46 protein-coding genes and 1 pseudogene are annotated in these 57,167 nt (G+C 64.9%); 24 read left to right on the top strand and 23 right to left on the bottom strand.

Annotated elements, in window-relative coordinates; all coding sequences use genetic code 11:
• Positions 1-171: 171 nt before the first annotated feature.
• A complete protein-coding gene (locus AC1Y2B_RS14325; protein WP_482253786.1) occupies positions 172-2,067 on the top strand; it encodes a potassium transporter Kup in 1,896 nt (631 codons plus the stop codon).
• A gap of 130 nt (positions 2,068-2,197) precedes the next feature.
• Here the strand turns inward: AC1Y2B_RS14325 and AC1Y2B_RS14320 are convergent, their stop codons facing one another.
• On the bottom strand, positions 2,198-3,925 hold the full coding sequence (locus AC1Y2B_RS14320) for a cobalamin-dependent protein (protein WP_482253785.1): 1,728 nt from the start codon (positions 3,923-3,925) through the stop codon (positions 2,198-2,200).
• A 74-nt stretch (positions 3,926-3,999) separates the two neighbouring features.
• On the opposite strand from AC1Y2B_RS14320, the gene AC1Y2B_RS14315 reads away from it, so the two are divergent.
• On the top strand, positions 4,000-4,752 hold the full coding sequence (locus AC1Y2B_RS14315) for an NAD(P)-binding domain-containing protein (RefSeq protein WP_482253784.1): 753 nt from the start codon (positions 4,000-4,002) through the stop codon (positions 4,750-4,752).
• Between the two features lie 19 nt (positions 4,753-4,771).
• Here the strand turns inward: AC1Y2B_RS14315 and AC1Y2B_RS14310 are convergent, their stop codons facing one another.
• Positions 4,772-6,307: a cryptochrome/photolyase family protein gene (locus tag AC1Y2B_RS14310; RefSeq protein WP_482253783.1), complete on the bottom strand. Its 1,536-nt coding sequence runs from the start codon at positions 6,305-6,307 to the stop codon at positions 4,772-4,774.
• A 118-nt stretch (positions 6,308-6,425) separates the two neighbouring features.
• Between AC1Y2B_RS14310 and AC1Y2B_RS14305 the strand changes: the two genes are divergently transcribed.
• The 5 genes from AC1Y2B_RS14305 (at position 6,426) to AC1Y2B_RS14285 (ending at position 14,193) form a co-directional block, all read left to right on the top strand.
• Positions 6,426-7,946: an FAD-binding domain-containing protein gene (locus AC1Y2B_RS14305; protein WP_482253782.1), complete on the top strand. Its 1,521-nt coding sequence runs from the start codon at positions 6,426-6,428 to the stop codon at positions 7,944-7,946.
• A gap of 16 nt (positions 7,947-7,962) precedes the next feature.
• Positions 7,963-8,109, top strand: coding sequence for a DUF2256 domain-containing protein (locus AC1Y2B_RS14300; RefSeq protein WP_482253781.1), 147 nt, complete (start codon positions 7,963-7,965; stop codon positions 8,107-8,109).
• A 239-nt stretch (positions 8,110-8,348) separates the two neighbouring features.
• Positions 8,349-10,121: a PHA/PHB synthase family protein gene (locus AC1Y2B_RS14295; protein WP_482253780.1), complete on the top strand. Its 1,773-nt coding sequence runs from the start codon at positions 8,349-8,351 to the stop codon at positions 10,119-10,121.
• A 10-nt stretch (positions 10,122-10,131) separates the two neighbouring features.
• Complete coding sequence (gene ftsH, locus AC1Y2B_RS14290) at positions 10,132-11,955, top strand: ATP-dependent zinc metalloprotease FtsH (RefSeq protein ID WP_482253779.1); 1,824 nt, start codon at positions 10,132-10,134, stop codon at positions 11,953-11,955.
• A gap of 345 nt (positions 11,956-12,300) precedes the next feature.
• Positions 12,301-14,193 (top strand): calcium-binding protein, encoded by a 1,893-nt coding sequence (locus AC1Y2B_RS14285; RefSeq protein WP_482253778.1) that lies wholly within the window; start codon positions 12,301-12,303, stop codon positions 14,191-14,193.
• 75 nt (positions 14,194-14,268) lie between these two features.
• On the opposite strand, the gene AC1Y2B_RS14280 is transcribed toward AC1Y2B_RS14285, so the two are convergent.
• Genes AC1Y2B_RS14280 through AC1Y2B_RS14270 form a run of 3 tightly spaced genes read right to left on the bottom strand, consistent with a single transcriptional unit; the run spans position 14,269 to position 17,222 of the window.
• Positions 14,269-15,597, bottom strand: a complete 1,329-nt coding sequence (locus AC1Y2B_RS14280) for an LLM class flavin-dependent oxidoreductase (protein WP_482253777.1) — start codon at positions 15,595-15,597, stop codon at positions 14,269-14,271.
• A 51-nt stretch (positions 15,598-15,648) separates the two neighbouring features.
• On the bottom strand, positions 15,649-16,779 hold the full coding sequence (locus tag AC1Y2B_RS14275; protein ID WP_482253776.1) for an extracellular catalytic domain type 1 short-chain-length polyhydroxyalkanoate depolymerase: 1,131 nt from the start codon (positions 16,777-16,779) through the stop codon (positions 15,649-15,651).
• A gap of 23 nt (positions 16,780-16,802) precedes the next feature.
• Positions 16,803-17,222 (bottom strand): CopG family transcriptional regulator, encoded by a 420-nt coding sequence (locus AC1Y2B_RS14270; protein WP_482253775.1) that lies wholly within the window; start codon positions 17,220-17,222, stop codon positions 16,803-16,805.
• Positions 17,223-17,449: 227 nt separating this feature from the next.
• Here AC1Y2B_RS14270 and AC1Y2B_RS14265 point away from each other — a divergent pair, with 227 nt between their 5' ends.
• From AC1Y2B_RS14265 to AC1Y2B_RS14255, 3 genes are read left to right on the top strand one after another with little or no spacing between them, the layout of a single operon-like run.
• On the top strand, positions 17,450-18,139 hold the full coding sequence (locus AC1Y2B_RS14265; protein WP_482253774.1) for a hypothetical protein: 690 nt from the start codon (positions 17,450-17,452) through the stop codon (positions 18,137-18,139).
• Complete coding sequence (locus tag AC1Y2B_RS14260; RefSeq protein ID WP_482253773.1) at positions 18,136-19,239, top strand: AAA family ATPase; 1,104 nt, start codon at positions 18,136-18,138, stop codon at positions 19,237-19,239. The genes AC1Y2B_RS14265 and AC1Y2B_RS14260 overlap by 4 nt, the downstream gene beginning before the upstream one ends.
• Complete coding sequence (locus AC1Y2B_RS14255; protein ID WP_482253772.1) at positions 19,236-20,456, top strand: vWA domain-containing protein; 1,221 nt, start codon at positions 19,236-19,238, stop codon at positions 20,454-20,456. Before AC1Y2B_RS14260 ends, AC1Y2B_RS14255 begins: the two co-directional genes overlap by 4 nt.
• Before the next feature lie 220 nt (positions 20,457-20,676).
• On the opposite strand, the gene AC1Y2B_RS14250 is transcribed toward AC1Y2B_RS14255, so the two are convergent.
• The 7 genes from AC1Y2B_RS14250 to AC1Y2B_RS14220 all read right to left on the bottom strand — a co-directional run bounded on the left by AC1Y2B_RS14250 (position 20,677) and on the right by AC1Y2B_RS14220 (position 29,186).
• Positions 20,677-23,715, bottom strand: coding sequence for an efflux RND transporter permease subunit (locus AC1Y2B_RS14250; protein ID WP_482253771.1), 3,039 nt, complete (start codon positions 23,713-23,715; stop codon positions 20,677-20,679).
• Positions 23,715-24,755, bottom strand: a complete 1,041-nt coding sequence (locus tag AC1Y2B_RS14245) for an efflux RND transporter periplasmic adaptor subunit (RefSeq protein ID WP_482253770.1) — start codon at positions 24,753-24,755, stop codon at positions 23,715-23,717. Before AC1Y2B_RS14245 ends, AC1Y2B_RS14250 begins: the two co-directional genes overlap by 1 nt.
• On the bottom strand, positions 24,755-25,807 hold the full coding sequence (locus AC1Y2B_RS14240; protein WP_482253769.1) for an efflux RND transporter periplasmic adaptor subunit: 1,053 nt from the start codon (positions 25,805-25,807) through the stop codon (positions 24,755-24,757). The genes AC1Y2B_RS14245 and AC1Y2B_RS14240 overlap by 1 nt, the downstream gene beginning before the upstream one ends.
• 88 nt (positions 25,808-25,895) lie before the next feature.
• Positions 25,896-26,489 carry an ABC-type transport auxiliary lipoprotein family protein gene (locus tag AC1Y2B_RS14235; protein WP_482253768.1) on the bottom strand — a complete coding sequence of 198 codons (594 nt, stop codon included), beginning with the start codon at positions 26,487-26,489 and terminating at the stop codon, positions 25,896-25,898.
• Positions 26,490-26,496: 7 nt separating this feature from the next.
• Positions 26,497-27,357 (bottom strand): MlaD family protein, encoded by an 861-nt coding sequence (locus AC1Y2B_RS14230; protein ID WP_482253767.1) that lies wholly within the window; start codon positions 27,355-27,357, stop codon positions 26,497-26,499.
• Positions 27,358-27,360: 3 nt separating this feature from the next.
• A complete protein-coding gene (locus tag AC1Y2B_RS14225; protein WP_482253766.1) occupies positions 27,361-28,110 on the bottom strand; it encodes an ABC transporter ATP-binding protein in 750 nt (249 codons plus the stop codon).
• On the bottom strand, positions 28,110-29,186 hold the full coding sequence (locus AC1Y2B_RS14220; RefSeq protein WP_482253765.1) for an MlaE family ABC transporter permease: 1,077 nt from the start codon (positions 29,184-29,186) through the stop codon (positions 28,110-28,112). Before AC1Y2B_RS14220 ends, AC1Y2B_RS14225 begins: the two co-directional genes overlap by 1 nt.
• 177 nt (positions 29,187-29,363) lie before the next feature.
• Here AC1Y2B_RS14220 and AC1Y2B_RS14215 point away from each other — a divergent pair, with 177 nt between their 5' ends.
• A complete protein-coding gene (locus AC1Y2B_RS14215) occupies positions 29,364-29,660 on the top strand; it encodes a PRC-barrel domain containing protein (RefSeq protein ID WP_482253764.1) in 297 nt (98 codons plus the stop codon).
• 47 nt (positions 29,661-29,707) lie between these two features.
• The gene (locus AC1Y2B_RS14210; RefSeq protein WP_482253763.1) at positions 29,708-29,869 is read left to right on the top strand and encodes a hypothetical protein; all 162 of its coding nucleotides are present in this window, start codon (positions 29,708-29,710) and stop codon (positions 29,867-29,869) included.
• Positions 29,870-30,560: 691 nt separating this feature from the next.
• On the opposite strand, the gene AC1Y2B_RS14205 is transcribed toward AC1Y2B_RS14210, so the two are convergent.
• Positions 30,561-31,001: a MerR family transcriptional regulator gene (locus AC1Y2B_RS14205; RefSeq protein ID WP_482253762.1), complete on the bottom strand. Its 441-nt coding sequence runs from the start codon at positions 30,999-31,001 to the stop codon at positions 30,561-30,563.
• Between the two features lie 90 nt (positions 31,002-31,091).
• On the opposite strand from AC1Y2B_RS14205, the gene AC1Y2B_RS14200 reads away from it, so the two are divergent.
• Entirely contained in the window at positions 31,092-33,413 is a 2,322-nt protein-coding gene (locus tag AC1Y2B_RS14200; protein WP_482253761.1) for a heavy metal translocating P-type ATPase, read from the top strand.
• Here the strand turns inward: AC1Y2B_RS14200 and cueR are convergent.
• The 4 genes from cueR to AC1Y2B_RS14180 form a co-directional block, all read right to left on the bottom strand.
• A complete protein-coding gene (cueR, locus tag AC1Y2B_RS14195) occupies positions 33,401-33,811 on the bottom strand; it encodes a Cu(I)-responsive transcriptional regulator (RefSeq protein ID WP_482253760.1) in 411 nt (136 codons plus the stop codon). The genes AC1Y2B_RS14200 and cueR overlap by 13 nt on opposite strands.
• Positions 33,808-36,288, bottom strand: coding sequence for a heavy metal translocating P-type ATPase (locus AC1Y2B_RS14190; RefSeq protein ID WP_482253759.1), 2,481 nt, complete (start codon positions 36,286-36,288; stop codon positions 33,808-33,810). The genes cueR and AC1Y2B_RS14190 overlap by 4 nt, the downstream gene beginning before the upstream one ends.
• Before the next feature lie 51 nt (positions 36,289-36,339).
• Positions 36,340-36,531 carry a heavy-metal-associated domain-containing protein gene (locus AC1Y2B_RS14185; protein ID WP_482253758.1) on the bottom strand — a complete coding sequence of 64 codons (192 nt, stop codon included), beginning with the start codon at positions 36,529-36,531 and terminating at the stop codon, positions 36,340-36,342.
• 123 nt (positions 36,532-36,654) lie between these two features.
• Positions 36,655-38,436 carry a cation:proton antiporter domain-containing protein gene (locus AC1Y2B_RS14180; protein WP_482253757.1) on the bottom strand — a complete coding sequence of 594 codons (1,782 nt, stop codon included), beginning with the start codon at positions 38,434-38,436 and terminating at the stop codon, positions 36,655-36,657.
• Between the two features lie 199 nt (positions 38,437-38,635).
• Here AC1Y2B_RS14180 and trxC point away from each other — a divergent pair, with 199 nt between their 5' ends.
• Positions 38,636-39,082 carry a thioredoxin TrxC gene (gene trxC, locus AC1Y2B_RS14175; protein WP_482253756.1) on the top strand — a complete coding sequence of 149 codons (447 nt, stop codon included), beginning with the start codon at positions 38,636-38,638 and terminating at the stop codon, positions 39,080-39,082.
• A gap of 1 nt (position 39,083) precedes the next feature.
• On the opposite strand, the gene AC1Y2B_RS14170 is transcribed toward trxC, so the two are convergent.
• Positions 39,084-39,638, bottom strand: coding sequence for a winged helix DNA-binding protein (locus AC1Y2B_RS14170; RefSeq protein ID WP_482253755.1), 555 nt, complete (start codon positions 39,636-39,638; stop codon positions 39,084-39,086).
• A 112-nt stretch (positions 39,639-39,750) separates the two neighbouring features.
• Between AC1Y2B_RS14170 and AC1Y2B_RS14165 the strand changes: the two genes are divergently transcribed.
• Complete coding sequence (locus AC1Y2B_RS14165) at positions 39,751-40,845, top strand: LLM class flavin-dependent oxidoreductase (RefSeq protein WP_482253754.1); 1,095 nt, start codon at positions 39,751-39,753, stop codon at positions 40,843-40,845.
• 133 nt (positions 40,846-40,978) lie between these two features.
• Here the strand turns inward: AC1Y2B_RS14165 and AC1Y2B_RS14160 are convergent, their stop codons facing one another.
• Positions 40,979-41,590: a TetR/AcrR family transcriptional regulator gene (locus AC1Y2B_RS14160; RefSeq protein WP_482253753.1), complete on the bottom strand. Its 612-nt coding sequence runs from the start codon at positions 41,588-41,590 to the stop codon at positions 40,979-40,981.
• Between the two features lie 152 nt (positions 41,591-41,742).
• On the opposite strand from AC1Y2B_RS14160, the gene AC1Y2B_RS14155 reads away from it, so the two are divergent.
• The 3 genes from AC1Y2B_RS14155 (at position 41,743) to AC1Y2B_RS14145 (ending at position 46,710) form a co-directional block, all read left to right on the top strand.
• The gene (locus tag AC1Y2B_RS14155) at positions 41,743-42,888 is read left to right on the top strand and encodes an efflux RND transporter periplasmic adaptor subunit (protein ID WP_482253752.1); all 1,146 of its coding nucleotides are present in this window, start codon (positions 41,743-41,745) and stop codon (positions 42,886-42,888) included.
• Positions 42,889-42,898: 10 nt separating this feature from the next.
• Complete coding sequence (locus AC1Y2B_RS14150) at positions 42,899-46,003, top strand: efflux RND transporter permease subunit (protein ID WP_482253751.1); 3,105 nt, start codon at positions 42,899-42,901, stop codon at positions 46,001-46,003.
• Positions 46,004-46,302: 299 nt separating this feature from the next.
• A complete protein-coding gene (locus AC1Y2B_RS14145; RefSeq protein ID WP_482253750.1) occupies positions 46,303-46,710 on the top strand; it encodes a DUF6855 family protein in 408 nt (135 codons plus the stop codon).
• 3 nt (positions 46,711-46,713) lie between these two features.
• Here AC1Y2B_RS14145 and AC1Y2B_RS14140 read toward each other — a convergent pair whose 3' ends face one another.
• Complete coding sequence (locus AC1Y2B_RS14140) at positions 46,714-47,694, bottom strand: hypothetical protein (RefSeq protein ID WP_482253749.1); 981 nt, start codon at positions 47,692-47,694, stop codon at positions 46,714-46,716.
• A 12-nt stretch (positions 47,695-47,706) separates the two neighbouring features.
• Positions 47,707-48,360 (bottom strand): hypothetical protein, encoded by a 654-nt coding sequence (locus tag AC1Y2B_RS14135; protein ID WP_482253748.1) that lies wholly within the window; start codon positions 48,358-48,360, stop codon positions 47,707-47,709.
• A gap of 202 nt (positions 48,361-48,562) precedes the next feature.
• Between AC1Y2B_RS14135 and AC1Y2B_RS14130 the strand changes: the two genes are divergently transcribed.
• Complete coding sequence (locus AC1Y2B_RS14130; RefSeq protein WP_482253747.1) at positions 48,563-50,191, top strand: tetratricopeptide repeat protein; 1,629 nt, start codon at positions 48,563-48,565, stop codon at positions 50,189-50,191.
• A gap of 3 nt (positions 50,192-50,194) precedes the next feature.
• Here the strand turns inward: AC1Y2B_RS14130 and AC1Y2B_RS14125 are convergent, their stop codons facing one another.
• A complete protein-coding gene (locus tag AC1Y2B_RS14125; RefSeq protein ID WP_482253746.1) occupies positions 50,195-51,430 on the bottom strand; it encodes a calcium-binding protein in 1,236 nt (411 codons plus the stop codon).
• A 350-nt stretch (positions 51,431-51,780) separates the two neighbouring features.
• On the opposite strand from AC1Y2B_RS14125, the gene AC1Y2B_RS14120 reads away from it, so the two are divergent.
• The 5 genes from AC1Y2B_RS14120 to AC1Y2B_RS14100 are packed head-to-tail and all read left to right on the top strand — an operon-like array spanning position 51,781 to position 56,814.
• Entirely contained in the window at positions 51,781-53,628 is a 1,848-nt protein-coding gene (locus AC1Y2B_RS14120; RefSeq protein ID WP_482253745.1) for an NAD(P)H-dependent oxidoreductase subunit E, read from the top strand.
• Entirely contained in the window at positions 53,625-54,332 is a 708-nt protein-coding gene (locus AC1Y2B_RS14115; protein WP_482253744.1) for a 2Fe-2S iron-sulfur cluster-binding protein, read from the top strand. Before AC1Y2B_RS14120 ends, AC1Y2B_RS14115 begins: the two co-directional genes overlap by 4 nt.
• Positions 54,329-54,910, top strand: a complete 582-nt coding sequence (locus AC1Y2B_RS14110; protein WP_482253743.1) for an NADH-quinone oxidoreductase subunit B family protein — start codon at positions 54,329-54,331, stop codon at positions 54,908-54,910. The genes AC1Y2B_RS14115 and AC1Y2B_RS14110 overlap by 4 nt, the downstream gene beginning before the upstream one ends.
• 12 nt (positions 54,911-54,922) lie before the next feature.
• Entirely contained in the window at positions 54,923-56,362 is a 1,440-nt protein-coding gene (locus AC1Y2B_RS14105) for a Ni/Fe hydrogenase subunit alpha (RefSeq protein WP_482253742.1), read from the top strand.
• Complete coding sequence (locus AC1Y2B_RS14100; protein ID WP_482253741.1) at positions 56,353-56,814, top strand: hydrogenase maturation protease; 462 nt, start codon at positions 56,353-56,355, stop codon at positions 56,812-56,814. Before AC1Y2B_RS14105 ends, AC1Y2B_RS14100 begins: the two co-directional genes overlap by 10 nt.
• Positions 56,815-56,854: 40 nt before the next feature.
• Here AC1Y2B_RS14100 and AC1Y2B_RS14095 read toward each other — a convergent pair.
• Positions 56,855-57,167, bottom strand: a pseudogene (locus AC1Y2B_RS14095) (ornithine cyclodeaminase); the annotation flags it as partial.

Genomic DNA, 57,167 nt, shown 5'->3' with positions numbered 1-57,167 from the left:
TTTCACGTGTTCCGCCCTTTGGGTCCGTCATCCTTGGCCCGGCGGCGGGCGGGCTGTCCATCCTCTTTATGAAATCCTTATGCGGGTCGTCATCTTCCCTATCGCTTCCTTACGCCCTGCGGCCGCAACAGGGCGGGGCCGTGAAGCGCACGGTCGTAGTCAGAGCCCAAGATGTCCCTCGCTGTCGAAGCCCCCCCGCACGCCCCCGCCGATACCCGGCTTTTGTCCCTGTCGCTCGCCGCCATCGGCGTCGTTTACGGCGACATCGGCACCTCGCCTCTGTATGCCTTCCGCGAGGCGATGCATGCGGCGGGTGCCAGCCATGGCGGGGTGCAGGTGGCCGATGTGCTGGGCGTGCTTTCGCTGATCACCTGGTCCCTGATGGCGATCGTGACCTTCAAATATGTGCTGATCCTGATGCGGGCCGACAATCAGGGCGAAGGCGGCACCTTGTCCCTGCTGGCCTTGGCAGAGCGCAGCCTTGGTGGCCGGTGGGCCTGGGTGCTGGCGATGGGACTGGTTGGCGCGGCGCTGTTCTTCGGCGATGCCGCGATCACCCCTGCGATTTCGGTTCTTTCGGCCGTCGAGGGTCTGAGCCTTGTGACGACGGCCTTCGACCCCTTCATCCTTGTCATTTCGGTTGTGATCATCATCGGTTTGTTTCTGGTGCAATACATGGGCACGGCGGCAGTGGCGCGGTTCTTCGGGCCCGTCATGCTGATCTGGTTTCTGGTCATCGCGGCGGGGGGGCTTGTTCACATCATCGACGCCCCGGGCGTTTTGGTTGCACTGAACCCATGGGAAGCGCTGCATTTCCTTTTGTCGAACGGCAAGCTTGGCCTTGTTGTTCTGGGCGCGGTCTTTCTTGCCGTCACCGGGGCCGAGGCGCTTTACGCGGACATGGGCCATTTTGGCCGCGCGCCAATCCAGCTGGCCTGGCTGGTGGTGGCCCTGCCCGCCCTGCTTTTGAATTATTTCGGACAGGGCGCGCTGATCCTGACGAACCCCGCCGCGATGGAGAACCCGTTCTTCCGCCTGTTTCCGGCGGCGACCCTGTTGCCGGTGGTGATCCTGGCCACCGCAGCCACGATCATCGCTAGCCAAGCGGTCATTTCGGGGGCTTATTCACTGACGCAACAGGCCATCCAGTTGCGGCTGCTGCCACGGATGCGAATCCGCCATACCTCGGACGCGCAAAAAGGCCAGATCTACATGCCTGCCGTGAATCTAGGATTGCTGGCGGCCGTGTTGATCCTGGTTCTGACCTTCGGCAGTTCTTCGGCGCTGGCCTCGGCCTATGGCATTGCCGTGACCGGGACGATGGTGGTGACTGCCACGCTGGCCATGATCGTGGCGCACAAGCATTGGGGCCTGCCGGTGCCGGTTGCGGTTGCGATGCTGGCGCCGTTTCTGGCGCTGGATCTGACCTTCTTCGGGGCCAATCTTCTGAAGCTTTTCGATGGCGGCTGGCTGCCACTTGGGTTGGCCACACTGATGGTGATCATCATGACAAGCTGGATCAAGGGCACAGGCGTGGTCCTTGGCAAAGAGGCAAAAGGGGAGATGACGCTGGTCAAGCTGATCCACCTTCTGGGGGCAAAGCCCCTGCCTTTGGTGCCGGGCACGGCGGTCTTCCTGACCTCTGACCCTGACCATGTGCCGGCAGCGCTGCTGCACAGCCTCAAGCATTTCAAGGTTCTGCACGAACAGAACGTGATCCTGACGATCCGCACAGCCGATGTCCCGCGCGTCGCCGCCGAGGCGCGGGTGGTGATGACCGATCTGGATCAGCGCTTCCGGCAGGTGACATTGACCTGGGGCTATGCCGAAGAGCCTGATGTGCCCGAGGGGCTGGCGCTTTGCCGCAAGCTTGGCTGGAAGTTCGACATCATGTCGACTTCGTTCATCCTGTCGCACCGGTCGCTGCGGCTGTCGTCGCGCCGCGAGATTCCGGCCTGGATGGCACGGCTTTTTATCATCATGGCCCGCAACTCTGCCCCCGCTTCGGATTACTTCCGCATTCCGGCGGGGCGTGTGGTGGAACTGGGCACGCAGGTCAACGTGTAAGGCCCATGTGACCGTCTTCCGGTCCTTCGCGGATGGATTGCCGGCGCGAAGCGATCTTGCTGCGCTGCCCCATTGATCGTCAGACCGATGGGGCGGGGCGGATGGCAGCAGCCCAACGCGTGATCGGCGTTCAGGTTGCGGCGAGGGTCTTGAGAGTGGCCAGCATTCCATCCAGATTGGCACAGGGCACGGCGCCCAGTGCGGCGATTTCGGCTGAGACGTCGACGGGCAGGCCTGTGTTGGAGTCGCTGGGCACCTCGTTCAGTTTGCCGCCGACCAGCACTGGAAGTCGGGTGCCCCGGGCGGCCAGGGCCGCCAGCACGGCGGTCACATAGCGGCGTGCGACACCGTTGTAGGTCGATATCGCCAAAGCATCCGCCTGCAGGTCAAGGGCGCGGTCCACCAACACCTCGGGATCGACCGAAACACCGCCGTCCAGAACCTGAACACCAAGGCCGGCCAAAGCGCGTTCCACCAGATATTTGCCATGCTCGTGCACGTCCGAGGTGCCGATGCAGACTTTCAATCCCTTGCCAATCAAGGCTTTGCTCTGCTGCTTTGCCGCCCAATCACGTGCCATATGGTCCAGTTCGCGCGCCCATTCGGCCTGAATTTCCGGGCTGCGGCCGGCGGCGACCAGAACACCGGGCCCAAATGCGGCCTCAAGCCGGCGCGGCCCAAGGCGGCGGATGGCCAGCAGAAGTTGGGCCGGGTCGGTCATGTCCACCCCCAACTCCGCCAGCCCTGCCAGCAAAGCGACTGCAAAGCGACGAGCGCCCTCAACCATGCGCCGGGCCATATCCTCGACCACGGGCCAGTTGACCAGTGCGGCGTGCATTGGCGCGTGCTGGCCAAGGCGGTGGGCGAAGGTCTGGGCGTCGATGATCTCGTCGACATCCGGAATGCGCTGGTTTTCGGTGACAGGGACCGGGTTGACCGCGTGGCCAGTGGGCCAGCGGCCCAAGGCCATCATGTCGGGCAGCAGATAGCTGGCAAGGCTGGCGTAGTTGCCCGCCTCTGTCGATTGATAGCTGACGGTGTTGCCGAAGATCATCGTTCCGGACGTGGTGCTGACTTGCGCCAGTGCCGCCTGAAACGCCATGCGCGACAGGGGATCGGAAAAGTGGTGGCCGTAGCAGTGGGCGAGGGGCGCGCCGATCATCCCCTCGACAATGTGCTTTTCGACCAGAACCATGCCAAGGCTGCAGCACATGTCCTGAAACAGGCCGGCAAAGCCGTCATCCAGATTGGAATGCACCAGAACCGCGCCATCCTGCGCGGCGATCAGGCCCAAGGCGGTCACCGTCGCCTCGGTCGTGGCCACGTCGTCGTCCCAGCCCGGCAGGCGGAAGGTGAAATACTGGCCGAGATTGCCCAGCGAGGTGGCCCCGGCGGCAATCGCGGCCTTGGTGTTGTCCAGTGCGCCGGGCAGGCCCAGCATGAAGTCGCCAAAGTGCATGGGGGCTGCCACCGCCCCGGTGAGGCGGGCAAAATCTTCGGGGCCCGACAGAACGATGCCGGTGGCGCGGGCCGCCTTGGCGCGCATCGCTTGCGGGTAACCCATGGACCAATCCAGCGTGATGCCAAAACGGTCGACTGTCACCCCTCGCGCGGCGCAGGTGCCATGGACCTGCCGTATCGCCTCCAACGTGCGGTCGACACTGCGAAAGCCGATATGGGCGTGCTGCATGATGCGGGTGGTGATGCTGGCCTTGTAGGCCACCTCGGACGCAAAGCCGGTGGCGGTCATGAAGGCTGACCTGCCCAGCCGCCAGTCCTGTGCCAGCGCGCGGCCCTCGGCCAGCAGGCTTGCGCCGGGGCGCATCTGGGCGGGTACGAGATTTGGCAGGTGATCCATGGGTTCCCAGTCAGATGGTTCTGGACAGCCTAATCCCCGGGCGCTTGACTGCGCAAGACAGGCAGGAGAGCGGCATGGTGATCGGCGTTCTGGGCGTGGGCCATCTGGGCAAGATTCTGGTCGAGGCCTTGCTGGCGGCAGGACAGCACGATCTGGTGCTGGCGCCACGTGGCAAGGCGGCAGAACTGGCAGACCGGCATGGGCTGCGGCTGGCCACCGACAATGCCGGTCTTGTTGCGGTTGCGGATGTGGTTGTTCTTGCGGTCCGCCCCAAGGATGCGGTCGCGGCGCTGGCGGGCTTGCCTTGGCGGGCAGGGCAGAAGATCGCCTCGGCTTGCGCGGGGGTCAAGGTGGCGGCCTTGGCCGCTGCGGTGCCAGCCGGAGTTTCAGTGCATCGCATCATGCCGCTGACCGCCGCCGCACAGGGGGCCAGCCCCACCACCCTGTTTCCCACGGATGCGGGGCTGGAGCGGTTGTTGGAGGCCTTCGGCCCCGTGCTGCCCTTGCGGTCGGAGGCCGAGTTCGAGACGGCAACCATTTGCGCCGCGGTCTACGGCTGGATGCAAAAGCTGGTGCAGATCACGGCGGACTGGTCAGTGGCCGAGGGGTTGCCGGAAGCCTCGGCCCGGCAATTGGCCGCGCTGACCACGGTGGCCGCAGGGCGCAATATCGCTGGCGGCTCTGCGCCGATGGAGCGGCTTCTGGCGGACCTTGTGACGCCCGGCGGGATCACCGAACGCGGCCTGCATCTGCTGGAGGCGCGTGGCGCCCTGGCGGCCTGGGAGGAGGCCTGCAGCGCGGTCAGGGACAAATTGGCGGGACGGTAAGCGGCCCGGTGACTGGGGGTCAGACCACCTCTTGCGCCTTTAGACGGTCCAGCACGGCTTTGCCGTCGGCCAGAACCGTGGCACGATGGGCGTCGGGCATCTTGTCCCAGGTGCGGTACATCTGCGCCATGCGTGGGTTGTCGGCAAAACGGCTGCGGTGGCGATCAAGGAAATGCCAGTACAGCGGATTGAACGGACAGGCCCGCGCGCCCGTGCGATCCTTGACCTTGTAGTGACAGCCGCCGCAGTAATCCGACATCCGGTCGATATAGGCCCCGGACGAGACATAGGGTTTGCTGGCCAAAAGCCCTCCGTCGGCAAACTGGCTCATGCCAAGGGTGTTGGGGGCCTCGACCCACTCGAATGCGTCGATGTAGACGGCCAGATACCAGTGATGCACCTCTGCCGGGTCCACCCCGGCCAGCAACGCGAAGTTGCCGGTGATCATCAGGCGCTGGATGTGATGGGCATAGGCCAGGTCACGGGTCTGGGCGACCGCGCTGGACAGGCAGTTCATCCGCGTTGGCCCCCCCCAATAGGCCGCAGGCAAGGCAGCCTTTTGGTTCAAGGCGTTCAGGGTCAGATACTCGGGCCCCTTCAGCGCCCAGATTCCACGCACATATTCCCGCCAGCCGATGATCTGACGGATAAATCCCTCGACCGCGGCCAAGGGGGCGGCACCGCTGCGATAGGCGGCCTCGGCGCGCTGGCACACTTCAAGCGGGGACAAAAGGCCAAGGTTCAGGCAGGGCGACAGCAGCGAATGGCTGAGAAAGGGATCCCCGTCCAGCATCGCATCCTGTTCGTCGCCAAAGCGGGGCAGGCTGTGGGTGATGAAATGGTCCAGAGCCTGCAGGGCCTGCGGGCGGTCCGTGGCCCAGTGAAACGGTCGCAGACGCCCGAAGTGCGCGGGAAAGCGCTGTGCCACCAGATCCAGCACGGCCTCTGTCTCGGCGTCGGGGGCAAAGCGCAGGGGCTTGGGGCGTGTCAGGTCGGCGGCTGCGGGCTTGCGGTTGTCGTGGTCGAAGTTCCACTGCCCCCCTGCCGGCGCGTCTGCATCCATCAACAAACCGGTGCGGCGGCGCATGTCCCGGTAGAACCATTCCATCCGCAGCGATTTGCGCGCCCCGGCCCAGGCAGCAAAGACCTCGGGCGGGCACAGGAAGCGGTCGTCCGGCACAAGGTGCAGCGGCAGGGGCATGGCTTGCAGCGCGGCCAACAGGCGCCAATCGCCGGGCGCGGTGACGATGACCCGTTCGGCGCCAGTCTCCGCCATCCGACGCAACAGTTCAGCCGGCAGGCTTGGGCCCGTTTCGGGGTCCTCCAGACGCGAATAGGCAACGCGAAAGCCGCGCTGTCGCAACCGCGCCGCGAACTTGCGCATCGCCGTCAGGACAAGGGCGATCTTCTGCGGATGATGCGGCACCGCAGTGGCCTCTGCCGTCACCTCGGCCATGACGACGATATCCTGCGACGGATCCGCCATCCGCAGCCCCGCAAGATCGTCAGTGAGTTGGTCACCCAGCACCAGAATCAGCCGCACGTCACACCTCATTGTCTTGCACACCGCACTTAGCGCAGGCCCGGCCCCGGCACAGGCCCTTCGCCAGAAGGATGGTCTGACGGTTGAAGGCAAGTCCAAGCCCGCTATCTTTGCCGGGCAAGGGGGCGGCATGCTGAACATCGTCTGGTTCAAACGCGATCTGCGGGTGCAAGATCATGCCGCGCTGGTGCAGGCCGCGCGGCAAGGTGCGGTGCTGCCGATCTATATTGCCGAGCCTGAGTTGTGGGCGCAGCCCGATGCCTCGGCCCGGCAGTGGGAGTTTGCCGCCGAATGTCTGGCCGCGCTGCAGAAGGACCTTGCGCGCCTTGGCCAGCCGCTGCGCCTGTTCACGGGCGATGCGGTTCACGTTCTGCAACAGATCGCTGGGCAGCACCGTGTCGCCGGGTTGTGGAGCCATGAAGAGACCGGGAACCGCTGGACGTTTGACCGTGACCGCCGTGTTGCAGCTTGGGCGCGGCAGGCCGGGATCGTCTGGCATGAACTGCGCCAGACCGGCGTGATCCGCAGGCTGAAATCACGCAACGGCTGGGCCAAGGCTTGGGATGCCGACATGGCTTTGCCGGTGACCGCCGCTCCCACCGGGTTGCGTGGCCCGCAGGACACGTGGCCGACGCGCCTCCCATCGGCCCGGGAACTGGGCCTGCCCGATGACCCCTGTCCGCACCGACAACCGGGCGGGCGGCGTGCCGCGGTGCAGACACTCGACAGTTTTCTGGCCCGTCGCGGCCGCGACTATCGCTTTCAGATGTCCAGCCCGGTGACGGCCTTTGATGCCAGTTCGCGCCTGTCACCGCATTTGGCTTGGGGGACCATATCTTTGCGCGAAGTGGCCCAAGCCACGGATGCACGGCTGCGCAGCCTGCCTGATACCCCGGAGGGCAGACGGTGGCGCGGCTCGATGATCTCGTTTTCCGGGCGTCAGCACTGGCATTGCCACTTCATGCAAAAGCTGGAGGACGCGCCCCGGCTGGAGTTCGAGAACCTGCATCACGCCTATGACGGGCTGCGCCCTGATGTGGCCGATCCGGTGCGGCTAGCGGCCTATGTGGCGGGGGCCACGGGTTATCCCTTCGTCGATGCCTGCCTGCGGGCACTTCGGGATCATGGCTGGATCAATTTTCGCATGCGGGCGATGCTGGTCTCGTTCGCGTCCTATCAGCTTTGGCTGCCGTGGCGCGCCACCGGCCTGCATCTGGCCCGCCAGTTTGTCGACTACGAACCCGGCATCCACTGGCCGCAAGTCCAGATGCAATCCGGCACCACCGGCATCAACACGATGCGCGTCTACAACCCCGTGAAGCAGGCCTACGATCAGGACCCGACCGGCCAGTTCGTGCGCCGGTTCGTGCCGGAACTGGCCAGCGTTCCCGACGCCTTCGTTCACGAACCGTGGCTTTGGCCGGGCGCCTCATGTTTGGCCTATCCCACCCCGATCGTTGCCCATCTTGCCGCTGCACGGGTGGCACGGGAGGCGCTTGCCGCCCTGCGCAAGACGCCGCAGCATCAATCCGAGGCGGCGGCGATTGCCCACAAGCACGGCAGCCGCAAGTCAGGCCTGCCGATGACCGGACAACCGCGCAACCGCGCGTCCCAAAGCAGCGATGCTGGGCAATTGACGTTGAAGTTCTGACACCCCCGGAGCGCGCATGGCCAAGATGATCAAGAAGACCAACCTGCCGCAAAAGATCTGCGCAACCTGTGGCCGACCGTTTTCCTGGCGCAAGAAATGGGAGCGGGACTGGGGCGAGGTCAAATACTGCTCTGACAAATGCCGGGGTGGCAAGCCGGGCTGAAGGCCGGTCCTTCCACGGATCGGCCCTGCAGCGTCCCGGCATGTGTCTGGGCTGCGTCCGCACTTGGCCGGGCGCGGATCTGGCGCGCTGGGTCTTGGCCAGTCCGGGGCATGGCGTCGGGATAAAATCAACCGTTCACATCTGCCGCAGCGTGACCCGGATCAAGGCGGGTCTGCGCCGCAAGGGTCATGGTTGGGGAACGGCCGCATGATCGGCATTTGCGTGAAAGGAAACGTGTCATGGCATCGCAGGATCAGTCCGACGGCAAGGGTCCCATAGCGGCATGGACCGAAGCGCGGACCCCGCGTGTGTACGAGATGTTGAACCGAACCGCACGCGCCAGCATGGCGGAGGTGACGTTGGGAATTGCGCCGACGGCGGTGACCTCGGCATTTCAGGATTGGGCGGCACATATCGCAAGCGCGCCGGGAAAACAGCTGGAACTCGGGCATCGGGCGTTTTGCGACGCCGTGGCGCTGGCGGGATTTGCAGGGGCCAGCGCGCTGGGGGCCGCCCCGACAGCCCAGTTCGCTCCGCAGCCGCAGGACCACAGGTTTGATGCGCCCGAGTGGCAGAAATGGCCGTTCAATCTGTTCGCCCAGACCTTTCTGGCGCAGGAAAGCTGGTGGTCCGCCGCATTGACCGATGTTCCCGGCGAGACCGGGGCGCATGAAGGGGTCGCGGATTTCGTCATGCGGCAAATGCTGGACACGCTGTCGCCCGCGAATTTTCCAGCGACCAACCCCGAAGTGCTGGCAACCACCGTCGCACAGGGCGGGCAGAACCTGCTGCGCGGGGCCTCTTTGCTTGCCGCCGATGTGGCGCGCGGGCTGACCCATGAAAAGCCGGCCGAACTTGAGGCGTTTCAGGTGGGCCGCGACATGGCGATCACCCCCGGCAAAGTGGTTTTCCGCAACCGGCTGATCGAGTTGATCCAGTATGCCCCGGCCACCGGCCTTGTACGCCCGGAACCGGTGCTGATCGTGCCGGCATGGATCATGAAATATTACATCCTGGACCTGTCACCCGCGAACTCCTTCGTGAAATTCCTTGTCGATCAGGGATTTACTGTCTTCATGATCTCATGGCTGAACCCATCAGAGGCCGATCGCGACCTGTCGATGGAAGACTACCGGTCTCTGGGTGTCATGGCGGCAGTTGGCGCGATCGAGGCGATCAGCGGATCGCAGCGGATCCACGGGCTGGGCTATTGTCTGGGCGGCACCCTTTTGGCCATTGCGGCGGCAGCCATGGGGCGCGATGGCGATGACCGCTTCAAGACCGTGACGCTGCTGGCCGCCCAGACCGACTTCACCGAAGCGGGCGAGTTGACGCTGTTCATCAATGAAGCGCAGGTCAGCTATCTTGAGGACATGATGTGGAAGCAGGGCTACCTTTCGACCGACCAGATGGGCGGCACCTTCCGCCTATTGCGCTCGGCCGATCTGATTTGGTCGCGGAATGTTCATGATTACTTGATGGGTGAGCCGGTTCGCATGACCGACCTGCTGGCGTGGAATGCCGATGGCACCCGGCTTCCCGCCACGATGCACGCGCAATACCTGCGCCAGTTGTTCCTGAAGAACGAACTGGCCGAGGGGCGGTATCATGTCGGGGCAAAACCGGTGACGGTGTCGGACATCCGCGCACCCCTGTTTGTGGTGGGGACCGAGGATGACCATGTTGCGCCATGGAAGTCGGTCTACAAGATCCACCTGATGGCGGACGCGGCGGTGACCTTCGTGCTGACCTCCGGCGGGCATAACGCCGGGATCGTCTCGGAACCCGGCCACAGGAACCGCCATTTCCGCATGGCCACGACGGCGGTTGACGCGCCCTACCGCGACGATCACGACTGGCTGGCAGAGACAGCGCCGCAAGACGGATCCTGGTGGCAGGCGCTGGCGAATTGGTTGGCTGCACGGTCCGGCGCCGCGGCTGTGCCGCCGCCCTTGGGACCTGAGGGAAAGGCGCTGTGCGATGCGCCCGGCACCTATGTTATGCAGGCATGAGGGCAGGACGATGAAGAAAGAACACCAGTTCCATTTCTGGTACTTTGCCGTGGCCCTCGTGGCTCTTTTGGTGTTTCAGGCTTGGTATCAGGGGCTGGCCAACACGCAGGCCATTCCCTACAGCCAGTTCCTTGACCTGCTGAAGAAGGGGGGCGTCGCCGAGGTTCAGGTCGACCCCGAACAGATCCGTGGCGCGTTCAAGACCCCCGGCAAAGGGCCCGAAAATTTCGTCACGAATATCGTGCCGAAGGATCTGGCCGATGTGCTGCAGGCGGCGGGCGTCACGTTCGACGGAACCGTCCAGAACACATGGATTTCTACCCTGCTGGGCTGGATCGTGCCGTTGATCCTGATCATGGGGTTCTGGATGTTCCTGTTGCCGCGCATGGCGGAACGTCAGGGTTTGGGCGGCATGATGGCGGTCGGCAAATCCAAGGCCAAGGTTTATGTCGAAAAGGACACCGGCGTGACCTTCGACGATGTGGCCGGGGTGGACGAGGCGAAGGCAGAACTGAAAGAGATCGTCTCGTTTCTGCGCGAACCGCAGAAATTCAACCGTCTGGGCGCGCATATCCCGAAAGGCATCCTGCTGACCGGCCCGCCCGGCACCGGCAAGACCTTGTTTGCCCGCGCGATTGCCGGTGAGGCGAAGGTGCCGTTCTTCTCGATCTCGGGCTCGGAATTTGTCGAGATGTTCGTGGGGGTCGGTGCCGCCCGGGTGCGCGATCTGTTCGACCAAGCCCGCAAGGCCGCGCCCTGCATCATCTTCATCGACGAACTGGATGCGCTTGGCATGCGGCGCGGCGTTGGGGGATTTGGCGGCCATGACGAAAAGGAGCAGACGTTGAACCAGCTTCTGGCCGAACTGGATGGCTTTGATCCGCGCGACGGCATCGTGCTGCTGGCGGCCACCAACCGGCCTGAAATCCTTGACCCAGCCCTGCTGCGGGCGGGCCGCTTTGACCGGCAGGTGGTGGTGGATCGGCCCGACAAGACCGGTCGCGCCGCCATTCTGCGGGTGCACCTGAAGAAGATCACCGTGGCGCAGGATCTGGACGTGGACGCGGTCGCTGCCCTGACCCCCGGTTTTACCGGTGCGGAACTGGCCAATCTGGTGAACGAGGCCGCCATTCAGGCCACACGTCGCGGTGCGCAAGCCGTCGAGATGGCCGATGTCACTGCCGCCGTCGAGCGCATCGTCGCCGGGATGGAGCGCAAGGGTCGTCTTCTGAACCCCACCGAGCGCCACGCCGTTGCCTGTCACGAGATGGGCCATGCGCTGGCTGCGGCCTCGTTGCCGGGGGCAGATCAGGTGCACAAGGTCTCGATCATCCCACGCACCGTGGGGTCGCTGGGCTATACCATGACCCGCCCGACCGAGGACCGGTTCCTGATCAACCGCCATGATCTGGACGATCGGCTGATCGTACTGATGGCAGGCCGCGCCGCCGAAGAGCTGGTGATCGGAGACATCTCGACCGGGGCGGCCGATGATCTGGCCCATGCCACCGACATCGCCCGTCAGATCGTCACCCGGTTTGGCATGTACGCGGGTCTGGGGCAGGCCGTGCTGGAACCGGACCGTGGCGGCTTTCTGGGCGACGCTCCCGGTTCCTTCAGCCCGCGCGACCATTCAGAAGCGACGGCCCGCGAGGTGGATCTGGCGATCCGCGACATCATCGGTGTGGCCTATGACAAGGCCAAGGCGCTTCTTGCCAGCCGCCGTGTGGATCTGGATGCCGGGACGGTTCTACTTCTGGAACACGAAACCATCACCCCCGCAGATTTCCCGCCGCTGTCGCGCAAGGATGCCGGCGGCGTCCGGGCGCAGTAGGCCAGCCGCCACGGCCAGACACGGGGCCCGATGGTCTGGCATACCATGTCAGGCAGCGGCTTGGCGCGCGCGGGCTTGCGCTGGAGCGTCCCTTTGCAGAGCGGACGATGGAGTGCGATTTGTCGGGCGAAAGCGAGACGTGGCAGGGCCAGCCGGTCGCCTGCGCCCTGCGAGGATTGATTTAGCTGCGACCGTGGGCAGAAAACTGGACCGGGCGGCATGATTCGACTTAAGGTCGCTTTAGAGTGAAAGACCCTATGCGTTTCAGACAACCGAAATTTTGCGGGCTCAGCACCTGTTTGGATTTTGCGGTGCGCCTGGCAGACAGAACAGGGATCCATTGCCATGTCCGTCATCACGGTCACAACCACCAACGATAGTGCAACCACTGGCCAACTGACGCTGCGACAAGCCGTGGCCCGGGCGGCGGACGGCGATACCATCGTCTTTGCGCACGGGCTGTTTGGCGGGGTTGAACTGACCCGGAACCTTGCCATCACCAAGTCGATCACCATCGAGGGCCAGCTTGGCAATGCCACGTTGGGTGGCTCGCTGTTCATGGGCGGGTCGCAGGGGTCGATCATCGTGCGGGCCGGGGCGGATGTGAAGATCGCGCATATTCAGGTGGTCGGCGGGACCAACGGTGCTGCCGGCCTGAACGAGGGTCCGGCGGGGGGGGCGGGGGACAACGGAACCGATGTGCAGAACCATGGCACCGATGGCGGAGACGGCGAGAATGGCGGGAAAAGCACCTCTCCGGGGTTCATCGGCAACCCGGCACTCATCAATCAGGGCCATCTGACGCTGGACCATGTTGCCGTATCGGGCAGCGCCAACGGTGGATCGGGGCGCAATGGCGGCGAGGGGGGCCGGGGCGGCGATGGCGGCGGCGGCTCGGTCAGTGCGGGCGACGGCGGGATTGGCGGCGATGGCGGCCGCGGGTCGAACGGCGCATCGGCGGTGGGTGGCATTCTGAACGAAGGCACGCTGGTGCTGCACGATTCGGCGCTGCGCTTCTGCTTTGCCGAAGGCGGCGCGGGCGGTGACGGCGGGCGCGGTGGCGACGGGGGCAATGGCGGCAATGGCGGGACCGGGGGAACTGGGGGCAATGGCGGCGCGGGTGGCAACGGTGGCAGCGGCGGGGCGGGCATCGCAGGCATCCTGAACAACGGCACAGTGCTGATCGAGGGCGCGGCGTTGTCTTACGGCAACAGCGCGCAGGGCGGTGCCGGTGGTGCGGGCGGCCTTGCCGGCGAAGGCGGGGCCGAGGGTCACACGGGCGGCGGTGGCGGCTTTGGTGCGGCCGGCTCTGACGGGACCGCGGGCGCTACCGGATCAACCGGATCCGGCGCGATCTATGCCGGGGCCGGTCCGACCGGCGGCAGTCTGGGCGGCGGGGCCTTTTTCGAGTGGCTGGGCGTGCCACAACAAGCCTCGACCATCAGCGGCCCCGCCTCGGGCGGGACCTCGTTTCGCGATTTCACGCTGGTCGTGCCGCGCGAGGGTCAGATCACGACCACTGACACCGTCCACTGGAAGGTCAGCGGGGCGGGTCTGATCGGCGCGGACTTCGTGGGCGGCGCCCTGCCCGGCGGCACTTTGACCTATGCCGAGGGCGTGAATTCCGCCTTTCTGAGCTTTCACTTCACCAATGCATTCGCCTTCACCGGGTCGATGACCTTCAAGGTGACGCTGTTCAGCCCCAGCGCCAATACGGTGCTCGGCTCGCAAAAGATATTCACCGAAACGCTTTATGCGGCAACTGCCGGGTCGGACACGCTGAACGGTACCGCCGGATCCGATCAGCTGGACGCCGGCAAGGGCAGCGATCTTGTCTCAGGGCTGGATGGCGCGGACAATCTGGTCGGCGGGCTGGGGCGCGACACATTGAAGGGCGGCACCGGGGATGACACCCTGATCGGCGGTGGTGGCAAGGATGTGTTGAATGGCGGGGCCGGCGCGGACAGATTCATCTTTTACAGTGGCGACAGTTCGTCCAGTTCCGCGGACCGCATTCAGGATTTCCACCATGGACAGCATGATGTGATCGCATTCTCGTTTCCAAGCTTGCACTTCATCGGGACCACGGCCTTTGGCGGCACCGCGGGCGAGATCCGCTATGACAGCGTTGGCAACGAGGTGCATGTTCTGCTGGACACGAACGGCGACAAGGTGGCGGATTCCATGGTGATCCTTACCGGGCTGCACACCCTTGTGGCGGCCGATTTCGGGCTTTGATCGCATCGGGCTTTGATCGCACAAGGGCACAGGAACGTGGGCCAAAGACAGATGGCCCCGATCCATAGCTTCAGGTCATGTCACCGGAAAGAAGCGGTTGTCCGGTCTTGGCAAGCCCAGATGGTCCCGCAGGGTGAAGCCCTGATACTCCGTGCGGAACAGACCCCGGCGTTGAAGTTCCGGCACCACCTTGTCCACAAAGGCATCCAGCCCATCGGGCAGATGCGAGAACATGATGTTGAAGCCATCGGCGGCACCGGTTTCAAACCAGTCTTCCATCTGGTCAGCGATGGTCTGCGGCGTTCCGACAAAGCCCGACCCGCCATAGCCACCCAGGCGCTGCGCCAGTTGGCGCACCGTCAGACCCTCGGTCCGGGCCAGATCAACCACCCGCTGCCGACCGCTTTTTGAGGCATTGGTCTCGGGGATGTCGGGCAAGGGACCGTCCGGATCAAAAGCGCGGGCGTCTTGACCGATAGCGATGGACAGGGCGGCCACGGAACTGTCGAAATGCACCAGACTGTCCAGACGGGCGCGGATGTCCTGAGCCTCGGCCATGTTATCCCCCACGACAACGAAGGCACCGGGCAGGATCTTGAGGTGATCGGGATTGCGCCCTGCCGCACTGGCTCGCGCTTTGACGTCAGCGTAGAAGGCCTGCGACTGGGTCTTTGATCCGCCCGCCGCAAACACCATTTCGGCAGTCTCCGCCGCCAGTTGCCGTCCGTCGTCCGAGGCGCCGGCCTGCACGATCACCGGCCAGCCCTGCGGCGGGCGGGCGATGTTGAGCGGGCCGCGCACGGAAAACGCTGGTCCGGAATGATCCAGGATATGCATGCGGGCAGGGTCGAAGAACAGGCCACTCTCTGTATCCCGGGTAAAGGCATCTTCGGCGAAGCTGTCCCACAGGCCGGTCACGACGGCGTGGTATTCCCGGGCACGGCGATAGCGGGCCGCATGTTCAGGCTGTTCGGACATGCCGAAGTTCAGTGCAGCATCGGGGTTGGCGGTGGTCACGATGTTCCAGCCCGCCCTGCCCTTGCTGATATGGTCAAGCGACGCAAAGCGGCGGGCCAAGGTATAGGGCGGCTCGAAGGTGGTTGATGCCGTGGCGATCAGGCCGATCCGTTCGGTCACCATCGCCAAAGCAGGCAGCAGGGTCAAAGGATCAAACGAGGTGACCGTGTGGCTGCGCTTCAACGCCTCGATCGGCATGTTCAGAACAGCCAGATGGTCGGCCATGAAGAAAGCGTCGAACTTGCCCGCCTCCAGCTTGCGGATCAGTTTGACCAGATGTTCCAGATTGAAATTCGCATCGGCCCAAGCCCCGGGGTAGCGCCAGGCCCCGGTGTGGATCGTGGTGGGCCGCATGAAAGCGCCGAGGTGCATGCGTCGTCTGGCCATGGCAAAGGTCCCCTGTGACAGCTTGTCTTACCTCGAAGGGTCAAGTGCCGCCTAGGATTTCTTGTGCTGCAGAAAGAACCGCACCATCTGGCGCGAAGCGTCCGGGCCAAGGGCGTCGGTGTAGCTGCCTGCCGGGTCGCCACCGGACCACGCATGGCCAGCCCCCTCGATCTGCCAGTGTTCGGCAAGACTGCGGCCATCGGCATGCAGATGCGCTGTGGCGCGATAGGGGCGGCCACCGTCCGAAATGCCTGATCGGCTGACCTCTTGCAGGCCGGGCATGGTGTGCAGCGCCTGGGCCAGTATGGCTGATCCGTTCCTTGGGTGCACCGTGGAGTCCGCCAGACCGTGAAAGACGATGGTCGGCACGACGGCCTTGTGCGGTCTGCTGGTCGAACCATTTCGCATGGCAGCGAAGGCCGAGGGGATGTCATGCGCACTGCCCGCCGGCAGGCCGGAATGGGCGCAAACGGCACTGAAAAGGTCCGGATAGGCTGCCGCCACCAGAACGGCCGCAGCACCACCCGCCGACAGTCCGGCAACATAGACCCGGGCGGGATCTGCCCGGTGATCGCGCAGAATGTCCCGGGTCAGGCCGGCGATCAGGGCAGGCTCGCCACGGTCACGCGCCTGATCTTCAGGGCGATACCAGTTCCAGCATTTCTGGGCATTCGCCCCGGAGGGTTGGGCCGGATAGGCGATCAGGTAACCAAGCTCCTCGGCCACGACATTCATGCCGGTGCCGGCCGCGAAGTCTTCCGGCGTCTGGGTACAGCCGTGCAGCATCACAATTAGGGGCATCGGGGCTGCGGGACGTTTGGCTGGCACATAAAGCCTGTAGTCCCGACTGCCATGGGTCCCGGCGTGGGTCAGGGTCAGGAACTGTGCGCCCGGCGGTATCGGGATTTTGGCTGCGGACGCAGCCCCCCGGGCAGGCATGCCACCGGCTGCGATCCGGCGCAGCGTTTCGGCCAGCGGGGCGCGGCTTTTCAAAGGCGGCGCAGCAGGCCGTATTGCCTTGGCCAGCAGGATCTGTGGTTCGGGCCCTTGGACATGCCCGTCAATCTCTGCAGGCGGTGCCGGGCGCAGCAGAGACTGGATCAGGGTCGTCGCCTCTTGCAACTTGCCGGACCGGGTCAGGTCCGCGGCCTTGGCCATGCCCCGCTTGAAAGGAGTGTTCATGTCGCGCTTTCTATCAAAGAAGGTCAGGTGATCCGGTCGGCCAAGGCCGCCTTGACGGCATCGCTGGCCTGCAGCGCGCCCAGAACGTTCAACGCGGCGATGGTGCTGCGGGCAAGGTCGGCGGGAATATCCGGCGCCACAACGGCCAGTCCCAGAACCCGAATGTCCAGCATCTGTCCCGCCGCAGCCACCGCCGCCAATTCGGCGCGGGTGATGCGGCGCACACCCAGATCGACGCTTTTGCGTGTCACGAGGTGCCGTATCGTCTCGGCGTGGCGTTCAAGCTGGTTGCGGATCGCCGTGCGGATGAAGTCGCTGCGGTTGGAATAGAAGCCTTCCTGCACCAAAAGCTCGATCTGGCCCAGATCCACGTAGCCCAGATTGATCGTCAGCTTTTCCGAGTCAGGCGATTTGGAAAGCGGGACCACCGTTGGTTTCGACATTAGGACTCCATATGCCATCCGTATGGATGGGATATGGATGTCTATTTTGGCGAAACAATGGCATCCGCCAACTATTTCACACCTGCAGGCCCATCCCTTCGACCGAAAGCCTTGCCCGGCCGCACGTGTGCTTGGCCTGATCCGGGATGGCCCAGTCATCTGAAGTTCTGCCGCAGATTTGCAACTGAGGGGCCCGGCGCTATGTTGGTCGTGAAGGGGGAGGTTTCATGCTGATTGTCACAGACGAAACCCTGGTCAATCGCGGCGCCCTTGAGACCAGCAGCCTGCCGAAGAAGTTCCTCGGCCGGGTTGTGCTGGTGCCGCGTGGGGCCGGGCTTGGGGTCTGGCTGCGGCTGATCGTCGAGGTTCAGGCGCTGCGTTACATGGTGACGCTGCTGCCTTTCGGCTTGGCGCCGTTGTTCTTCCGCAATCTTGCGATGCCCGTGATGGAAGCGCCGGCCCTGATGTTGATGTGGGTCTCGGTGATCGAGTTGCGGGTGCTTCGGCTGTCAAAGCCTGCGCGGGCCGGCGTGATCAGCGCCGACGAGGCTGCGCGGCGGCTGGACATCCTGACCTTCCGGGCCCGGGCCTGCCTGCGCCGCATCGCGGCCCGGCATGAGATTGCCGAGGGCACCTTGCGTCTGGTGATCGAACAGTCCGAATTGGCCCGAATTCGGCCCCTGACCTTGGTCTCGGTGCAGACCGAAACGCCGGAACCGCACCTGCCGCCGCTTGACGCCAAGGATCGCGCCGTGCTGGACGAGGCGCTGTTTGACGCCGCGTTTACCGAACGCGACCTTTTGGCGGTCAACCACCGCGACGATGTCTACCTGCGCAACATCGCCCAAGAGGCGCGCGCCGTCTCGGCCCATGCCCGGCTGGCGGCATTCCTAGAGAAGCGGGCGGTGGAGGCATGAGTGTCAACGCCACGACCGTATCGGCCGGTGAAGCGTTGCGGGTGCTGGAGGCGGGCTGGGCCGCGCAGGCCGCCGGCGGGCTGACCGTCTCGTGGATGCTGCATGGACGCCCCGGCGTGGGCAAGACCGAACTGGTCCAAACCCTGGCCCAGCGGATCGGGGCCGACCTTTTCGACCTGCGCCTGACCACGATCGAGCCGCAGGACCTGCGCGGGTTGCCCTTCTTTGACCACGACAGCAAAAAGACCGTCTGGTACCGCCCCGAGGATTTGCCGGACACTGACAACCCCGCGATCCTGTTTCTGGATGAGTTGACCGCCGCCGCCCCTGCCCTGCAGCCGACCGTCTATGGATTGCTGCAGGAACGCAGGGTGGGCCGCCATCGCCTGCCCGCCAGCGTGATGATTGTGGCCGCCGGCAACCGGGTTGAGGATGGTGCGATCGCTTATGACATGGGCACCGCGCTCAGCGATCGCTTGATCCATATGATCGTGCAGGCCAATGCCGAAGACTGGGTCAAGACTTACGCCTTGCCCGCCGGCATTCATCCGACAGTCGCGGCCTTCATCCGCACACGCCCCGACCTGCTGGAGACCACCGAGGACAGCCTGCGCCGGGGGCAGATGATCGCCTGCACCCCGCGCAGCTGGACGCGTGTCAGCCGCATTATGGGCTCGGTGCCAGACCGGGGCCTGCGACAGGTGATGATCGCGGGAACCGTCGGCTTGGCCCCGGCCGCTGAATTCGCCCTGCTGGCGGACGAGATCGCGGCCACGGTGCAGATTGACGCGATGCTGGCCGCACCGCGCCGCGACCGGGCGGCGCTTTATCCACGCACGCTACATGGTCTAACCGCGCTGGTTTACGGTCTGGTGGGGGTGGCAAACAGCGAAACCCTGCCCTCCGCCATCGAGATCCTTGCGGATCTGCGGGGGCTGGGCGGTCTGGCGCACAGCGGCTTGCCGATCAGCGAATTGGCCAGCTTCGGCTTCGAGTTGCTGATCGGCCGCGCCTTCAAGCTGGGGTTGCAAGAGGCTTTCGCCACCTCCGAGGCCTATGCCAGCTATGCGGCCGAACGCCGGGCCGCCGGTTTGCCGTGACCAACCCGTCGCCCCGCGCCGCCCGTGCGCTGGCGCATCTGGGCGAGGTTGACTCGGCGCTGGCGGTACTGGCGCTGTGGTGCCGCCACCGCGACGGAGGCGGGATGACCCGAACCGAGGAAGATGTGATCACCTATGGCCCCGCCTTCGAAGCGTTGGGTCTTCCACACCAGGTGGGCCTTGTGGCCCATCACGTCCTGCATGTGGCGCTGCGCCATTCCGCCCGCATGGCCGCGCTGGCCGAGCGTTTGGGAGGGGCCTTCGACAAAACGCTGTTCGGCCTCGCCGCCGATGGGATCATCAACGAAACCCTGATCCTTGCGGGCCACCCGATCCCGCGCCCTGCGGTCACGCTGACCGATCTTTTGGCCGAAGCCGGGCTGGCCGAGACCAGTGCCGTCGCGGCGCTGGAGCGTTGGGATGCCGACCGTCTGGCAATGGCGTTGCACCGCGATCCCAAACGCGCGGAACGGCTGCGCAAATGGGGCCAGACGCGGGGATTTTCCGTTGATCTGGGCGCAGGCAATCCGCAAGACGATGGCAAAGGCCCATCCCCCTCGGACTGGCGCAACCATGTCCTGCGCGCCTTCGAAGCGGGTCGCAAGGCCGGCAGCGGCATCGGGCGGCTGGGGGCGATCCTGGCCGATCTTGCACCGGACACCGTGCCATGGGAGGTTCATCTGCGCGGTCTTCTGGCACAGGCGCTGACCGAACGCCCGCGCCCCAGTTGGCGCAGGCCCTCTGGCTCATGGGTCGCCCGCATGGCCGAGGCCGGACGCACGGGCGGCCCGGTTCCGGTGTTCGAGCCGGGGCGTCAGCGGATGGATCATCGCCCGCGGATCGTGATCGGCCTTGACACATCCTCGTCGATCGACGCCCAGACCCTTCGCCTGTTTTCCGCCGAAGCCGAGGCGATTGCCCGCCGCACCGGCGCCGAGGCGCATCTTCTGGCCTTTGACGAAACGGTCTTTGCCGAGGCGCGGCTGGACCCCAGCGGCTGGGCCGGATTGCGCGATCTGCCGCTGCGCAGCGGAGGTGGCACCGATTACCGTGACCTGTTCCAAAGAGCTGCGGCGCTGCGTCCGTCCATCGCCGTGATCCTGACGGACCTTGACGCGCCGCTGCCGCCCAAGCCGGGGTTTGACGTGCTTTGGGCGATACCGGGTGCGGTACCCGACACGGCCTATGGCCACATCCTGCGGATTGGCGACGGCTGATAGCGGCAATCTGCCAGAGGATCACGACGGGAAAAGTGCCATGGCCTGCTTGCGCCGAATGGCCGGATCGGACCGGGCCTTTAGGCTGTCGGCGTGCCGCGTCACGGGCAGCGTAAACCGCAGGAATTGACGCCGATCATGGCCTAAGACCGCGCCAACAGCGGACCGGTCTGCGCCAGACCACGGGCGACGGTGGGGCGGCAATCTGGCGGATTCTGGGTCATGTGGCGGGGTCTGCCTTGACCCTGAAGACAAGGCAATAAAGTGCGGGCACGAACAACAGCGTCAGCAACGTGCCGACGATGATGCCCCCCATCATGGCATAGGCCATCGGCCCCCAGAAGACCTGCCGCGAGATCGGGATCAACGCCAGGCTCGCCGCCGCCGCCGTCAGCAGGATCGGGCGCGCCCGGCTGTCGGTCGCATCAAACACCGATTGCCAGCGCGACAGACCGTGGTGCTGCAACGCCTCGATCTCGTGCACCAGAATGATGGAGTTGCGGATCAGGATGCCCATCAGCGCCAGCACACCCAGAATGGCCACGAAGCCCAAAGGCGCGCCAGACGCCAGCAGTGCCCCCACCACGCCAATCAATCCCAAGGGCGCCACCGCCAGCACAACGAAACTGCGCCGGAAGCTTTGCATCTGCACCATAACCAAGGACACCATGATCAGCAGCATGATCGGCACCACCGCGATGATCGGCGCCTGACTTTCCGCGCTGCTTTCAACCGAGCCGCCGATTTCCACCACATATCCGGGTGGCAGCGTGGCGGCGAAAGCGTCAATCTTCGGCTGCAGGTCGGTGGCGATGGTGGCGGGCTGATCCTGGGTGACCACGGCCGCCTTGACCGTGACAGTGGGCACACGGTTACGCTGCTGGATGATCGGCTGTTCCAGCGCCCAGTCGAGCGTTGCAAAGGAAATCAGCGGGATCGGCTGGCCCGCCGCGTTGCCCAGTTGCAGGTTCTGCAACGAGGCGACGGAAGACCGGTCGGTATCACTGCCCCGCGCCACCACGTCGATCAGGGTCTTGCCCTCGCGCAGTTCAGTGACGGTGACGCCGTCAAACAGGGTATACAGCGCGTGGGCGACATCGGTCTGGGTCAGCCCCAACTGGCGCAGCTTGTCCTGATCCAGCACCACCCGGGCAACGCGGGCCGGTTCGTTCCAGTTCTCGGTGATCATGTCCAGCCGCGGGTCAGCGGCCAGAACAGCCGCCAGATCCCGGCCCAAATCGCTGACCTTGTCCGGATCCGGTCCGGACAGGCGGTATTGCACGGGTTTGCCAACCGGCGGCCCAAGTTCCAGATACTTGGCGAAGATATCGACGCCGGGCAGGGTCTTGGAAAAGTCGCCCACCGCCGCCTTCAAGGCGTCGCGCGCAGCCAAATCGGGGGTCATCACCACGATCTGGCCGAAGTTGTCGGCCGGCGTAACCGCATCGAAGGCCAGGATGAAACGTGGCGCGGCCCGGCCGACATAGGTGCTCCAGTACGACGGCTCCTTGCGGGAGGCGAGCCAGCCATCCAATTGCGCCATCACCGCATCGGTGGACTTGAACGCAGCGTTCTGACGCAGCGTTACGTCGATGATCAGTTCTGGCCGATCCGAGGTGGGGAAGAACTGCCGCTCGACAAAGGTCATGCCGAACAGCGACAGGCCGAAAAGCACCAATGTGATGGCAACCGTCAGCCCCTTGGCGCGCATCGCCAGCCGAAGGATGCCGTGGAAGGCGTTGCGCACCCGCCCCGGTTCGCCCGAATGGTGCTTCATGGTCTTTGGCAGGAAGGTGATGCCAAGGATCGGCGCGAAGAGCACCGCCACCACCCAGGACAGCAGGAGCGAGATCACGATGACGTAGAACAGGGAAATCGTATACTCCCCCGCTGCCGAGGAATTCAGGCCAATCGGGATGAACCCGGCCATCGTCACCAAAGTGCCGGTCAGCATGGGAAATGCGATGGAAGACCACGCCGCACTTGCCGCCTTTTCAAGGCTTTCGCCGACCTCAAGCCGGGAAATCATCGTCTCGATCGAGATCATTGCATCGTCGACCAGAAGGCCAAGGGCGATGATCAGCGCGCCCAGCGAGATGCGCTGCAGGGTAATGCCCATCATGTCCAGCACGACAAAGGTCAGCGCCAGAACCAAGGGAATGGCCATGGTCACCACCAGCCCCGCCCGAAAGCCCAAAGACACGAAGCTGACCGCCAGCACGATCACCACCGCCTCGACGAGGGCGCGCAGGAAGTGGTTGACGGACTCCTCCACCACCTTGGGCTGATCGGCAACCTTGTGCATCTCGATCCCTACGGGCAGGGATGGCCCCATCCGGGCCATGACGCCGTCCAGAGCCGCGCCGAAGTTCTGGATGTTGGCCCCGGCGCGCATGCCGACGATCAGGCCAATCGCAGGCTGACCGTTGTAGCGGTAAAGTGCCTTGGCCGGGTCGACAAAGCCCGCCGTGACCGTGGCCACATCCGACAGGGCAAAGAACGTGTCCCCCACCCGCAGCGTCGTGGCCGCCAGTTCATCAGCCCCGGTGAAACTGCCCGAGACGCGGACCATCACCTTTTCCGCCTCGGTCCGGATCACGCCGGATGGCACGATGGCGTTCTGGCTGGCCAGGGTGTTCAGCACTGTCGTCGCATCCAGTCCCAGGGCCGCCAGACTCCGGGCCGAGAATTCCAGATAGATCACCGGGTCCTGTGTTCCCACCAGATCAACCTTGCCTGCGTCCTTCAACTGCAGGACGGCGGTCTGCACCGTCTCGGCCCAGTGCTTGGCTTCGGCGGGGGAATAGCCGTCATAGGTGAAGGCATAGATGTTGCCATAGACGTCGCCAAAGCTGTCATTGAAGCCGAAGCCCGCGAATTCCTTGGGGAAATCACCCTTGATGTCGTTCATCATGTTGCGGATGCGCTGCCATGTCGCCGTCACCGCCGCAGCCTTGGTGTCCGAGGTCAGTTCGACATAGACGGTCGCCACTCCCGGCAGGGTTTCCGAACGGGTGAACTTCAGGTTCTCAAGCTCTTGCAGCTTCTTTTCGATGCGCTCGGTGACCTGGGCGACCGTCTCTTCCGCCGTCGCACCCGGCAGGGCGGCCTGAATGATCATGGTCTTGATGGTGAAGGCCGGATCTTCCTCGCGCCCCATCGACAGATAGCCATAGGCGCCGGCAAGTAGCGAGACGAGGATCAAATACCAAAGGAACGACCGATGCCGCAGCGCCCAGTCCGACAGGTTGAAGCGCATCAGTCGGTCCCCGCATTTACAGAAGGGCCGACGCTTTGCCCCTCGACTAGCGAGTGCGCCCCCCTGACGACAATCTCATCTCCGGCAGCGATGCCGCCGGTCACCACAACGCGCTGGCCAAGGCTTTTGCCCAGCGTCACAGCCACAAGCGCAACCTTGCGCCCCGGGCCCACACGCCAGACCTGTGGCGCCGTTACGGTCCCTGTGATGGCGCTTGCGGGGAGGGTGACCACAGCGGCTGTCCTGGCCGCCAGCGTGGCCGAAATCAGACTGCCCAGCCGGTAGGACAGGGGCGGATCGCCAAGCGTCAGGTGAATCCGCCGGCTGCGGGTACCGGTGCCGGCAGAGGGCTCGATCCGGGCAAGAGTTCCTGTCACGGGCGCACTGCCGCGCCCGATGACGTCAAACGCATCGCCCAGCTTCAACAGCGCCAGAACGTCCGGCGGCACATCCAGCACGGCCTCGCGCCCGGTCAGGCCGGCCAGGGTCAGGATCGGGGTTCCCACCGAAACCACGGTGCCCGGATCCACCAGCGTGGCGGTGACGATGCCATCCATGGGCGCTGTCAGCGCACTGTAACCCGCCGCATCCTTGGCACGGGCCAGATCGGCTTCTGCCGCCGCCACGGCCGCCTCGGCCGTTGCCTGTCCGGCATGTGCGCTTTCCAGTTGGGCAGAGGTGGCCACGGCACGGTTCGCCAGTTCCTGTACCCGGGCAAAGCTTTGCGCGGCAAACTGCGCCCTTGCCCGGGCGCCCTGCAAGGCCGCTTCTGCAGCTGACAGGTCTTCGTTCAAGGTGACCTGATCCAACGTGGCCAGCGTGATCCCCGCGCTGACCTTGTCCCCTGCCGCGACCTTCAGCGTCGCGACGCGGCCCAGCGTCAGAAAGGCAAGGTTGGTGGTGACCTCGGCCTCGACTGTGCCAGTGAAACTGCGCGACTGCACAGGGCCGGGCGTGATGATTTCCGACACCACAGGACGGGCGGTCTCGGCCAGGGCAGGTTGGCACAGCAGGGCCAGCAGAACAGTAACCCGGCGCATCAGTTCCCCGCTTTCACCGGGACGACCACGCGGCCCGGAAACAGAAGTTGTGATCCATCCGTGACCACCATCGTCCCAGGCGCCAGTCCGCCCGACAGACGCACGCTGTCGCCGTCATAGGCGCTGACGGTCACCGGGATTTGCCGAACGGCCAGCGTTGAAGGCTCCACCATCCAGACCGCGGGGCTGCCTGCCATGGCGGTCAGTGCCGTCCATGGCAGGGTGATGGCCGGAACCTGCGGCACAGTCAGCCGCCCGACGACGGGCGTGCCAAAGACCACGCCTGCAGGTACGGAGCTGTCCAGTCGGGCCTTCACCACAACCGCGCCGGTATTGGGGTCAACCAGTGGCGAAATCTCGGTAATCGTGCCGGTCAGGGTCACATCGGATTGACCCACTGGGGTCAGCATGACCGTGTCGCCCAGAAAAGCCTCTAGATCGACACCATCGGGCGCGTTGAACACCGCGTCGAGTCCGGTATCCGCCGCGAGGGTCAGCACCTTTTGACCTGGGTTGACCACTTGTCCCGGCTCGACCACCCGCGCCGTCACCGTTCCGGCGCGGGGGGCGCGCAGAACCGTGTTGTCTTGCGCCGTCTGCGCCTTTGACAGTTGCGCCGCGGCCTGATCGCGGCTGGACTGGGCGGCCAACAGGCCCTTGGTTGCCGTATCGACATCCGCCCGCGTGCCAGCGCCGCGGCCCAGCAGGTCCTGCGCGCGGTCGCTGGTCTGCTGCGCCTCCCGCAGGGCAGCTTCGGCACCGTTGAGGCTGGCAAGCGCCGCGCGCTGCGCCGCATCGGCCTGCGTCGGATCCACGCGGGCCAGCTCTTGTCCGGCCACCACCCGGTCCCCTTCCTGTGCCGTGACCGAGATCACCCGGCCGCCTTGCGGGAAGGCCATAGGAAAGGCCTGGATCGCCTGCAGGGTTCCCGTCAGCGCAACCTCGGTCGAGGGCACGGCAAGAGCGGCGGTCACGACATGAACGGGCAATGGCTCCGCCGAGGCGGCAGCGGCGAGAAGTGCGAAACCAGCGGCAAGAAAAGTGCGTTGCATGAGGCCCCTGATCTTAAATAGCCGCCAGTATTTTCAGAATGGCAAATGCGTCAATAGATATGTACCACGCGCCCGCTCCGCCAAGCGGTCAATGGGCGGTGCGGTTGACCCAACTGACAGCATCGGCCAGAACCTGCCGGGTGGCGGCATCAAAGGCCGTCACCACGGCGAAAGTGTCGGCGCTGGCGGCGACCCCGGTGGCATCGAAGCGACGGGAGCCGATCAGGCGGCGGTCGTTCTCATTCAGCAGGGTGATCGTCAGGCCCACCCGGACCGGGGTTTGCCGGGTGGCCGCTGCCGGTGCCTCCGCCTCGAAATCGTTCACCTCGACCAGCGCGACGAAATCGGGCGTCAGCCCGGCCCCGTCACGGCCAACCAGCCGAAAGCCGCCCGCGTTCTGCAACGAGGCAACCAGCAGGGTCTGAACCAACTCTGGCACCGGATCGACCCAACGGCCCTTGGGCAGGTATTGCGCCTGAAGCGGTGTCGGCTTGATCAGGATGCGGTCGGTCATCAAGGCGCCACTTGCCGTGGGCAGTTCGACGACCAGATGGCGCGCGCCTGTCGCCGACTGCGTCATCGGCAGCGGCTGCAGCGTGTAGGCGTCCAACGGGGCAGAAGCCTGACCGACCGCGCTGCAGGCCGACAGGAGCAAAGCGAAAAACAGCGGGGGGCGGGTCATGTCAGCCTCATCTGGTGTAGTCGGGGGTGCGGTTGCCAAGGAAAAAGCGGGCCGGGTCGCGTTCGATCCGCGCCGTAAGGCTCGACAGGTCGGCCACCAGCTTGGTGGCCTGCTGGCTGAGGGTGGTGATCTGCGGCAGGCCCTTGGCGGCAAAGCTGTTGATGCTGGCAAGCGCGGTACGGGCATCCGCCAGCGTCACGTTGGTGTTGGTGGCCACGCCGTCCAGTTTGGTGGCGAAGGCCGAGATCTTGTCGGCCGCCGCCGAGAAGCTGGCAGATGCTTTGGTCAGGTCGTCCATAACCTTGTTCAGACGGCCCGAGGCCTCGTCAAGATTGGCGATGATGCGGGCCACATGATCAGCGTTGTCCTGCGTGGTGAAGCGGCCCATGTCGTCCAGCACCGAAATCGCCTTGGCCAGCAGATCCGGGGCATCGGCCAGCAGCCCCTGCACGACCGTGGTCTTGGAGGGGATCTCTGCCACGCCGGTTCCAGCATTGACTGCAAGCCGGTCGGCATCTGCGGCCCCGCCCTCCAGCCCGACATAGGCCACCCCGGTCACCCCTTGCGAGGCCAGCGTCGCCTCGGTTCCCACTCGGACCGGCGTGGACGCCGCCACCTCGATCCGGACGCGCACTTTGGAAGGGTCGGTGTGGTCAAGCGTGATGGTCAGAACCTTGCCGACATTGACGCCGTTGAAGGTGACGGTGCTGGATTGGCCAAGACCCGAGACCTGATCGAAGACGATGTCATATTGCGTGTAGGTCCGGTCGATCTGCACCTTGGCCAGCCACAGGAAGAAGCCAAGACCAGCCAGAATCGCCAAGATGGTAAAGGCGCCGATCAGAACGTAGTTTGCCTTGGTTTCCACGCGTCAGCCCGCCAAGGCCGCATGGGCGCGCGGGCCGTGGAAATAGGAATGCACCCAAGGATCCTCGACCTTGAGCATCTGGGCCAGTGTGCCCGTGACCAGGACCTTGCCCCCCGCCAGCACCGCGATCCGGTCACAGGTGGCGTGCAGCGTGTCGATGTCGTGGGTGACCAGAAAGACCGACAGGTTAAGCGCCTGCCGCAGCGCCGCGATCAACGCGTCGAATTCCGAGGCGGCAATCGGGTCCAAGCCTGCCGTCGGTTCATCCAGCAGCAGGATTTCAGGATCCAGGGCCAAGGCCCGCGCCAAGCCGGCCCGCTTGCGCATGCCGCCCGACAAGTCCGACGGGTATAGGCTGGCCGCCTTGGGCGGCAACCCGACCATCGCCAGCTTCAGATCCGCCAAGGACCGCCGCAGCGCCGCCGGCAGATTGAAGTGCACCCGCATCGGCGCCTCGACATTCTCACGCACCGTGAGGGCCGAGAACAGGGCGCCGTCCTGAAACATCACACCCCAGCGGGCCCGGGTTTCGCGCAGGTCTGCGGTCAGGACATCGACGCCGAAAACCTTGACGCTGCCCGCATTGGGCTTTTGCAGGCCGACGATGCTGCGCAGCAAAACCGACTTTCCGGTGCCGGACGCGCCAACCACTCCCAGCACCTCACCGCGCATCAGGTCGATATCAAGACCGTTCTGCACCACGGCCTTGCCAAAACGGTTCACCAGTCCCCGCACCTCGATCACCGTTTCCATCACACCCCCGCCGCCGCAAAGAAGATCGAGAACAGTGCGTCGGCGAGGATCACCATGAAGATTGCCTGAACCACAGCGCGCGAGGTCAGGCGGCCAAGGCTTTCGGCGTTGCCCTCGACCTGAAGGCCCTGAAAACAGCCGATCACCCCGATGATCACGGCAAAGAACGGTGCCTTGGCCATGCCCACCAGAAAATGCGAGACATCCGTGTCCAGAAGCCGCGTCCGGAACATACCCGGAGAGATGCCCAGCGCGTACCAGCTCATCAGGCCGCCACCCAAAAGCCCGGCCAGATCGGCAACCACCGCCAGCACAGGCAGCATGAGAAACAGCGCCAGCACGCGCGGCAGCACCAGAACCTCGACCGGGTCCAGCCCAAGGGTGCGCAGCGCATCGACCTCTTCACGCATCTTCATAGACCCGATCGCCGCCGTGAAAGCCGAGGCGGATCGGCCCGCCACGATGATGGCGGTCAGCAAGATCCCCAACTCGCGCAGGACGGATATGGCGATCAGGTCAACCACAAAGACCTCGGCCCCGAACTGGCGCAACTGGTCTGCCCCCTGATAGGCGATGACGATGCCGATCAGGAACGCCATCAGCGCCACAATGGGCACCGCGTTCAGCCCGGTTTCCTGCATGTGAAATACCACAGAGGTCAGGCGCAGCCGCCCGGGGTGGATCACTGTGCCGCCGATCCGTGCCACAACCTGCCCGAAGAAACCCGTGACACGCGCCAGCCCCAGCGCCGCGTCAGCGGTGTCGCGACCCAGATGGTCGACCCTCTCGAGCAGTTGCACATGGCGGCGGGGTCTTGGCGGCTTGGCATCCGGTGGCAAGGCATTCTTGACCGCCTGCAGCAAAAGGGATTGGGCCGGGGTTGCACGCAGGACCGCTGCCCCGCTGCGCCGGGCTTGCGCCAAGATCAGCCAAGCCCCGGCAGTGTCCAGCGCGGTCACACCACCCAAGTCCATGTCCGCTTCGGTCAGAGTGCCCTGCAACGCGGTCAGGCGTTTCAGGACATAGGGCCCCTCAAGGTCTTGGGCGGGCTTGATCTCGGGCGAAACGGGGGGCATCCGACTCCTTGCAGGCTTGATGACAGCCAAACGCGCAGAACGGGTTTTGGTTCCCGGTTCTGCCCACGCCTTTCATCCCGCGGACCAAAGGTCCAAATCCTGCGGTCAGGGAACCATACGCGGGTGAACGCGTTGATCAGCGTGCCTCTCTGATGGCATGTCAAAGGAGACCCTTTCATGGATCATGCCAGCAATGTCGTTCTGGATTCGCTCGATTTTACACCAGAAACCCTGCTTCACGCCGAGATCTACGGCGATGAGGATCACAAGATCGGTACTGTCAGCCATGTGCACGGGCTTGGCACTGCCTCGCAAGTGGTTATTGACGTGGGGGGTTTTCTGGGGCTGGGTACAAAGTCCGTCATGATGGCGGCAAAAGACCTGATCTTCATGCGGGATGACAATGGCACCGTGCATGGACTGACCAGTTGGACCAAAGATCAGGTTCGGGCCTTGCCGGAACACGACCACTAAGCGACAGCCCCCGATCCGGGCGCTGAAATCCCTGATGGGAGCGAGACATGCCGAAATCGAACAAGAAGAAACCCGCAACTGCGGCTCCGGTCAAGAAGTCGTCCTCCGTGATGTCTGCCCTGCATCCGCCGATCAAGGCCGCGGCGGACGCCGGACGCCCCTCGGCCACTATGGGCGGCAAAAGCGCCAGCGCCAAGAAGGGGCGCTGACGCGGCAAAAAGCCGGTGTGCAAGCAACCCTGCGCGGGGTGGCCCAAGGCCAGACCCGCGCGGTTTTACATCACCAGCCGCGCGACACGGCGACAATCGCATTGCAGCCTGAAGCGGACAAAAGCTTGGTGCCCCAGATTGGGTCGCCGTTGACCGGTCGTGCCGGAACGATGATTTCAACGGGGCCTCAACCCACGCCGACCAAGACGCCGCAGCGGATGAAATCTCTCTGCGCCACGTGCAAGCGCCCGCAGTGACATACGGTCAAAACCCGTCGGCGCGTGTCACTGCGGGCCATTTTTCCCGATGTCTTCGGATGGAACGTCCCGGTCGGCCGTCTTCAGGACAAGCCGGAATCGTTCGGGCACACCCTCCCCCAGGATTGGGGCAAACGCCCGGCGCAAAGCTTCCTCCAGCGTGGGATGGGCGCACGCGCGCCGGGATGGCAGGGCTGGGTTCAGGGACATGCCGGGTTCCAGATATCAGGACCGTGATGCTGCAGAACGCCCGCCATCCGGGTCTGGTTCCCGAATGGCCTGTAAGGGTCCAAGCCGGGACGACGACGCCCGCCACTGAAAGCCTTGCGGATCATCCGGGCCCCTGCCGAACCATTCGCCAAGAAATGGCATCTGGCACACGCCGCATCACCGCATCCTGCGGCCCAACTTCCGCCCGTCTGGTTCCAATCCGTTCAGGCTGACAGATCCTGCGGATCGTGGCTGTGGTCTGTTGCGCAATGGGTATGGTTACCCAATGCCTCGATCACGCGGCAATCGGCGATGGAGCCGCCTGCGCAGTGGTCAACCATCCGCTCCAGCTCGGCTTTCAGCGACAGAAGTTGCGCGATGCGGCTCTCCACGGCGTGCAACTGGGCCCGCGCGATGGCATCCACTTCGGCACAGGATCGGTCGGGGTGATCCGTCAGCCCAAGGAGATCGCGGATCGCGTCCAGCGTGAAGCCCAACGCCCGCGCATGGCGGATGAAAGCCAGTCGCTCCAGCGCAGCGCGGGGGTAAAGCCGCTGGTTGCCGGAGGACCGATCAGCCCCGGGCATCAGGCCGATCTGTTCGTAATACCGTATTGTCGGAACCTTGACCCCGGTCGACGCACCAAGTTTTCCGATTGTCAGCATGAAAAGCCCCTTGAACCTCTAGTTACTAGAGAGATTACCTCTATCGTGCGGTCAATGCCAGCGCAGGCCGGAGCGGTGAAAGGATACTTGATGACGACCAAAGACAACGCCCCGCGCCTTGACTGGACCGTGACCGGCATGGATTGCGCAGCCTGTGCCACCAAGATCACCACAGCGTTGGAGCGCCTGCCCGGCGTGGCCGAAGTGCAGGTGGGCATCATGTCTGAAAAGCTCAGCCTGCGGCTGGAGCCAGAGGCGACCTCGCGTGAAACGGTCGAGGCGACGGTGCGCAAATTGGGATATGGCATTGCCACCTATGACAAGACGACGGCCAAGCGCGCCTTCGTCCTGCCCGAGGCTGCGGCCAGCAACCACGACCACGACCACGACCACGACCACGACCACGACCACGACCACGACCACGACCACGACCACGACCACGAAGGCCATGATCATTCCGGGCATGACCATGACAAGCCCAAAGCGACGGACGGTCACGGCGCTGCGGGCCACAATCATGCCACGGCACCGGGGGATCGGGGCAAGCCTTGGTATCAGACGTCCAAGGGCAAGCTGGTGGTCGGCACCGGGCTGCTTCTGGCAGCCGCCACGGCCGTCAAGCTGCTTTCGTCCGAGCCGTTTGCCTTCTGGGCCTTTGTAGCAGCCTGCCTGATCGGCGTGGCCCCCGTCGCCCACCGGGCCTTTGCAGCCTTGCGCGCCGGCATTCCTTTCACGATCGAAGGCTTGATGACCATTGCCGTCGTCGGTGCCCTGTTGATCGGCGCGGCCGAGGAGGCGGCGCTGGTCGTCTTTCTGTTCTCGGTGGGCGAGGTGCTGGAGGGCGTCGCCGCCGACCGCGCCCGCGCCTCGATCCGCGGATTGGCCGATCTGGTGCCGAAGACCGCGCTGGTCGAAGCCGCTGGGGTGGTGACCGCCGTTGATGCCGCCACCTTGCGCATCGGCCAGATCGTGCTGGTCCGCCCGGGCGACCGCATCCCGACCGATGGCACGATTGCCGACGGCACGTCCGGCATCGACGAAAGCCCGGTCACCGGTGAGTCGATGCCAAGGACGAAAGGCCCTGGGGATGAGGTGTTTGCAGGCTCCATCAACGCCGAGGCGGCTTTGCGGGTCAGCGTCACCAAATCCGCCGAAGACAACACCATCGCCCGCATCATCGCCCTGATCGAAGAGGCGGAAGCGGCCCGCGCCCCAACCGAGCGGTTCATCGACCGCTTCAGCCGGTCCTATATGCCGGCCATCACCGGGCTTGCGGTGCTGGTGGCCGTGCTGCCGCCGCTGCTGTTCGGTCAAGTCTGGGGCACCTGGGTTTATCGCGGTCTGGCGTTGTTGCTGATCGGCTGTCCCTGCGCACTTGTGATCTCGGTCCCCGCCTCCATCACCTCGGCCCTTTCAACCGGCGCGCGGCATGGCATCCTGTTGAAGGGGGGGGCGGTGATCGAAGCGGTTGCGCGGGCCGCCAAAGTGGCCTTCGACAAGACGGGCACCCTGACCGCCGGACGGCCAATCGTGACCGATGTGGTGGTGCTGAACGGGACGGAAGCTGACCTTCTGGCCCTGGCCGCCGGGGTGGAGGCTGGGTCAAGCCACCCGCTGGCGCTTGCCATCTTGCACAAAGCGGCAGAGGCGGGTGTTACCCCCCTGCCCGTCACGCAATCCCAAGCTTTGGTCGGCAAGGGCGCGCAGGCCACGGTGGCCGGACAGGTGGCGGTCGTCGGCTCGCCCCGGTTTGCGGTGGAACGGGGGGCATTGGATCCGGCAGGCCTTGGCCGTGCCGCGCAGATGGAGGCCCAAGGCAAGACCGTCGTCGTCATTTTTCGTGACCAAACCGCGCTTGGTCTGATCGCCCTGCGTGATGAACCGCGCGAGGATGCGCGGCAGGCGGTGACCCAACTGGCGGCGATGGGGATCACCTCGGTCATGCTGACAGGCGACAATGCCCGCACGGCAAGCGCGAGTGCCGGGGCCCTTGGCGTTCAGCACCGGGCCGAACTGATGCCCGGCGACAAGGTCACCGCCATCAACGACCTGACAAGGTCGGGTGGCGTGATCATGGTGGGGGATGGCATCAACGACGCCCCGGCGCTGGCCGCCGCCTCGGTTGGCGTGGCGATGGGCTCGGGGACGGATGTGGCCCTGGAAACCGCGTCGGCTGCCTTGCTGCGCAACAAGGTGACGGACGTGGCCGCGATGATCCGTCTGGCGCGGGCGGCGATGGGCAATATCCGGCAGAACGTGGCGATTGCCCTTGGCCTGAAGGCGGTGTTTCTGGTGACAACCGTGCTTGGCATCACCGGGCTGTGGATCGCCATCATGGCGGACACCGGCGCCACGGTTCTGGTCACACTGAACGCCCTGCGGATGCTGCGCTTCAACCCTCAGCGGCAGTGATCCTGCGGCCCCTCCTCGGCCAGCGAGGACAGGATCGGGCAATCAGGCCGGTCATCGCCATGGCAGGTGCGCGACAAATGTTCCAGCGTGGTGACCATGTCCTGCAACCCCTGCATCTTGCGCTGCAAGTCGGCGATGTGGTCGGTGGCAATGCGCTTGACGTCGCCGCTGGCCCGACTGCGGTCGCGCCACAGGGCCAGAAGATCCTCGATCTGCTTGACGCTGAACCCCAGATCACGGGCGCGGCGGATAAAGCGCAGCGTCTGCAGATCCGTCTCGACATAGGTGCGATAGCCCGAGGCACTGCGCAACGCCGGGCGGATCAGGCCGGTATCCTCGTAATAGCGGATCATCTTGGCCGAAATGCCGGTGGCGGCAGAGGCCTCGCCAATGTTCACAGCATCGCCCCCGCATCAAATCGCTTCAGGCGCAGCGCGTTGGACAGCACGAAGACCGACGACATCGCCATGGCCCCCGCCCCCAGCATCGGCGACAAGAGCGTGCCGTTGACCGGATAAAGCGCCCCCGCTGCCACCGGGATCAGGGCAACGTTGTAGGCGAAGGCCCAGAACAAGTTCTGGACAATGTTCCTGATCGTGGCTCGGCTGATGCCAAAAGCCCGCGCCACACCCGCCAGATCGCCGCCCATCAGCACCACATCCGCCGTCTCGATCGCCACATCCGTCCCGGTGCCCACCGCCAGCCCCACATCCGCCTCGGCCAAAGCCGGGGCGTCGTTGATGCCATCGCCGACAAACGCCACCTTGCGGCCCCCTTGGCGAAGCGCCTTCAGCGCGTCAACCTTCCCCTCCGGCAGGACCTCTGCCACCACTTCGTCGATCCCCAGTTCGGCGGCGATCACCTCAGCGGTGCGGCGGTTGTCACCGGTGATCATCGCCACCTTCAAGCCCAACCTGTGCAGGGCCACGATGGCGGCGGGGGTTGATGCCTTGACAGGGTCAGCCACCGCGATCAGCGCCGCAAGCTTGCCGTCGATGGCCGCATAAAGCGGCGTCCGGGCACGGGCAGCCAAAGCCGTGGCCTTGTCGGCCAGCGCCGAAGGGTCAGCGCCAATCTGCACCATGAAGCGATCCGCCCCGACCTCGACCCTCTGCCCGCCCACCATGGCGCGGATGCCAAGGCCGGGAACAGCAGCAAAGCCCGTGGCATCAACCATCGTCACCCCCTCCGCCTTGGCAGCAGCCCCAATCGCCACCGCAACCGGATGTTCCGACCCCGCCTCTGCTGCAGCCACCAGCGCCAGAACCTGCGGCCGGGTAAACCCCTCGGCCAGCACCAAATCCGTCAGCACCGGCCGCCCTTCGGTCAGCGTGCCGGTCTTGTCCAGGGCCACGACCGTCACCGAGGTCAGACTTTGCAGCGCCTGCCCGTTGCGGAACAGCACGCCCAACTCCGCCGCCCGCCCGGTGCCCACCATGATCGAGGTCGGCGTGGCCAGCCCCATCGCACAGGGGCAGGCGATGATCAGCACCGCCACGGCATTGACCAGCGCAAGGGAAAGCGCCGGTTGCGGCCCAAAGATCATCCAGATGACAAAGGTCAGGGCGGCGGCGGCCATCACGGCTGGCACGAACCACGCCGTCACCCGGTCCACCAGCCCCTGGATCGGCAGCTTGGCCCCTTGCGCCGCTTCGACCATCCGGATGATGCGCGACAGCATCATGTCGGCGCCAACCTTCTCGGCCCGGTAGGTGAACGTTCCCGTGGTGTTGATCGTCGCCCCGATCACCGGATCACCCGCAGCCTTGCGCACCGGAACCGGCTCACCCGAGATCATCGCCTCATCGACATAGGATGCCCCCTCCAGCACCACCCCATCGACCGGCAACCGGTCCCCCGGGCGAATCTGCAGGACATCGCCGGGCCTCACCGCCTCCAGCGCCACCTCGACCAAGACCCCCTCCCGCAGCACCTGCGCGGTTTTCGCCTGCAACCCCACCAGTCGCGTGATGGCTTGCGAGGTGCGGCCCTTGGCCCTCGCCTCAAGCCAGCGACCCATCAGGATCAGGGTAATTATGACCGACGAGGATTCGAAATAGACATTGACCGAGCCCGCCGGCAGCAAGAACGGCAGGAAAGCCGCCACCACCGAATAGGCCCACGCGGCACTCGACCCGATCACCACCAAGGCATTCATGTCCGGTGAAAGCTGCCACAGCGCCGGCAGGCCCTTGCGGTAAAACCGCAGGCCAGGGCCGAACTGCACCGCCGTCGCCAGCACGAAATACAGGATGTTCAGGGACTGCATCCCCAGGCTGATCATCACCCACATATGCAGGGCGGGGATCAGATGGCCGCCCATCTCGAGCACGAAGATCGGCAGGGTCAGCGCCGCGGCGATGCAGAAATCGCGCCGCAGATGCGCCTGCTCGGCCTCTCGCCGGGCAGCTGTGCCGGCACCGGACGTCTCGATGGCATGTGGTTCGTAGCCTGCCTTGCGCACGGCAGCGGAGAGGGCGGCGGTCAGGCTGGGGCTTTTGTCCAGCACCGTGATCGTCGCCCGCTCGGTGGCCAAGTTGACCGAAGCCGACACAACCCCCGGTACAGACCCAATCGCCTTTTCCACCCGCGCCACACAGGACGCGCAGGTCATGCCCTCGACCGACAGATCGAAGGTTTCCGGATCGATGTCATAGCCCGCCTTGCGGATCGCGGCCACGACAGCCTCGTGTACCGGCGCTTCCGCATAGCGTACCTCGGCCCGTTCGGTGGCCAGATTGACCGAGGCCGAGGCGACGCCAGGGACCCGGGCGATTGCCTTCTCCACCCGCCCGACGCAAGAGGCGCAGGTCATGCCCTGAACGGAAATGGCCTCAGTCGTTCCGGCAAGGCCGGTGGATGCAAGATCTTTCATGGTCATTGTCTTTCACAGCGCACCCAAATGCGCCTTGATCTGCAGCAGGTGTCAGTCCGGGGTGAACCCCGCCTCGACCACGGCGGCCTTGACGGCCTCGGCACTGGCCGAGGTCTTCACCTGCACCTTGTGGCGGTCAATGTCGATCATCAGTTCAGCAGCGGGGTCCAGCGATTTGATCGCCGCCGTCACTCCACGCGCGCAACCGCCGCAGGTCATATCCGGGATCGTCAAGTCCAGCATCGTCAGGTCCTTTCAAGGGCGGCACGGTCTTTGCCTTGTCCGAAGATGGGGGTTCCCATCATGTCAAGGTCAAGGGGAGTTCCGGCAATTTGTCGAAAATGTCGCAAGCGGGGCCGGAGGCCTTCACTTTCTGCGCGTCAGGCTGTTCGGCCTGATCCCGGATTTGGCCGCCGCCTCTTGCAGGGCGCGCCGGAATTCATCGCGCTTGTCGTGGATCGCGGCGATGACACGGCCTGCCGCCTGCCCCAGACCCAGCAAGGCGGCTTCGGACAGTTGCAGACTGGCCTCAAAGGTTTCCGGCACGGCATCGGTGACGCCCATCGCATAAAGGTGCTGCGCATGCCCGGCGTCCCGTGCCCGCGCCACAATGACGACATCCGGCCGCAGGGCGCGGACCTCGGCCACGATCGCATCGGTGGCCGCCACTTCCGAGACGGTGACAATCACCGCCTTGGCTTCAGCCAGACCGCAGGTCAGCAGGAATTCGGGATCGGTGGCGTCGCCGAAGTAAACCTCCTGCCCATTGCGCCGCTGCAGGGGCACGCTGCGCGCATCGCTGTCCACCGCGACATAGGTCAGGGCGTGCCGCTCCAGCATGGTGCACACCAGTTGGCCCACCCGGCCATAGCCGATCACGATGGCGCGGTCATGGCCGCCCTCGGGCCGGACCTGCAGTTCGGGGTCCGGCGCCTTGGCCTCCTGCAGTCTCGCGGTCAGCTTGCGCGACACGACCGACAACGCCGGAATCAAGGCCATGGTGAAGGCCGTGACCGTCAGAACGAAGCTTGTCACCTCGGGGGGGATCAGGCCCAGCGTGGTCGCCATGCCAATGCCGACAAAGGCAAACTCGCCACCCGGGCCAAGCAGCAAGCCGGTCTCTATCGCCGCCGCCCATGGCAGGCGGAACAGGCGCGCAAGGCCGGTCAACAGGCAGGACTTGATCGCGATCAGGCCCAGAACCGCAAGGCACAGCGCCAAGGGCGCGTTCAGCAGCTCGCGGATATCAATCTTCATGCCGACCGAGAAGAAGAACAACCCCAGCAGCAGCCCCTTGAACGGGCCGATCGTTGTCTCAATCGCCTTGCGAAACTCCGTCTCTGCCAGCAGCAGGCCTGCAACGAAAGCCCCCAGCGCCATCGACAATCCGGCAAGCGCAGCCACAACGCCCGCAGCGATGATGACAAACAGCGTTGTGGCCACGAACAACTCGGACGAGGCGGCGCTCGCCACCAGACGGAAGATCGGCCGAAACAGCAGCCGCCCCACGATCACGATGCCCCCCACGGCCACGGCGGCATTCATGAAGGCCAGAAGCAGGCTGCTCAGGACCGACCCCTGCGCGCCCCCGGCAAGGATCGAGACGAACAGCAGGATCGGAATGACGGCAAGGTCCTGCGCCAGAAGCACGGCGAAGCTGGCGCGCCCTGCCCCGGTCGACAAGCGCCGCTGATGGGCCAGAACCTCGATCACGATGGCAGTGGAGGACAGGGCCAGACAGGACCCAAGGATGACGGAAACCCCAAAGTCATGGCCTAAAAGGCTGGCTGCAGCACTCAACACGGCGGCCGAGATCAGAACCTGCAAGCCACCCAGACCGAAAACCAGCCGTCGCAGCGTCTTCAACCGCTCGTAGGACAGTTCCAACCCGATCACGAACAGCAGGAAGACCACGCCCAGTTCACCGATGCTGGCAACGCTTTCGGCGTCAACCACCGTGACCCAGCGCAGCGCCGGCACCTGCCCGATCAACGACCCCAAGCCCAGGGGACCCAGAACCGCCCCCGCCGCCAGATAGCCCAGCACCGGGCTTAGCCCCAGCCGCCGCACCCCCGGGACCACAAGCCCCGCTGTTCCCAGAACGACAAGCACGTCACTGTAGGTGTCAAGGTTGATCGCTGCGGACACGCATCCTCCTGAGGTCAAAGAGTTGGGGTGGCAGTCATGGTCTGGACGCAAGGGTCCGGCAATAACCGCAAGGCGTCAAGGCACAACCTGCGGGATAGATGACTGACACCCATTCTCGTCAACCCACGACGCCGCCACCTTGAATGCCACAGGCGCATCCTCATATCTTGCACAACCCGAATGATTTGGAGCTTACACCATGCAAGAGGCTGTCAGACTGACCTGCGCAACCTGCGGGCAGGCAAACCGCGTGCCGGTAGCCAAACTGACCGAGGGGCCGAAATGCGGCAGCTGCGGCGACCCGCTGATGGACGGCAAGGTTGCAGAGTTCGATCTTGCGGCCCATGACAAGGCGACGAAGGCGGATGATCTGCCCACGATCATCGACTATTGGGCGCCGTGGTGCGGCCCCTGCCGGATGATGGCGCCCGAATATGCCAAGGCGGCGAAAAGCCTGACCGGCAAGGTGCGCTTTGCCAAGATCAACACCGAAGATAACCCCGCCGTCTCGCAGCGGCTTGGCATTCGCGGCATTCCCCTGTTGATCCTGTGGCGCAAGGGCCGCGAGGTCGCGCGTCTGCCCGGTGCTCGCCCTGCCGCCGAGATCGAGGCTTTCGTCCGCAGCAACGTCGCGGCTTCGGTCTAGATCAGGCGCGGCGGTGGGTGGCTGCCGTGCGCGCCACCTCCTCATAGATCCCCGACAGCAGGTTCAGCGTGCGCGTCGCCTCCGCCAGCCTTCCGGCAAACCCCGGAAGGTTTTCGATCGCCGTCATCAGCAACCGCCGCCTTAACGCGCCGTAATCTTCGGTCACCCGCAAGCCCTGTTCTGTAACCTCATAGGTCACCCCCGACCGCCCCGAGCCCTTGCGCAGGATCAACCCGGCCCCCAAGAGTTTCCGCAGCGAATACTGGATATTGGGCACATCATCGCGGTTCGTCAGCCTTGCCAGATCCTTGATCGACTTAGGGCGATCATTCATCCGGATGATATGCAGCAACGCATTCTCCGGCCCGGTCGCGGCCAGATCGCAGACCGACGCCAGACACTCGGACTGCCACCGCCCGAATCCCTCAAACGCCCGCATCAGCGCAAATTCCAGCTCGGTCGTGTCGACCTCGGCAGCACTTTGCGCAAGGTGCCACAGGTAATCCAACCCCGCTTCCTTGCCAGAGCCCTGAACGGATTGCGGTTTTTTCACCATGGCGGCCTCCTCGGTCGCTTGCAGCATCCCCTGCCAAACCTGTTGACGCAATGGGGTTTTACGATAGACTTTCAAACATAAAATACTTCTGAACATCAACAGGGATCACACAATGTCAGACGCACCGATGCTTTCGGGCGACCGCTTTCGCTTGGGCACCTTTTCGACCAACTGTTCTTCCGGCATGACCCCCACCCAGGCCGCCGACCGCTGGGTCAACTCCTGGGACAACAACCTGACGCTGGCGAAAATGCTGGACGAGGCCGGGATCGACTTCATGCTGCCCATCGCCCGCTGGATCGGCTACGGCGGCCCCACCGATTTCCACGGCGGTGTGCTGGAGACGATGACCTGGGCCGCGGGCCTTCTGGCCTCCACCCAAAACATCTCGATCTTCGCCACCATCCACACTTCGGCCAACCACCCGGTTGTCGTGGCCAAACAGATCGCCACCATCGACCAGATCGGCAAAGGCCGCGCGGGCCTGAACATCGTCGCAGGCTGGAACAAGCCCGAGTATGAGGCGCTGGGTCTGACCCTCCCCGATGACCACGAAACCCGCTATGGCTATGCGCAGGAATGGTACGATCTGGTCCGCAAGATCTGGTCCTCCGACACGCATTTCGACTGGGATGACAAATATTTCAAGGGCATCAAGGGCCTGAAGGGCGACCCCTCACCGATGCGCGGCTCTGTGCCCGTCATCAACGCCGCAGGCTCCCCGCAGGGCCGCGAATTCGCCACCGACAACGCCAACTTCCTCTTCACGCCGGCCATCGACCTCGCCCGGTCCAAGGACGAAATCGCCGCCCTGAAGGCCCAAGCCGCCGCCAAGAAGCGCAAGGTCGGCGTCCTGACCTTCTCTCACGTCGTCTGCCGCCCGACCGAGAAAGAGGCGCAAGACTACGTCCGCTACATCGTGGACGAAAATGCCGATTGGGAGGCGACCGACAACCTGATCCGCCTGCAACTCGCCCACGCCCTGTCCTTCCCGCACGACCTCTTGACCCAGATCCGCTACGGCTTCGCCCTTGGCCACGGTGGTTTCCCCCTGATCGGCACGCCCGACCAAGTCGCCGCGGGCCTGATCAAACTACACCAGACGGGGTTTGCCGGAACCACCTTGTCCTTCGTCGATTACGTCAAAGAGTTCCCCTACTTCCGCGACGAGGTTCTGCCCCGCTTGGAAAAAGCCGGCATTCGCTGAGAAACAGCAGCCCGTCGCCCCATGGCTGCGGGCCCATTTGATATCGAACCCACGCAAGGAAGATCAACGCTGCGGCGCAGGTCGGTCAGTGACCCGTCCGGCGCTTCAGAAGGCCATGGTTTGGCAAGGGCCGTCAGGCTGTTGACGGGTCGGCAGGCAACTGGAACAGGATGCGCTCGGCGCCCGAAGTGATCATGTGCGTGGTGTCGATGTCGGGTGCAACCATGGCATAATCGCCGTCGATGGTCAGACTTGCGGCCCCATGGACCAGCGTCCAAAGCTGCACAGCAATCATCCGGGCCTGACCTTCCACCCGGTGAATGGCACAGTATTGCACCACTTCGTCCAGAACATAGGCAAAGCAGGCCTTGCCGCAGACAGAGGCAAGGTCACCCCCTGACACGCTGGACTTCTGGCTGAACATCATGCGGAACAGCGCCGGTTCCCCGACAGCAAAGTCCAGATAGACCTGTCCGACCGCGATGATCCGCGCGCGGTCGCCGGGGGCAAAGGCCTCGGCTGCGGTGCGGAACCGGTTCGCCATATCGGTGAATCCCTGCGCCACCACTTCCGTGATGATTTCGCCCTTGTCGGCGAAGTGGCGGTAGGGCGCGGCGGTGGAAACACCGGCCAGACGACAGGCATCCGACAGGCTGAAATCATTGCCCTGACGGTCCTGGATCAACGCGCGGGCCGCCGTGATCAGCGCCTGCCGCAGTTCGCCATGATGATAGGACGTCTTCAAGATCACCCCTTTCAAGGGCAGGCCACACCGCGTTCTAGCCGCTTGTGACTTCCGCGCAAAGTCTTGGCAAGCGGGTGGGAAAGCCCTTGCCATGTTAGTAAGCCTAACATAAGTTAGAACCCCTAACATAGCGACATGATCGGGGCTTCAGGATGGCGTGGTCCGTTGGGTTCAAGACAACTTTGGTTATGGCACCTCTTGCCGCGCTGGCAGTTGGCGCCGTGGCGGGGCGGGACCTGTTGCCCACCCTCTGGCCAAGGCCCGCGACCGTTCAAACGGCATCGGGCGCGCGTCCACCTCAGCCGGTGCGCGTCACGCGCGTGACCTATGCGGCGACGGCGGACCAGCACAGTTTCACCGGAACGATCCGCCCGCATCAGGAAACGCCCATGGCCTTCCGCCAGCCCGGCAAGATCATTGCCCGGCTGGTCGAGGCGGGCGACCGGGTCGTGGCGGGTCAGGTGCTGGCCCGTCTGGACGATACCGACGCCCGGCTAACCCTTGAAAGCGCGGCGGCAGAGGTCACCGCCGCCCGCACCGATCTGGAAAGGGCCCGCGCCGAGGCTGACCGCTGCCGCCGTCTGATCGCCGAGGGGCATGTCACACAGGCCGGCCTTGATGCCGCCGTCAGCGCCGAAGCACAGGCGCAGGCGCGCCTTGACCATGCCTTGCGCCAGCGCGATCAGGCGGCCAACGGTCTGTCATACGCCACCCTCGTGGCCGATGCTGCGGGTGTGGTGACCCAGGTCTCCGCAGAGGCCGGGCAGGTTGTGGCGGCGGGTCAACCCGTGGCTTTTGTGGCGGGTGACAAGGCACTGGACGTGGTTTTCGCCCTGCCGGAACAGATGCGCCAAGACTTGGACGGGGATGTCGCCTCGGCAAAGCTGTGGGGCAACGACGGGCACAGCTACGCCCTGACGTTCCGTGATATCTCGCCGGATGTGGATCCGGCCACGCGCACCTACCGCGTTCGCATGGCGCTGATGGCTCCGGATGCCGCTGTATCACTCGGCCGGACCGCGATCGTCTCGCTGACGGGAAGCGTCGGGACGCCTATGGTCACCCTGCCCTTGGCGGCGGTGATGAATGATGAGACTGGTGCTGCCGTCTGGCGCCTGTCACCGCAGGAAACGCAGGTGCAGCGGGTGCCGGTCGAAATCGCGGCGCTGCAGGACAACATGGCGCAGCTGCGCGGTGGTCTGGCCGAGGGCGATCTGGTCGTCAGTCTTGGCGCCTCAAGGGTGGACCCGGCCCAGCCGGTGCGCGTGGTGGAAACCGCCCCCGCGCCGGCCCTGTGAGGGGGCGTCGATGAGCAATTTCAACCTCTCGCTCTGGTCGGTCCGCAACCCCGCCGTGACGCTCTTTGCCATCCTCGTGGCACTGGCGGCCGGGGCCTATGCCTACCTCAACCTCGGCCGCGCCGAGGACCCGAGTTTCACGGTCAAGACGATGATCGTGCAGGCCGTCTGGCCTGGCGCCACAGCCGAGGAGATGCAGAACCTGGTGGCCGATCCAATCGAGAAGCGCATTCAGGAGCTTCCGGAACTCGACTATGTGCGCACCTACTCTCGGCCCGGGGCCATGGTCATCCAGGTGCAGCTGAAGGACTCGGTCCGGGCCGAAGCGGCGGGGGTCTGGTATCAGATCCGCAAGAAAATCAGCGACTTGCGCCCACAATTGCCGCAGGGGGTGATCGGGCCCTTCTTCAACGACGAATTCGGCGATGTCTATTCCGCCCTTTACATGGTCACCGGCGACGGCGTGGGCCGGGCTGATCTGAAAACCTATGCCGAACGCCTGCGCAGCCGGCTGCTGACCGTGGACGCGGCCGCCAAGGTCTCGCTGATCGGCGAGGTGAAAGAGCGCATCTTCGTCGAAATCAGTCCTCATCGGCTGGCCACCCTCGGCATCTCGGCACAGACGATCTTCAATGCGATCGCACAGCAGAATGCCATGACAGCGGCGGGGGCCTTCGCCACCTCGGCGGACGAGGTTGAGGTGCGCGTCAGCGGCGGTCTGGGCAGTCTGGCCGCCCTGCGCGCGTTGCCGATCTCGGCCGGGGGCACCGTGTTTCGTCTGGGCGACATCGCCACCGTGAGGCGCGGGTACGAGGATCCGCCCTCTTATCTGGCCTACCTTGACGGGGCCGAAACGGTGGGTGTCGGGGTGACCATGGCCGAAGGCGCCAATGTCGTGCATCTGGGACAGGCGCTGCAGGCCGAGGTTGATGCCTTCCGGGCCGATCTGCCGCTGGGGGTACAGGTCACACAGGTCTCGGATCAGGCCGATATCGTCGTGCATGCCTTTGACGAATTCCTGCACACCTTCGTCGAGGCGCTGGTGATCGTGCTGATCGTGTCCTTCGTGACCTTGGGTTTGCGCACCGGCATCGTCGTGGCCCTGTCGGTGCCCATCGTGCTGGCGGTGGTGTTTGCGATCATGTGGGCCATGGGGTTGAACTTTGACCGCATCACGCTTGGCGCCTTGATCATCGCCCTGGGCCTGCTGGTGGATGACGCCATCATTGCGGTCGAGACGATGGTGGTGCGGATCGAACAGGGTCATGACCGGATCGCCGCCGCCTCGGCAGCGTGGTCCAGCACGGCGTTTCCGATGCTGACGGGCACGCTTGTGACGGTGGCGGGCTTCCTGCCGGTGGGCTTTGCGAAATCGACTGCGGGGGAATACGCGGGCAACATCTTCTGGGTGGTGGGGATTGCCTTGATCGTGTCCTGGGTCGTGGCGGTCATCGTGACACCCTATCTGGGGGTCCGCCTGCTTCCCACCCCAAAGACTGGGGCCCATCATGGCAATTATCAGGGGCGGCTGTACCGGATGCTGCGGGTGGCGGTGAACGCAGCCCTGCGGGCCAGATGGGCGGTGATCGGGCTGGTGGTCGCGGCTTTGGCGGCCACGGGGGTCGGGATGGGCTTTGTGCAGCAGCAGTTCTTCCCGACCTCTGAACGCGCGGAATTGTTCATCGAGACCCGGATGCCCGAAGGCTCCTCGATCGCGGCCACGACCAAGGCCGCGCTGGCGGCTGCGGCGCTGGTCAAGGGGGATCCCGACCTGCGGTTTGCGACCACCTATGTCGGGGCGGGATCGCCGCGCTTCTTTCTGGCGCTGAACCCCGCCCTGCCGGACCCCAGTTTTGCCATCACCGTCCTGATGGCGCAGGATGCTGCCGCGCGCGACCGGCTGCGGGCCCGGATCGAAGCGGCGGTGGCGGCGGGTGCTGTGCCGGAGGCGCGCATCCGGGTCGATCAGATTGTCTTCGGACCGCCGGTGGGCTTTCCCGTGCAGGTTCGCGTCATCGGCCCCGATCCGGCGCAAGTGCGCCAGATTGCGACAGAGGTGCGCGCCGTCATGGTGGCCAATCCCAACACGGTGGCGCCGCAATTCGACTGGAACGAACAGGCAAAAACCCTGCAAGTTCAAGTGGATCAAGACCGTATCCGGGCGCTTGGCCTAAGCACCGCAGACATCTCGAACACGCTTGAGACGCTGCTGTCGGGGGCGAAGGTCACGGAATACCGCGAGGGCAGCAGCCTGATCGACGTCATCCTGCGCGCCCCGCAGGCCGAGCGCGCCGATCCTTCGGCCTTGGGCGATCTGAGCGTGCCCTTGCCGGCGGGTGGGGCAGTGCCGCTGTCGCAGCTGGCGACGATCCGCTATGGGTTCGAGGAGCCGATCCTGTGGCGGCGCAACCGCGACATGGTTCTGACCGTGCGCGCGGATGTCGTGCCGGGGGTGCAGGCGCCGACCGTCTCGGCCCAGATCCAGCCCTTGCTGCAGCCGATCATCGACCGGCTTCCCGCGGGTTATCGGATCGAAACCGGCGGCGCGGTGGAGGAAACCGCCAAGGCCAATGGCGCGTTGTTCAAGGTCTTTCCGCTGATGTTTCTGGCAATGCTGACGCTGCTGATGCTGCAATTGCGCAGCTTTTCCAAGCTGTTGCTGGTTTTCCTGACCGCTCCGCTTGGCGGCATCGGGGCGGTTGCGGCCTTGCTGGCCTTCAACGCGCCCTTCGGGTTCGTGGCCTTGCTGGGGGTGATCGCACTGGCCGGAATGATCATGCGCAACACGGTCATTCTGGTGGATCAGATCGACCACGACCTTGCCGCCGGGGTGGCCCCCTGGGAGGCGATCGTCGAAAGCACGGTGCGGCGGGCGCGGCCGGTGGTGCTGACGGCGCTGGCGGCGATTCTGGCGATGATCCCCTTGTCGCGCTCGATCTTCTGGGGGCCGATGGCGCTGTCGATCATGGGGGGGTTGATCGGGGCGACGGTGCTGACCCTGTTCTTCCTGCCAGCCCTGTATGCGGCGTGGTTCCGGGTCAGGCCCACGCCGGTTGCACAGAGGGGGACGGTCTTGGCGGCCGGGTATCCGCCGATGCGTCTGGCGGGGGAGTGAGGCGGCGCAAGCCCCTGAGAACGCGGTGTTAATCCTGACAGACTGGCGAAATTCAGGGCGTTGACCGCGTCATTCCCGTGGCGTTCTTCTGTCGTTCTTTTGTAACTACGCGCGCAGAGCTGTCGGTCCGTTAACCATATGGCGCGAATCGGCGGCGGGGAGCTTCTGGGTGATCGACAGGGGCGCTGACCGGGGCTATCGTCAGGCGGCAGCGTCAGGCATCGCCGCGGGCGGGTTCGACGCTGGCGAAAGCCGCGGGGTTGGATGTTACATCGGCACATTGGCGGGAGCATTGCAGCATGGCACTTGGGTCCGGAACGCCTGACGATCCCTGGCAGCTTAAAACGCCGCCGTTGACCTCGGACTATCAGATGCATTTTGCCGAAGCGGGCGGCACGGCGGTGATCGTCTGTGTCGTGGGCAAGACGACGCTGCTGTATGATCGGCGCGCGGTGGAGGATCTGCACCAGATGCTGAAGGCGCAGGGCGATTGGGTGGAACTGGGCAGCGCGGATGAGCAAAAACCGGCCAAGGCGGGCACGGTGGAGGCTTGGGCGCGGTCTGACAGCAACCCCTTGGGTGGCTGGTATGGCCTGAAGAAGGGACTGCGCGGGCGGTTTGGCATGTATGTGCCGCCGCTGATGGAGGCGTTGGGGCTGGCTGAGGTGGAACACGGGCCACGCAACAACCGGATGCGGGCAAAGTAGCGCTCAATCCCCGAAGCGGCAGTTCTGCAACAGGACGGGGTCGCCCGCGGTCCAACTGGTCCAGGCGATGGGGTGGCCGATCACCACGACCAGATCGCCCCGGCCAAAGCCGGCAGCACGGTTGAGCACATCGGTGTCGGTGGCATCCACCTCGCAGGCGACCTCTCCGGTCGAGCCGTAGGCGTCGGGCGTTACGCCAAGGGTGCCAAGGCGCACCAGAAGGGTGGTGCGCACCACGCCGGTCTGCAGCAGTTGCGCCCAATCCAGATCGAAGTCACCGGCCGGTTCGACGCCAAGGAACTGGCCTTCGATGGCAATCTCTTTGTCGGCAAACTCGGCCGCGAAGCGGACCGGCCCCTGCGAAAGCGCCTCGTAGGACAGTTCGCGCGCCAGAGCGGTGTTGGGCACGGGCGGGCCTATGGTGACGGGCGCGCGGGCGGCAACCTCGAACGTGGTGCCGAACTGGCTGAGGTAGTAAAGCCGCACCTCGTCCTTGCCGGAGGGGCCGCCGGGCAGGGTCATGTGGGTGCGGGCCGCCTCGACCGGGGTGGTGGTGGTGGCGAAGGTGTCCGGGTCCGCGACGGCGTCGGGGCTGTCGGCGGGCACGACAGCCAGCCGCCAGCCCGAGCCGCGCCACAGGGCGGAGGCATCGACATCGACCACGATGCCATCCACGGCGCGCACCTGCGGGGTTTGCACCCGAAGCGTGGCCAGCGGTTTGGCCGGGGCGGCAGGGGTTTGCGCGGCAGGTTGAGGCGCGGCGGCAGGTTGAGGCGCGGCCGGGGCCGCGCCCGCGCGCAACTTGGCGAGGCCCGCGAATTTGCCGTTGGGGTAGGCGTCCAGATAGGCCTGATATTCGGCGGGGTTCTGGCTGTGGGCGATGGATTGCCAGAAGGCCAGTTCCGCAGGATCAGGGGCGCCATCGGCCAAGGCGGGCAAAGCCAGCGCCCACAACAGGGCTGCGGCGGGCCAGATCCGGGTCATCGCGCCCCCCGATCAGTGGACGGAGAACTTGGTGCGGGTCGCGATTTCCTGCCGCCCGTCGTTGTTGTAGAGCTGGGTGTAGAACCGCACTTCATAATTGCCCGGCGCAAAGGGGCCGTAGGTCAGGACGCCCTGGGCACAGTTGGACGCATAGTCATAGCCCAAAACCTTGATGCCACTGCCCGCCGGGGAATTGGGGTCGGCATTGGGGGCACCGGCCGCGACCACGATGATCTTGTCGTAGTTGGTGGGCGTCGGGAAATTGGTGCAGGTGACCTTCAACGTGCCGCCGACGAGCAGCTTGGGCGGGTCGAGGACCAGCGTTTCGCCCTGACCGACATCGCCGGTGGGATTGGCGGGGGCGGCGGCCTGATCGGCGGTAGTGTCTTGTGCGGCGGGGGCAGTGACGGCGGGGGCAGTGACGGCGGGGACAGTGACGGCGGGGGCCACCGCTGCGGCCTGCGGCGGGGCGGTGACGCGGATCTTGGCCAGCGCCACGAACTTGCCGGTGGGGAAGGCATCAAGATAGGCCTGATATTCCGCCGGGTTGGTGCTGTTCTGGATGGATTGCCAGAAGGCGAGGTCGGCGGGATCCGTGCCATCCGCCCGCGCGGTGGATGTCAGGGCAAAAAGGGCCGTTGCCGTTGCCAGAACCAAACGCCGCATCGCAGTCCTCCAATGGATTTGATCTTATGATGCAGAGAAAGCCCCCAAAAGAGACGGTCGTCAAATGGATTCTGACGGATTTTGCCGCTGTGCCTGAGGCGCGGGGCGGCGTGTCGGGATCCGGCGCCGGCGGCCCAAGCGTGGCTTGATCGGCTGGCGGCTGCCGTCTAGTCTGGCCCTGCGGCACAGCGGAGAATCTGGGGTGGCAAGGTCGGCACGCAACAAGGCAGCCCCGCCCGAAACGGCTGCGGACAAGCCATCCGGCGAAGGTGCCGCCCCCGAGGCGGAGACCGGCAAGCGTCCGCGCAAGCGCTTCCATGTGCCAACCCTGGCCGCGATCACGGCCGATTTGCGGGCCATCCTGCTGAACGCGGCGCTGCTGTTCCTGTTCGTTCTGGTGGTGCCGGTGGTGGGCGTGCAGTTCCTGCACAGTCAGGTGATCATCCAGCCGTTTCCGGTGCCGACGGCCCTGATCGCACGCGGGCTGACGCCGGATGTGGCGGCCAACCGGCTGTGGGACGGCTTGCATGACGAGAAGATGCTGGCCAACACCTCCAAAGAGGCGATCGCGGCCTTGCCGACCAATCAGCGGGTGGATTTCGCCATCCCGGATTCGGGGATTTCCATCGACTCGCTGGTCTATTACGTGCGGCATTTCTTTCATGCCTATCAGACCCGGATCAGCGGCGAGTTGCGCTGTGCCGATGCGACCTGCGCGCCCGAGGGGATCAGCCTGCGGATCCGGGTGATGCGGGATGATCTGGACGTCATCCAGATGCCGCCCATCGGCAAGGAAAGCGAGACGGAGTATTTCCGCGATGCGGCGGCGCGGGTGCTGGATCTGCTGGACCCGTTCACGGCGGCGGCGGCGCGGGCCAACAGCGACCCCGAGGCGGCGCTGGCCGCGGCGCAAAAGCTGGTGCGGATGCATCACCCTGATGCGGTCTGGGCGGCCAATCTGATCGGCAACATCAAGCTGCGGCAGGGCGATGCCGCCGGGGCCGTGACGGCCTACCGTGAGGCGCTGACGCTGAAGCCGGATTTCGCCATCGCCGGCACCAATCTTGGCGTGGCGCTGGTGCAGAGCGGGCAACTGGACGCGGCCGAAAAGGTCTTTGACGGATTGGCGCGGACCGATGGCAAGGATGCCTTTCTGGCGCTGGGCCGCTCGAAGCTGGCGCAGGCGCGGGGCGATCTGGACGGGGCGGTGGCCCTGCTGATGCAGGCCGAGGCGCTGGATCCGGGCACGCCGAAATATTTCTCCATCGCGGCCGAGATGCAGTATGGGGCAAACCATCTGGACAAGGCCGCCGACCTGGCCGCCAAGGCGCTGGACGTGGCGCCGGGGGACTATGGCGCGGTGATGCTGATGAGCGGCATCGACGTGGCGCAGGGCAGTTTCGACAAGGCCGAAGCCGTGCTGGGGCGGGCGGTGGATGCGGATCCGACCGTTGCGGATTTTCAGGGTCAGCGGGCGCAGATCCTGCACTATCTGAACCGCTATCCCGAGGCTTTGACCGCCATCGACGCCGCGTTGAAGCTGGAACCGGACACCACGGCGTTTCAGGTGACGCGGGCCGATATCCTGCTGTCGCTCAAGCGGTTCGAGGAGGCGCGGGCGCAGGTGACCCTGGTCCTGACCGCCGCCCCCGACAACGCCGAAGCCCTGCTGATCGAAGGACAGGCGCTGGCCGCGCTGAACCGGGTGGACGAGGCGCGGGCCGCTTATGGCGCGGTGATCGCGCATGACACCGGCGGCTATGCTATCAGCGCCAAAGGCTATCTTGCGGTGCTGAATGCGACGGTCAAGCTGGCGGCCCCGCCCGGCTGACGCCTAGAACAGGTCGATATAAGCCGCCAGACCGGCAAGGTCCGTGTCGTGGTCGATGGTCAGGACATCGCCGTGCGGCATGTGCAGAACCAGATGGTCGCCCGCGACACTGCCATAGGCTGCGACGAAATCGGCGGCGGTCATGCCGTGGGTGCCGATCTTGGCCTCGATCTCGATCCGGTCGCCTTCGGCGGCGTTGAAATCCGTGATGCGGTCCTGACCGCCGCCCTTTTCGAAGATGAACTGGTCGGCCCCGAGGCCGCCGGTCAGGATATCCTGATTGGCGCCGCCGTTCAGGTGATCGGCGCCATCGCCGCCCGACAGCTGGTCATTGCCGTTGCCGCCGATGAGCAGGTCATTGCCCGCACCGCCGTACAGAAGGTCCGCGCCTTTGCCACCGTCCAGAAGGTCGTTGCCATCGCCGCCATTGAGCACGTCGTTGCCCGCGCCGGCATCCAGCAGGTCATCGCCGCCGCCGCCGTTCAGGACATCGTCACCGCTGGCCGCGTGCAGCTTGTTGTTGCCACTGCCGCCCTCCAGCAGATCATTGCCGGAACCGCCATAGAGCACGTCATTGCCGTCATCGGCGACAAGGTGATCGTCACCGGCCCCGCCGTACAACACGTCATTGCCCGCACCGCCGGACAGAAGATCCTGCCCCGCGCCACCGAACAGGCGGTCAAAGCCGGTGCCGCCCGCCATGCTGTCATCGCCGGCATCGCCATAGGCCACGTCGTTGCCCTTGCCGCCGTCGAAGGTGTCATTGCCGGCGGCGCCCCACAGCAGGTCCGAGCCATCGCCGCCGTTGAGGGAATCGTCGCCCGCGCCGCCCATCAGCGTGTCATTGTCCGCCCCGCCGAACATCGTGTCGCTGCCCGTGCCGCCATAAAGCGAGTCGCTGCCCGTGCCACCGTCCAGCAGGCCGCCGCCGTCACCGCCCCAGATCCGGTCGGCGTCCGCCCCGCCGTAGATCGTGTCGGCATCCGCCCCGCCAAAAAGATAGTCGTTGCCCGCGCCGCCATCCAGAAGGCCCGGCCCGTCGCCGCCCCAGATCCGGTCATTGCCCGCCTCGCCATAGATGGCATCCTGGCCCAAGCCGCCGAAGATCTGGTCATTGCCCGCGCCACCCCACAGCGAATCGTCGCCGTCGCCGCCCGAGATCTTGTCATTGCCCAAGCCGCCATAGGCCGTGTCGTTGCCGTCCGACCCGGTCAGCACGTCATATTTGTCGGTTCCCATGAGCAGGAGCCCCGGGGCAGGGTCCACGATTGGGAAAGCGGTAACAGGGGTCATCGGCTCGATCCTCGCATTTGGCCTTCTGATGCGGCCTTGGGTGTCGGGCCTTTGCGGCCCCTGCAGAAACAATGACGGCCAATATTGTCTAAATTTTGACCAAACTTGGGGGGAGGCGCCGTCCGGTCAGGGCCGTGAGCGCGGGTTGCGACATTCCGGTGACCTGCGCGGATTGGTAACAGGCTACGGGGCTGAAATTCCTGTCGAGGGGCCGGGATTGGTCGTAGACTGGGGGCGTTGTATTGACATGGTGGCGGTTCGTCCTGCCGCCGGCGCATTGTGAAGGCGGAGCAGGCATGAACACCCCCTCCCACGCGGCACCGCAGACAGAGGCTGCCATTGCGGCACTTTGCGCGCGGTTTGGCAATGATCGGCACCGGATGCTGGACATCCTGCTGGCGGTGCAAGAGGCAGAGCGCTGGATCTCGGCGGACAGCATGGACCAGATTGCCGCGGCGGTGGGCCTGACGCGGATCGCGGTGGAGGGGGTGGCCAGCTTTTACAGCTTCCTGTCGTTGGCGCCGAAGGGGCGCGTCACGATCCGGCTGTGCGATGACATCATCGACCGGTTCAGCGGCCTGAACGCTGTGGTGGCGGCCTTCGAGGCGGAACTGGGCGTGGCGCTGGGCCAGACCTCGGCCGACGGGGCCTTTTCGCTGGAGGTGACGCCCTGCATCGGGATGTGCGATCAGGCGCCGGCGGCGATGATCAATGACGTGGTGGCGACCCGGCTGACGCCCGCGCGGGCGAAAGAGATTGCGCGCAAGCTGAAGGAGGGCGTGGCACCGGGCGCGGCTTTGGTGGAGGGGTTTGCCGGGCTTACCCCCTATCAGCGGGCCAAGGCGATAGTAGAGGACAACATCCGCCTGCCGGGGGCCGTGCTGTTGGGACCCGTGCCACAGGATGCCGGGCTGCGCACCGCATTGGCGCTGAGCCGGGTGGAGATCATCCATGCCGTCGAACTCAGCGGTCTGCGCGGTTGTGGCGGGGCGGGCTATATCTCGGAACGCAAATGGCATTTCGCCTCGATCGCACCGGGGGAAAAGCGCTTCATCATTTGCAATGCGGATGAGGGCGAGCCGGGGACGTTCAAGGACCGGGTGATCCTGACCGAACGGGCTGATCTGGTGTTTGAAGGCATGACCATTGCCGCAAAGGCGGTGAATGCGCGGGACGGGATCATCTACCTGCGGGGCGAATATGCCTATCTGCGGGAGCATCTTGAGGCAGTTCTGGCCGCCCGCCGTGCGCGTGGCGTGCTGGGCAAGGATATTCTGGGCCAAGCGGGCTACGATTTCGACATTCGCATCCAGATGGGGGCTGGCGCTTACATCTGCGGCGAAGAGGGGGCGATGATCTCCTCTTGCGAGGGGCTGCCGGGGGAACCCAAGACGAGGCCGCCCTTCCCGGTGACGCGCGGGTATCTGGGCTATCCGACCGTGGTGAACAACGTGGAAACCTTCGCCCATGCGGCCCGCATCCTTGACCACGGGGCGGCGTGGTTCCATGGGATGGGGACCGAGAAGAGCCACGGCACCAAGCTGTTCTCGATTTCCGGCGATTGTGCGCGGCCGGGGATTTATGAGCTGCCCTATGGCACGCCCCTGAGGGAGTTGCTGGCGCTGGCCGGCGGCAGCGATGCGGCGGCGGTGCAGGTGGGCGGGCCAAGCGGAACGATGGTGGGGCGCGACAGCTTTGACCGGCGCTTGTGCTTTGAGGATCTGGCCACCGGGGGGGCGGTGATCGTCTTCAACGCGCACCGGAACATTCTGGAGATTGTCGACTACTACATGTCGTTCTTTGTCCACGAAAGCTGTGGCTATTGCACGCCGTGCCGGGTGGGAAATGTGTTTCTGAAGAAGGCCATCGAGAAGTTCCGCAGGGGCCAAGCCAATGACGACGACATTCAGTATCTGAAAGACCTGTCGGACACGATTATCGAAACCAGCCGCTGCGGGTTGGGAACGACCTCTCCGAACCCGGTGCTGACCAGCCTGAAGAACTTTCCGCTGGTTTATGCCGCACTGACCAAGCCGACGGTCGATGGCGTGAAGGCGACGTTCAGCATTCAGGCGGCGCTGGATGGTGCCCGCGACATTGCCAAGCGGCGGTCTTATATCTTCGACAAGGATTACAGCAAATGAGTGATCCCTTCACCTTCCATATCGACGGGGTCGCGGTGACGGCCAAGCCCGGCCAGACCATCATGGAGGCGGCGGACGCGGCGGGGATTTATATCCCCCGGTTGTGCGACGTGGACGGCTTGCGCCATCAGGGCGGCTGCCGGGTCTGCACGGTGAAGGTGGGGGGGCGGTCCGTGTCGTCCTGCACCCAGCCCGCCGAGCCGGGGCTTGAGGTGGAAAACGACACCGAGGCCCGCAACCGCGTGCGGCGCGATCTGGTGGAGATGCTGTTTCACGAAGGCAACCACCTGTGCCCGATCTGCGAGAAAAGCGGCAATTGCGAGTTGCAGGCCATGGCCTATCGGCTGGGCATGACCGCGCCGACGCGGTTTCCCTATCTGGAGCCGTGCCGCGATCTGGATGCCTCGCACCCCGATATCGCGCTGGACACCAACCGCTGCATTTCCTGCGGGCGTTGCATCCGGGCGTCGCAGGATGTCGATGGCAAGGGTGTCTTCGGCTATGTCGGGCGTGGCATCCACAGGCGGGTGGCGGTGAACGGGCACAATCTGGCCGATACCGATGCGGCGCTGGCCGACAAGGCGATGTCGGTCTGCCCGGTTGGCTGCATCATCCGCAAGGATGAGGGGTTCCGCCTGCCGATTGGCGAGCGGCGCTTTGACCATGGCCTGATCGGGCATGAGATCGAGGAGAAAGCGAAATGACGGAACCCTTGGTCGAGCCGCGAAAGGCCCGTGTTGCCACCGTATCTTTGGCGGGGTGTTTTGGCTGCCACATGGCGATTCTGGACATTGACGAACGGCTGATCACCCTGATGGGGCTGGTGGAGTTCGACCGCTCCCCTTTGACCGACATCAAGACCTTTACCCAGCGCTGCGACATTGGCATCATCGAAGGCGGCTGCTGCAACGAGGAAAACGTCCACACCCTGCTGGAGTTCCGCAAGAACTGCGATGTGCTGATTGCCTTGGGGCAATGCGCCATCATGGGGGGGCTGCCTGCCATGCGCAACGCCATCATGCACTCGGGTGAACCTTTGCGGGAATGTCTGGAGGAGGCCTATATATCCGGGCCTTATCTGCGCAACACCACGCGGCTGATCCCGAATGACCCGGTGCTGCCCTTGGTGCTGGACAAGGTCTATCCGTGCAATGAGATCGTCGATATCGACTACCAGATCCCCGGCTGCGCGCCTTCGGGTGATGTCATCTTCAACACGCTGGCCGGGCTTTTGACCGGCAAGTTCGCAGGGTGCGACCGCGCAACCCTGCGGTTCGATTAGAAAGGTGCTGTCATGGCCGAGAGCAGACTGATCGAAATCGCGCCCGTCACCCGGGTGGAAGGGCATGGCAAGGTCACCATCCATCTGGATGAGAACAATCAGGTGGACGAAGCCCGGCTGCACATCGTCGAGTTTCGCGGCTTTGAACGGTTCATTCGCGGGCGGCTGTTGTGGGAGGTGCCGGTCATCGTGCAGCGCCTGTGCGGCATCTGCCCGGTCAGCCATCATCTGGCAGCGGCCAAGGCGATGGACCAGATCGTGGGGGTGGATGTGCTGCCGCCGACGGCCGAGAAGATGCGGCGCCTGATGCACTATGGGCAGGTGATGCAAAGCCATGTGCTGCACTTCTTCCACCTTGCCGCACCTGATCTGCTGTTCGGCTTCGGATCGGACTTCACCAAGCGCAACATCTTCGAGGTGATCCGCCAGAACCCGGAATTGGGCCTGCGCGCCGTTCTGATGCGCAAGTTCGGGCAAGAGATCATCGAGGCGACGGCGGGCAAGAAGATCCACGGGACCGGCGCAATCCCCGGCGGCATCAACCGCAATCTGGATATCGCCACGCGGGATCGCTTCCTGAAACAGGTCGATGAGATGCTGGAGTGGTCGCAAGGCGCTTTGGCGATTGCGCGCGGCTATGTCGAGGATCACCGGGCGCTGGTCGACAGCTTTGGCTCTTTCCCGTCCAACCACATGTCTTTGGTGCGGGAGGACGGGGCGCTGGATCTGTACCACGGCAAGATGCGGGCGCTGACACCAGAGGGGCAGCCGATCTTCGACATGCTGAATTACAACGACTACCACAAGCATCTGGTCGAGGATGTGCGGTCTTGGTCCTATATGAAGTTTCCCTTCATCAAGGAACTGGGGCCCGATACGGGCTGGTATCGCGTGGGCCCCTTGGCCCGGATGAACACGGCCGATTTCATCGACACGCCCTTGGCCAATGACGCCCACACGGCGCTGAAGGCGTTTTCGGGTGGCAAGCTGAACCATTCGACGCTGGCCAACCACTGGGCGCGGATGATCGAGGTGGTGCATTGTGTCGAGAAGATCAGGGACCTGCTGCATGACCCTGACCTGCAGGGCACCGATCTGCGCGCAACCGGAGAGCGCCGCTATGAAGGGGTTGGCGTGATCGAGGCGCCGCGCGGCAACCTGATCCACCATTACAAGGTCGATGAGAATGATCAGGTGACCTACTGCAACCTGATCGTGTCCACCACGCACAACAACGAGGGCATGAACCGGGCGGTCAAGGATGTGGCGGTCACCCATCTGTCAGGCCAGCCCAAGATCACCGAAGGCATGCTGAACCACATCGAAGTGGCGATCCGCGCCTATGACCCCTGCCTGTCCTGCGCCACCCATGCCTTGGGCCAGATGCCGCTGCAGGTGGAGATTTACGACGCCGACGACAGGCTTGTGGACCGCGCGGCGCAATGCCTGTGACGGCGGCGCGGCGGATTCTGCTGATTGGCTATGGCAATCCGGGGCGCGGCGATGACGGGCTGGGGCCAGCGCTTGCCGCTGAGGTGGAAGCGCTGGCGCTGCCCGGCGTGACGGTGGACAGCGACTATCAACTGACGGTCGATCATGCGGCCCTGATTGCCGGACATGACCTTGTGGTCTTTGCCGATGCCATGATCGGGTTGGACCGGCCGTTCCGCCTGTCGCCGGTCAGCCCGACACCGCCTGAGACGCTGGGCAGCCATCAGGTCTCGCCCGAGGCGGCTTTGGCGCTGGCCGGGCTGCTGTTTGGCAAGGCACCACCCGGCTGGATTCTGGCGATCGGCGGCGCTGAGTTTGGCGAGGTGAAAGAGGGGCTCAGCGACCTTGCCCGCGCCAACCTTGCGCAGGCGGTGGGCCATTTGCGCGACTGGATCGCGGCGGGTCCGGGCTGACCGACAGGGACTTGCACGGGGTGGCGCGGGCCAGGTTCGGTCAGTGCGGCGCATCCACCTTGGCGCGCATCAGCATGCCGAAAAGATCGCGCGGGTCATCGGGATCTGCCAGCAGGTCCAGGGTGTCAAACTGCCCGGTCCGCAGCAGTTGATCGCGGACATAGCGCAGGGCCGAGAAATCCTCGGTCGCGAAGCCCACGCTGTCGAACAGGGTGATCTGGGCGGGATCGCGGCGGCCCATAGCCGCGCCGCGGATCACTTGCCACAGTTCGGTGACAGGGTGGGTGGGGTCAAGCTGCTGAATCTCGCCCTCGATCCGGGTTTGCGGCGGGTATTCGACGAAGATGTCAGAG

The sequence above is a fragment of the Stagnihabitans sp. genome (genome assembly GCF_964946895.1).
Note: the sequence above shows the minus strand (reverse complement) of the source record. Positions and strands in the feature narration are given on the sequence as shown.

Excerpts from the sequence above, each read along its gene's own strand:
- AC1Y2B_RS14280 (WP_482253777.1), bottom strand. The coding sequence starts at position 15,597 with ATGGCCAGACGACGCATGCACCTCGGCGCTTTCATGCGGCCCACCACG.
- AC1Y2B_RS14295 (WP_482253780.1), top strand. The coding sequence starts at position 8,349 with ATGGCATCGCAGGATCAGTCCGACGGCAAGGGTCCCATAGCGGCATGG.
- AC1Y2B_RS14270 (WP_482253775.1), bottom strand. The coding sequence starts at position 17,222 with ATGTCGAAACCAACGGTGGTCCCGCTTTCCAAATCGCCTGACTCGGAA.
- AC1Y2B_RS14190 (WP_482253759.1), bottom strand. The coding sequence starts at position 36,288 with ATGAAAGATCTTGCATCCACCGGCCTTGCCGGAACGACTGAGGCCATT.
- AC1Y2B_RS14315 (WP_482253784.1), top strand. The coding sequence starts at position 4,000 with ATGGTGATCGGCGTTCTGGGCGTGGGCCATCTGGGCAAGATTCTGGTC.
- AC1Y2B_RS14325 (WP_482253786.1), top strand. The coding sequence starts at position 172 with ATGTCCCTCGCTGTCGAAGCCCCCCCGCACGCCCCCGCCGATACCCGG.
- AC1Y2B_RS14165 (WP_482253754.1), top strand. The coding sequence starts at position 39,751 with ATGTCAGACGCACCGATGCTTTCGGGCGACCGCTTTCGCTTGGGCACC.
- AC1Y2B_RS14215 (WP_482253764.1), top strand. The coding sequence starts at position 29,364 with ATGGATCATGCCAGCAATGTCGTTCTGGATTCGCTCGATTTTACACCA.
- AC1Y2B_RS14240 (WP_482253769.1), bottom strand. The coding sequence starts at position 25,807 with ATGCAACGCACTTTTCTTGCCGCTGGTTTCGCACTTCTCGCCGCTGCC.
- AC1Y2B_RS14135 (WP_482253748.1), bottom strand. The coding sequence starts at position 48,360 with ATGCGGCGTTTGGTTCTGGCAACGGCAACGGCCCTTTTTGCCCTGACA.
- AC1Y2B_RS14120 (WP_482253745.1), top strand. The coding sequence starts at position 51,781 with ATGAACACCCCCTCCCACGCGGCACCGCAGACAGAGGCTGCCATTGCG.
- AC1Y2B_RS14200 (WP_482253761.1), top strand. The coding sequence starts at position 31,092 with ATGACGACCAAAGACAACGCCCCGCGCCTTGACTGGACCGTGACCGGC.
- AC1Y2B_RS14250 (WP_482253771.1), bottom strand. The coding sequence starts at position 23,715 with ATGCGCTTCAACCTGTCGGACTGGGCGCTGCGGCATCGGTCGTTCCTT.
- AC1Y2B_RS14145 (WP_482253750.1), top strand. The coding sequence starts at position 46,303 with ATGGCACTTGGGTCCGGAACGCCTGACGATCCCTGGCAGCTTAAAACG.
- AC1Y2B_RS14210 (WP_482253763.1), top strand. The coding sequence starts at position 29,708 with ATGCCGAAATCGAACAAGAAGAAACCCGCAACTGCGGCTCCGGTCAAG.
- AC1Y2B_RS14110 (WP_482253743.1), top strand. The coding sequence starts at position 54,329 with ATGACGGAACCCTTGGTCGAGCCGCGAAAGGCCCGTGTTGCCACCGTA.
- AC1Y2B_RS14235 (WP_482253768.1), bottom strand. The coding sequence starts at position 26,489 with ATGACCCGCCCCCCGCTGTTTTTCGCTTTGCTCCTGTCGGCCTGCAGC.
- AC1Y2B_RS14125 (WP_482253746.1), bottom strand. The coding sequence starts at position 51,430 with ATGGGAACCGACAAATATGACGTGCTGACCGGGTCGGACGGCAACGAC.
- AC1Y2B_RS14285 (WP_482253778.1), top strand. The coding sequence starts at position 12,301 with ATGTCCGTCATCACGGTCACAACCACCAACGATAGTGCAACCACTGGC.
- trxC (WP_482253756.1), top strand. The coding sequence starts at position 38,636 with ATGCAAGAGGCTGTCAGACTGACCTGCGCAACCTGCGGGCAGGCAAAC.
- AC1Y2B_RS14105 (WP_482253742.1), top strand. The coding sequence starts at position 54,923 with ATGGCCGAGAGCAGACTGATCGAAATCGCGCCCGTCACCCGGGTGGAA.
- AC1Y2B_RS14225 (WP_482253766.1), bottom strand. The coding sequence starts at position 28,110 with ATGGAAACGGTGATCGAGGTGCGGGGACTGGTGAACCGTTTTGGCAAG.
- AC1Y2B_RS14170 (WP_482253755.1), bottom strand. The coding sequence starts at position 39,638 with ATGGTGAAAAAACCGCAATCCGTTCAGGGCTCTGGCAAGGAAGCGGGG.
- AC1Y2B_RS14320 (WP_482253785.1), bottom strand. The coding sequence starts at position 3,925 with ATGGATCACCTGCCAAATCTCGTACCCGCCCAGATGCGCCCCGGCGCA.
- ftsH (WP_482253779.1), top strand. The coding sequence starts at position 10,132 with ATGAAGAAAGAACACCAGTTCCATTTCTGGTACTTTGCCGTGGCCCTC.
- AC1Y2B_RS14185 (WP_482253758.1), bottom strand. The coding sequence starts at position 36,531 with ATGCTGGACTTGACGATCCCGGATATGACCTGCGGCGGTTGCGCGCGT.
- AC1Y2B_RS14140 (WP_482253749.1), bottom strand. The coding sequence starts at position 47,694 with ATGACCCGGATCTGGCCCGCCGCAGCCCTGTTGTGGGCGCTGGCTTTG.
- AC1Y2B_RS14150 (WP_482253751.1), top strand. The coding sequence starts at position 42,899 with ATGAGCAATTTCAACCTCTCGCTCTGGTCGGTCCGCAACCCCGCCGTG.
- AC1Y2B_RS14275 (WP_482253776.1), bottom strand. The coding sequence starts at position 16,779 with ATGAACACTCCTTTCAAGCGGGGCATGGCCAAGGCCGCGGACCTGACC.
- AC1Y2B_RS14260 (WP_482253773.1), top strand. The coding sequence starts at position 18,136 with ATGAGTGTCAACGCCACGACCGTATCGGCCGGTGAAGCGTTGCGGGTG.
- AC1Y2B_RS14100 (WP_482253741.1), top strand. The coding sequence starts at position 56,353 with ATGCCTGTGACGGCGGCGCGGCGGATTCTGCTGATTGGCTATGGCAAT.
- AC1Y2B_RS14115 (WP_482253744.1), top strand. The coding sequence starts at position 53,625 with ATGAGTGATCCCTTCACCTTCCATATCGACGGGGTCGCGGTGACGGCC.
- AC1Y2B_RS14305 (WP_482253782.1), top strand. The coding sequence starts at position 6,426 with ATGCTGAACATCGTCTGGTTCAAACGCGATCTGCGGGTGCAAGATCAT.
- AC1Y2B_RS14300 (WP_482253781.1), top strand. The coding sequence starts at position 7,963 with ATGGCCAAGATGATCAAGAAGACCAACCTGCCGCAAAAGATCTGCGCA.
- AC1Y2B_RS14310 (WP_482253783.1), bottom strand. The coding sequence starts at position 6,307 with ATGAGGTGTGACGTGCGGCTGATTCTGGTGCTGGGTGACCAACTCACT.
- AC1Y2B_RS14155 (WP_482253752.1), top strand. The coding sequence starts at position 41,743 with ATGGCGTGGTCCGTTGGGTTCAAGACAACTTTGGTTATGGCACCTCTT.
- AC1Y2B_RS14220 (WP_482253765.1), bottom strand. The coding sequence starts at position 29,186 with ATGCCCCCCGTTTCGCCCGAGATCAAGCCCGCCCAAGACCTTGAGGGG.
- AC1Y2B_RS14205 (WP_482253762.1), bottom strand. The coding sequence starts at position 31,001 with ATGCTGACAATCGGAAAACTTGGTGCGTCGACCGGGGTCAAGGTTCCG.
- AC1Y2B_RS14265 (WP_482253774.1), top strand. The coding sequence starts at position 17,450 with ATGCTGATTGTCACAGACGAAACCCTGGTCAATCGCGGCGCCCTTGAG.
- AC1Y2B_RS14245 (WP_482253770.1), bottom strand. The coding sequence starts at position 24,755 with ATGCGCCGGGTTACTGTTCTGCTGGCCCTGCTGTGCCAACCTGCCCTG.